The sequence below is a fragment of the Micromonospora sp. DT228 genome (assembly GCF_049841595.1).
GTDB lineage: Bacteria > Actinomycetota > Actinomycetes > Mycobacteriales > Micromonosporaceae > Micromonospora.
Window position 1 is genome coordinate 223,182 of sequence record NZ_JBNCKO010000010.1, and the last position, 54,883, is coordinate 278,064.

Consider the following 54,883-nt stretch of genomic DNA (forward strand, 5'->3'; position numbering starts at 1 on the left):
ACCGGGGCAAGCCATCCACCACAACTCCATGATCGACGCCAGTTGGGGGGTGCGGGGGTGGGGTTAGTGTTTGTGGGTTTGGTGGTGGGTGGCCAGGATGTCGGCGCCGAAGTCGCTGGCGGGGCGGCGCAGCACGGTGTGCGCGTGGTTGCCGTCGGCACTTGTGTTGTCGTACTCGATCAGCAGGTCGTCGCCCTGTACGCGGTAGTAGTGCCGCTGTCCGGGGGTCGTGGGGCCGGCCCAGGCGAAGTGCAGGTGGCCGGCGTCCAGTCGGGCCGCCTCGCGGATGGCCAGTTCGGGTGGCAGCCGGTCCAGGTAGACCGCGACCACCTGGTCGAGCAACGCGCGGCCGGTCGGCCCCAACCGGTCGGCCGGCACGCCGAGTGGTTCCAGCGGCCCGTCGACCCGTCCACGGGTGGCGCTGATGATGTCCGCCGGGGCCTCGTCGGCGATGATCGCGGCGCCCCGCTCGGCCGGCCCGAGGGCGTCGAGCAGTGCCCGGGCCAGGTCCTCCTCGACGCCCAGCGGCCGGGAGACCGGGCGGCCGGCGTACCGGACCGCGGCCGGGTTGGCGCCGAAGAAGATCGGTGTGGGGGAGACCTGGTCGTCCACCACCGTCATGGTGACCGACAGGTGGTGTCCTTCCAGCCGCCACGCCCAGCGGTCGTCGCGCGCCGGATCGCCGAAGACGGCCACCCAGTAGTCGCCGCTGTGCCGCCCGCGCTGCCAGTCCTCGGCCCGGTCGAGCACCTCCTCCAGGGAGAAGATCGCCATCGCCTGCGCGTACGCCGAGGGGCTGAGCGCGGTGGCCAGCAGCCGGTGCGCGGCCTTGCGGCCGGCGACGTCGAGCGCGGCGAGACAGACGCCGGGTCGGGGCCGGGGCCGGTATTCCAGCCAGCGTCGGGCCGACTCGTCGTCGAACGGGTGCACGGCGCTGTCGCGGGCGGCGGGGTCGAGCGCGGCCAGCAGCGCGGTGCCGGCGGTGCGCATCTGCTCGGGCAGAGGATCTTCCACCGACCCTGTATACCGGCCGGTCGGCATCGCTGTCAGCCGGCGCGCAGCAGCCGCGTCATCTCTGGCAGGTCGAAGAACGCCGCGGTGTCCAGGGCCGACGGGTTACCGTGGGCCGGGTCGGCACCGGCGGCGAGGAGCGCGCGGACCGCCTCGGTGCTGCTGCGGAAGACCGCGGCGGCCAGCGCGGTCTGACCCCGGTCGTTGGCCCGGGAGTGGTCGGCGCCGCGACTGAGCAGGGCGGCCACCGTGTCCGGGTGGGCGTGGTACGCGGCCAGGATCAGCAGCGTGTCGCCCTTGTCGTTGGTGAGGTTGACGGGCAGGCCGGCGTCCAGTTGCGTGGCCAGCTCCTCGGTGGAGCCGGCCCGGGCCAGGTCGAACATCCGGTGGGCGAACGCCAGCGTCTCGGCGTCGAGGTGGTCGGTCACCGGTTCAGGCTAAGGCACGTTTCATAAGAACTGGCCGGCCTGCGGCGGGCCCGGACGACGACCGGCGGCGTTGCGGTTTCGCCCGGATACGACACCGGTATCCGAACGAAACCGCGCCTTGCCGGATCGCCGCCCGGACACCGCCTCGGCTCGACCGCCCTCATGAAACAGGCCTTGGTCGCCGTGGTCCTGATAGGTTGCTCGGCCGGCGTGCTGGGGAGGGTCCGATGGCGGAGACGGTCTACGTGGGCAACGCGGGTGTCGACGGTGCCGCCGACGCCGGTTGGCTGCTGGGGCACTTCGTGCCGCCGGGGGAGATCCGGCACAGCACCGAGGTCGAGGTGAAGTGGGGCGTGCATCCGCCCGGGCAGGCCCGGGCGCGGTGGGCCACCGGCGAGCGGCGTACCACCCTGCTCGTCCTCGTCGAGGGGTGTTTCCGGGTGGAGTTGCCGGACCGGACGGTACGGCTGGCCGCGCCCGGCGACTACGTGGTGTGGGCTCGCGGGGTGGACCACTCCTGGTTCGCCGAGCGCGCGTCGGTGGTGCTGACCGTGCGGTGGCCCTCCCTGCCCGGTTACCGGGTGGATCCTCCGGTGCTGCGCTGATCGTCGGAGGTGGACCGGCGTCCCACCAGGCGGTATTACCTACTAAACCTATAGGCTTTACCGTCTAGAGTACGAGGGCACCCCGCCGAACGACCCGCGAGGAACCGCCATGACGCACCGCCGCCCGGAGCCCGACCTGCGCACCGTCGCCGCCCGGTGGGCCGACCCGGCCGGCTGGCCGGTCGCGCTGCGCTTCGACCCCGCCGAGCGCTGGTACGCGCGCCTCGACGCCGGCGACGACCACGAGGTGTGGGCGCTGAGTTGGCTGCCCGGGCAGGGCACCGACCTGCACGACCACGGCGGCTCCGCCGGGGCGTTCCGGGTCGTCGACGGCGCGCTCACCGAGGAGACGATCAGCGACGGTCGGCTGCGCCCACGGCTACTGCCCGCCGGCACCGGTCGCCGCTTCGGCCCCCGACACGTGCACCAGGTGACCAACCGGGGGTCGGTGCCGGCGGTCAGCGTGCACGTCTACCGGCCGGCGCTGCTGCGGATGACCCGCTATCACCTGATCGACGGACGGCTGCGGGTCGCCGAGGTCGCCGAGGCCGGCCGGTCCTGGTGACCGCCGGCCAGCCACGATCCATACCTGTCACCGGAGGGAACCCATAATGCAGCTAACCGCCGAGCACCGCCCGGCCCCCGTGCCGCCGCCGGGCTCTCGGGGCATCGACGAGATCCTGGGCGCCGCGCGTGCCCGCCTCGACCGGCTGGACCCGGAGCGGGCGCACCTGGCGTACCGGGCCGGAGCGCTGCTCGTCGACATCCGGCCGGCCGCGCAGCGGGCCGCGCACGGCATGGTGCCGGGCTCGCTCGTGGTCGAGCGCAACGTGCTGGAGTGGCGCTTCGACCCGCGCTGTCCGGCCCGCCTGCCACAGGCTGTCGACTACGACGTGCCGGTGGTGGTCCTCTGCCAGGAGGGCTACACCTCGTCGCTGGCCGCCGCCGCCCTGCAGGACATCGGCCTGCACCGGGCCACCGACGTGGCGGGTGGGTTCGCCGCCTGGCGGATCGCCGGCCTGCCGGCCCTCGGGCCGACCCCGCTGCACCGCACCACCCCTCTCGCGCCCCCGGTCAACACCGGGCGAGCCCGCCACTGACCGCCACGCCGTACCCGGCGTGGCGGGCGTACCGCCACTCAGGAGGCACCATGTCCGTCGTCGCCATCCCCACGCGCCGTCACCCCGGGCTGCGCCCCACGCGGCCGCGCACCGCCCCGACCCTGACCATCACCCTCGACCTCGTCCCCGGGCCGCTGAGCCCGCGGCTGGCCCGGCTCGTGCAGTTGCTCGGTGAGCTGGCCGAGTCGGGGGAGGGGGAGCTGCGTACCGTCGAGAATGTCGCGCCGGGGCCGCGACCGGCGCCGAGTCCGGTCATCGCCGAGCCGGACCACGTCGACATCCTGGCCGGCTCGCGGCTGGTTCGCCGCGGCGGCCGGGTCGTTCCGCTGACCCGCATCGAGTACGAGCTGCTGCTGTTCCTGGCCGAGCGCCCGCGCCGGGTCTTCACCCGCCTGCAGCTGTTGTCCAGCGTCTGGGGTTACGAGCACGCGGTGGCCCGGACCGTGGACGTACACGTCCGCCGGCTGCGCGCCAAGCTGCCCGGAGCGGAGCTGATCACCACGGTCTACGGGGTCGGCTACCGGCTGGCCGACGACGCGCGGATCAGCGTGGACCACAACCGCTGAGCCCCGCTCCGGCGGTCCGGTGAACGCCCCGTTGAACAGGACGGGGACCCCCGTATCGGGGCATCGCGTGGGCTCTGCTGTAATCATCTGACCTCACACGCAGAGCGAGCACCTGGCTCCTATGTGTAAGTCAATTGTCACAGTCATGCAACGCGGCCGCCTCTTGACCCTCGCCCAAGCGCCGGGAAACATCGATGAAGCGGCGTCCCGGGCCGTGGGGAGATACCCGGATCAGCCCAAGGAGGACCATGTCGGTCAGCCCTGCCTCGTCGCGCGCCGGATGGCATACGTCCCAACCTCCGGTGCCCGGTCGACCTCCCGGCGGCCAGCGTCGCCCGGCGAACACCGCCGCGCCCGTGCTCACCGTGACGCTGTCCATCCCGCTGGCCTGTGAGGAGTCGCTGACCCCGGCGGCACGCCGACTGCTCGAAGCCGCCAGCGAGATGCTGGAACGGGGCGAGGGCGTGATCATCGGGGCCGTCCCGGCCGAACGCCGCCCCGACCAGGCCCCCACCAACAGGTCGCCGACCCGGGCGCTCAGCCCGACCATCCCGGCGCTGCACATCCTCGCGTCGTCCCGCTCAGTGCTGCGCGACGACGAGCCGCTGCCGCTGACCCGACTGGAGTTCGACCTGCTGCTGCACCTGGTCGCCCACCCGCGCCGGGTGTTCACCAGGCTGCAACTGCTCAACGCCGTCTGGGGCTACGAGCACGCCGGCGTGCGCACCGTCGACGTGCACGTGCGTCGGCTGCGCGGCAAGGTCGGGGTGGACGTGCCACTTGTCACCACCGTCTACGGCGTGGGTTACCGGTTGGCCGACGACGCCCGGGTCACCGTCGACCGCACCGGCTGACCGGCGTCACCGACCCGCCCGGCGCGGGGCAGGATGGTCCGGTGCGCATCCGCCCCATCTCGCCCGACCTGCTCGTCGACGAGCTGACCGGCCGGCTGGCCGACGCCGCGACCCGCGCCGCGACCGACACCACCGGGCCCGCGCGCCTGCGGGTGGCGGTGGACGGCGCCCCCGCTGCCGGCGCCGACAACCTGGCCGCCGCGCTCGTCGACCCGCTGCGTGCCCGGGGTCGTCCGGTGCTGCACGTCCGCGCCACCGACTTCCTCCGCCCCGCGTCGCTGCGCTTCGAGTTGGGCCGCACCAACCCGGACTCCTTCTACGAGAACTGGGTCGACGAGGTCGGGCTCCGCCGTGAGGTGCTCGACCCGGCCGGTCCGGGCGGCACCGGCCGGCTGCTCCCGTCGCTCTGGGACGCCGACGCCGACCGGGCCAGCCGCGCCCGCTACGTCCACCTGCCGCCCGGAGGCGTCGTCCTGGTCAGCGGCCCGCTGCTGCTCGGCGGCAGCCTGCCCTTCGACGTCACCGTCCACCTGCAGCTGTCCTCGGCGGCGCTGCGCCGGCGTACCGAAGCCACACAGGCGTGGGCGCTGCCGGCCTTCGACAGGTACGCCGAGGAGGTCGTTCCGGCGAGCTTCGCCGACGTGGTGGTACGGGCCGACGACCCCCGCCACCCGGCGCTCGTGGAGGCCCACGGCGACGCCTGAAAACCGCCGAGAAATCCTCGGTTTGCGCGGCTCGTCCGGCGGGTACTCGCCCGGCTCACAGAGCGCGGGTGACCGCCCGCGTACCGAGTGCGACCGTGACCGGGGCGCGACGCCGCCGGCATCCGGTTCACCGTGAGCCACAGGGCCAGGAAAGGCAGGCAGCGATGCTCGTTCACGACACGGTCGGCACGACCCGTCCGCAGGCGGAGATCGACCAGATCCGGCTCTCCCTGCAGGCGCGCTACGACGAGCTGACCGCCGAGTACGACCAGGCCGTGCTCCAGAGCCACGTGCTGCGACTGGTGGAGGTCGGTGACACCGCCGGCGACGACCAGGCCGACAGTGGCACCAAGACGGCCGAGCGGGACACCGCGCAGTCGCTGTTGCGCACGATCCTCGACCGCCGCGCCCAGTACGAGCACGCCCTCGGCCGGCTCGAGGAGGGCACCTACGGATGGTGCGAGGGATGCGCGGCGGCGATCCCGGTGGAGCGGCTGGAGATTTTCCCGGCCGCCACCACATGCGTGTCCTGCAAGCAGACCCGTGAACGGCGGGCGGCCTGAGCGACGCCAGCGGTTGCCGGTCGGTCCACAACGCGATGGACTTCACCCATGGGTGACATCCTGGTGGGCACCGCGTCCTGGACCGACCGCACCTTGCTGGACTCGGGCTGGTATCCGCAGACCGCGGACACCCCGGAGAAACGGCTGGCCTACTACGCCCGCACGTTTCCGCTCGTCGAGGTGGACGCCACCTACTACTCCCCGCCCGCCGAGGCGACCGCGAAGCTGTGGGCCGAGCGCACCCCGGACGGCTTCACCTTCAACATCAAGGCGTTCAGCCTGCTGACCGGGCACCCCACCCGGGTCAGCGCGCTCTACAAGGACCTGCGGCCGGAGACCGACAAGAAGAACGTCTACCCCGACGACCTGCCCGCGCAGGCGTACGAGGAGGTCTGGACACGGTTCCTCTCCGCGCTGGACCCGCTCGTCGAGGCGGGCAAGCTGGGCGCGCTGCTGTTCCAGTTCCCGCCCTGGTTCACCATCAAGCGCGCCAACAAGGATTACCTGCTGGAGGTGGCGAAGCGCTGCGCGCCGCTGCGTCCGGTGTACGAGTTCCGGCACGCCTCCTGGTTCGACGGTGACAACGCCGACGAGACCCTTACCTTCCTGCGCGAGCACAACCTGCCGTACGTCTGCGTGGACATGCCGCAGGGCCACCGCTCGTCGCTGCCCCCGGTGCTGGCCGCCACCGCGGACCTCGCGGTCGTGCGTTTCCACGGCCACAGCGACAAGTGGACGAGCAAGGACATCCACGAGAAATTCGGCTACCACTACTCCAAGCGGGAGCTGGCCGACTGGGCGCCGAAGCTGCGTGAGCTGGCCGACCAGGCCGGCCAGACACACATTTTGATGAACAACTGCTACCGCGATTACGCGCAGACAAACGCGACGACACTGGCCGGGCTGCTCGGCACCGACTGACAGGTCCCCGGCGTCGCGGTTCACCCGATCGGGGTGGTGCCGGCTCACCCGCCCCGCCGGCAGGGTGGACACGGTGGGCGGGCACCCCGAGGGTGGCCGACGCCGGAGACGAGACGGAGGTGACGGGGGATGACGGTTCGAGTGGTGACGGATCGACGGCGGGGAGCCGTCCTGCACGTGGTCGGCACGCCCGACAACGCCCGGAGCGCCCCGCAGGGCAGCCCGGTGCGGGCCCGACGCGGCCCGGCGGGGCCGCCACGTCGCACCGACGACCGACGGTGGGACACCACGGAACGGGGGGCCACCGATGGCTGACGCGATGATCTCAGCGTTCGAATCCTCGCTGGACAAGACGAACCTGATCCTGAAGGACATCGAGAACGCCTACGGCTGGCCCAAGGATCGGCGCAACCAGTCGTACGCGGCGCTGCGTACGGTGTTGCACCTGTTGCGCGACCGGCTGCCGGTGGACGAGAGCGTCGAGTTCGCCCAGCAGTTGCCGGTGCTGGTGCGGGGCATCTACTTCGACGGGTGGGTCCCGTCGGACGTGCCGATCAAGCTCAACCGGGACGACTTCCTCTACGAGGTCCGCCAGGGCTTCCCGTACGACGCGGAGGGCGGCCCGGAACGGGTGACGCAGGTGGTGCTCGACACCCTGCGCCGACACGTCACCCAGGGCGAGTGGCAGGACGTGAAGGACACCATGCCGGCCGACCTGGCCACGATGATGCCCTGACGACCTGATGTGCGCAGAGCCCGTCCGACGACCCGTCGGGCGGGCTCTCCGCCGTCGGTGGGATCCGCCTCGGCGGCGTGAACCGCCCGTGTCGCCGCGCTTCGACGTCTACGGTGAGGGTTAGAGAAGATCGCGCGTGGGGTACCACCCGCAGCACGACGGACCCCGGCGTACGGCGGGGCGGCACACCCGAGGGAGTACCGATGGCACTCAACGACGACGACATGCAGACCACGGGCGGCGGCGGCCTGGAGGGCCCGGCCGACGGTGGCGCGACCCCCGGTCACCAGGACGGTGGCGCGGACGGTGGCGCGGAGGGCCCGGCCGACGGTGGCGCGACCCCCGGTCACCAGGACGGCGGCGCCGATGGTGGCGCGGAGGGCCCGGCCGACGGTGGCGCGACCCCCGGTCACCAGGACGGCGGCGCGGACGGCGGCGCGGAAGGCCCCGCCGACGGCGGTGCGACGCCGGGCCAGCAGGACGGCGGCGCCGACGGCAGCGCGCGGTAGCGGCACACCATGACGCATCTCGACCCGCCGGGCGGCCACGGCCGCCCGGCGGTTTCGTCCGCATCCGCCGCCGCGGCACTGGCCCGTTGCGTCTCGGTCGAGCCGGCCAAGTTCGCCGCCGCGCACTGGGGCCACACGCCGCTGCTGTCCCGCGCCGCCGAACTGCCCGACCCGGCCGGCTTCACCGACCTGCTCAGCCCCTCCGACGCCGACGAGCTGCTGAGCCGGCGCGGTCTGCGTACCCCGTTCCTGCGGGTCGCCAGAGACGGCCAGTTGGTGCCCGCGGCCCGCTGGACCGGCGGCGGCGGCGCCGGCGCCGAGATCGGCGACCAGGTGCTCGACGAGCGGGTCCTGGAGCAGTACGCCGCCGGCGCCACGCTTGTGCTGCAGGGTCTGCACCGGATCTGGCCGCCGCTCGTCGACTTCGCCCGCGATCTGGGCCTCGTGCTCAACCAGCCGCTCCAGATCAACGCCTACCTCACCCCGGCCGGCAGCCAGGGCTTCGCCACCCACTACGACACGCACGACGTGTTCGTCCTCCAGGTCGACGGCCGCAAACACTGGCGGATCCACCCGCCGGTGCTGCCCGACCCGCTGGAGAAGCAGCCGTGGGGTGGCCGGGCCGACGAGGTCGGCGCGACCGCGCAGGGCCCCGCCGCGCTGGACGTGGTGCTCGCCCCCGGCGACGCCCTCTACCTGCCCCGGGGTTGGCTGCACAGCGCGCAGGCACAGGACGCCAGCTCGCTGCACCTGACCGTGGGCATCCGGGCGCTGACCCGCTACGCCCTGGTCGAGGAGTTGCTGGCGCTGGCCGCCGAGGACCAGCGGCTGCGGGCGAGCCTGCCGTTCGGTACCGACGTCGCCGACCCGGACGCCATCGAGCCGGAGCTGACCGAGACGGTGGAGGCGCTGCGCGACTGGCTGCTGCGGGCCGATCCGGGGGCGGTCGCCGCGCGACTGCGCCAGCGGGCCTGGCCGGCTGCCCGGCCGGCACCCATCCGGCCGCTCGCCCAGGCCGACGCGCTGGCCGCGCTGGACGCCGATGCCCGGGTCACCCTGCGGCCCGGCCTGCGCTGGCAGCTCGTGTCGCAGGGGTCGGACACGGTGGCGTTGCGGCTGTTCGACCGCACCATCACCCTGCCCGCCGCGTGCGAGGCGGCGGCTCGTGTCCTGCTCAGCGGCGCGGTCACCCGGGTTGGTGACCTGCCCGGCCTGCCCGATGACGCCGACCGGGTCACCCTGACCCGCCGCCTGCTCCGCGAGGCCGTCCTGGTCCCGGCCTGAGCTACCTGGCAGTGGCCGCGACCAGCTCGATCCGGAGCGTGTTCGTGATCTCGTCGGTCAGCTCGCCCTCCGCGCCGACCGAGATCGTGCCCTGATCGGTGACGCCGAAGACGAGTTCCACGGTGCCGGCCCTCAGCACCAGCGGGTCGTCGCCGCCGCTGCCAGCGGCGACCACCGCGCGGATCGTGGTGATCGCGTCTACCAGGGTCGCCGCGACCGCGCTGTGCCGCAGCTCGTGCCGATCCTGGAGATCCTCGGCGACGAGCGTGATGTCGATCGTGTGGGTCTTCTGGTGGGATCGGCTGCCGCCCACCTTCACCTTCCAGCCGATCACCGGCACCCGGAAGTCCACGCCACCGCCGGCCTTCGTGGTGGCGACCGCGCTCAGGATCAGCTGAACGGAGGCGACCCGCAGGTCCCGGCCCTCGTCGGTCGTGGAGATGCCGGCCTGTTCCACCGCGTCCTTCACCGCCGACACCAGTTCCTCGACGGGCACGCTGTAGTCGGTCACGTCCATGCCGTACCTCATCTTCTGGGGGAGTTGGGTGGCCGGCCGGTCAGACGGCGGCGGTGGCGAACGGGTCGCCGTACACGGTGTAGGCCAGCCAGGTCGGGTCGAGCGGGTCGTCCTGCTGCTCGACCCGTGCCGCGAGGGCCGCCGCGCCGAGCGTGGCGCCGTCGGCGAGGGAGCGGTAGAACGCGGTCGCGAAGCGCGCCGAGCTGTCCGAGCGCACCGCCCAGAGCGTGCCGACGAAGGCGCCCGCCCCGGACGACATGAACTGCTGCGCCCAGCCGAGCATCCTGGTGTACGTCGGGGCCACGCCGGCGCTCCGGCACGCGTTGATGAACACCAGAGGGTTGGTCTCCGACAGCAGTTGCCGGATCTTGGCCTCGGCGAGCAGGTTCGGCTTGAACCGGCCGCCGTCCATGTCGATGGACGAGCCGTCCGCCGAGAAGGTGTTGTGGCAGGCGAAGTGTGTCGCTCCCAGCGCCCCCGAATTGATCAGGGCGAGGAGTTCGTCAGCCCTGGTGATGGGCACGCTGTGGGCCGCGCCGAGGATCGCGCGGATGGCCGCGATCTCCTCGTGCGCGTCGGTCGGCGCCTTCGGCGGCACCACGAAGCGCGGGTTGTGCAGGCCGACCTTCGCGTTGCGGTGCTGCCCGTAGGTGCGACGGACCACGGGGACCTGCTCGACGAGGAAACCGGCATCGCGCTCGGCGCTGAGCGGGTAGAGCAACTCCCACGGGACCACGTCGTGGTCGGTGGCGATCGTGAAGGCGCTCATGTCGGCGCCGACCTGCCAGAACTGGTCCCGCACGTCGGCCGGCACCAGCTCGGACCACAGGTGGATGCCCGCCGACCGGATGACCTCGCGGATCATCGTCGCGGTGTAGCGGGAACCACCGCCGGCCAGCTGCTGCATCTCCCGGATGGCGTTCTCCACCGCGGCGTTCGGCGTGTTCGTGACCGACTCGACGACCGGGGCGAACAGCGCCGCGTCGGAGCGCAACTGGAACGTGTACCGGCTGCCGTCGAACCGGACCTCCATGGTGACCTCACCCGGCCGAGCCCGCGGGGCACCCATCGGCGCCGTCCTCGGCTGGCCGTCGCGAAACGGCCCACCGTCCGCGACCGAGACCTCCACCGACACTTCGGCGAGGAACGTGCCGCCGGCCCAGGCGGTCACGTCGACGCGATGCAGACCAGGGGTACGCGCCCCGAAACCGAACCGGATCGGATCCGGATCGTCGTGCGGCGTGACCAGCACCGTCTGCTGGAGTGGACCCTCGGCGTGCAGGCCGGCGGGCGCGTGGACGGTCACGGTCACCGGTGTGCCGGCCTCGGCGACGAGGAAACTCCGCATCGGTGCCGACACGGCGTCCGAAGGAACCGATCGTCCCTCGGAGACGAGCCGGACCTCGACGCTCAGCTCCTGCCCCACCGGGACCTGGGTGGGCGCGCGCGCCACCAACAGTCGCTCTGATTTCGGCATGGTCTCCGAGGAGGGAGGTCTCGCCCCTGGCGCCGATCCCGTCCTCTCCCAGGGCCCGGCGCTGCCCGTCGTACGGGGCCAGGTCGGTGGTCCGGTGAACGTCGGTGTCAGCCCGATTTCGACGTTCACCGCACGGTCCGCCTCAGCAGTCGCCCAAGAGCTCAGCCTCCGCATCTCCGATCGCTCCAAGGGGTGCTCGGCCCGTTCGCGCCTGTCGTCTGTTTGCCGCTTCGACTTGCGCTCGCGCACATAGCGACTGGTGCGATCGTCGAGGGACAGCCGGGTGCTGCTCAGGTAAAGGGTGATGCCGTCGAGCGCCGAGGTGTCGTCGGTGAGCCGTCGGTCCATGGCAGTCTGGGCCGGGAAAATCTCGTCGATGGCGTACTGCGAACTGATCGGCCGGCAGGTGTCCAGCAGAAACTCGCGGACCAGGACCCCGGCGTCCGTGATCGCGTGTCGGACGATCAGCGCCGGGTCGGTCACCCGGAGGCCGACGGTGATCGACGCCTCGAAGTGGTACGCGCCGCTCTTGGCCGGCAGCCGGAGGTTGACGACGACCGAGTGGTCGCTGGTGTCCACCTCGTAGCGCGTCGAGTAGCGGGCCACGAACCCGGGGTGTCGCCACCACATCGGCCGGTCACTGTCGGCGGCCTCCAGACCACCCCGACGGGTCGAGTAGACGATCGCCGCCGAGGGCCCGTGGCTGGGCGGCGGCATGAGCCATCGCACCGGCTCCACGCCGAGGATCAGGGGGATCGGCGGCCCGGCAGTTGCGGTCTCCGGGCCGAAGGTCGTTGCGAGGTCGTCGACCAGGTGGCCGATGTCCGCCTGGACGCTGTCCGTGTGGACCCGCCGGTAGTGCTGCTGGCGAAGCGGTGTGAGCACGTCGGGCAGCTGCCTCTCGCGGGGCAGTTCGGCGTTGTCCACAAGCACCGGAATGACCGGGACCTGCTGTCTGAGGGCGGCGGCGATCGTCCGGCGGCTGAACCCCGGTAGGCGCTCCACGGGGATCGCCGACTCGCCGTGTGAGTGAGGTTCGATCACGACGATGAGCGCCGCCGAGGCGGACAGGCGGCGTCGGAGCTCGGCGACGGGCAGGATCGCGCGGGGGTCGTCGCGAACGACGCTGTCGCCGCCGAATCGCGCGGTCAGCGCGTCATCGAGCAGGCGCGCGACGGCGTGATCGTCGTCGGAGCGGTAACTCATGAGGAAGCTGACCATTTGACGTACCGTATCGAAGATCGCGCGCTGATTTTCGCCGCGCCGACGGTCGGCTTCTCGACAACCCTTTGTGGACGCGCCGACCGGTCAGCGGCCGAGTGCCAGCAGCAGCGCGGTGGTCAGCAGGCCCGCGCCGAGCACCACGATGATCGGCCGAGGGCCGAGCACCGCGTGTCTCCGGTCGGCCAGTACGCGCGCCGGCGCCAGCCCGACCAACGGCCCGATCAGGGTCACCACAAGCGCCAGCACCGGCATCCCGACCGCCAGGTCGCCGCCGTACCCGACGCCCAACGCCCTTGCCCCGAGCCCCAGCGCGTACGCGAGCACCGCGCCGGCCACCCCGCAGAGCGCCAGCAGTGGATTGACCGAGCCCGGCAGCTCACCCGGCTGCCCGGCCCGGTCGAGCAGGTCCCGGGCCCGGGTGAGCAGCACCACCGCGTCGGTGCCTCCGCCGCTGGCCGCGGGCGCGGGCGGGCCGCCGAGACGACGGGCGCCGAGGCGGTTACGCACCTGCTGCCACAGGTGCGCCACCTCGGCGTCGACCCGTTCCTGCTGCTCGCGCGCCTCGACGAGTTCCACCTCGGCGTCCTGGACCTGCTCGGTGGCGTCGGCGACGGCCCGCTCGGCGGCCGCGCACTGCCGCTCGTACCAGGTGTGCGCCTCGGCGCGCTGCTCACCCACCCGCGCGGTCAGCTCGGCCAGTCGCCGCAACTGCGCCGCGTACGACTCACTGGCCACTGGTTCGTTCACCGTGAGGGCCCATAGGGGATGATCACCTGTCCGGTGCGGTGGACCGCCCGGTCGAAGAAGAGCCCGCGCCAGGGGCGGGGGTACCAGTCCGGGCCGCCGGTGCCCGGATAGAGCGAGGCACCCAGCTCGCCGCCGTGCGCGTCCAGCGCCACCCAGGCGCCGATCTGGTCGGTGCGGGCGGCCGGGCCACCGAGGTCGGCGCGCATCCGGGCCACGCCCCGCCACCAGGCCAGCACGTGCGTCCGTCGTTCCGGCCCGTCGTGCATGATCCGGCGTAGCTGCTCCAGGCCGGTGCGCCTCCCCGCGCGGGCGGCCAGCGCGCCGGCCGCCGCGTCGACAGCGAACAGCAGCAGGTAGTGCGGGCTGCCCGGCCCGGTCAGCCCGTCGGCCGTCTCGGCCATCAGCTCGCCGACGGTCTCCTCGTCGTACCAGGCGGCGTCGTCGGCCAGGTCGTCGTACAGGGCACGGGCCATCGGGTCGGCGTCCGCGTCGAGGCAGGCGATGGAGAACCGGGCGGTGCCGGGCGGATGCTGGCGGGCCAGTGACCGGGCCGCCGCGTCGAGCACCGCGCACGCCTCGTCCACCCGGGTGCCCAGCACCGCGAGGTTGCGCCCCGGGGCGCGCGGCAGGCGCAGCGCCGCCGAGCGGGACTGCACGTCGATGATCTCGCCGAGCAGGGCCACCGGGCTGCGCGGCACGCTCCCGTCCGGCGGCGCGGTGAGCGCCCGGAAGTCCGGGGCGTCCGGCAGCCGGGGGATCGCGTCGCCGTCGAAGAGCCGGGCCGGGGCCGCGTCGGGTGGGCGCATCCGCCACAGCCGGTGCTGCAACCCGCTCCACGTCTCCCAGTCGCTCGCCGACGGGATCCGGGCGACCTCGTTGCCCTCCACCATGCCCGACTCGGCGTTGACCACCGCGTGCCAGCGGGGCAGCGACTGCGCCGCGTCGTTGCGTTCGGCGAGGATCCGCAGCGCCTTGGGCAGCGCGATGCGCAGGGTGAACTGGGCGACGAGCGCGGGCCGGCCCCACAGCGCCTCGATGCCCCGCACGTCCTGCGAGGCGAGCACCAGGTGGATGCCCTGCGACCGGCCGCGCCGGGCCAGGTCCTCCAGCAGGTCGGCCGCCTCCCGGGCGACCACGTCCCGACCTGCCAGCAGCATCTGGAACTCGTCGACCACCGCGACGATGCGGGGCCAGTGCCCGGTCGGGTCGACCGCGCGCAGCTCGGCCAGCTTGGTCACCTCGTGCTTCTTGGCCGCGTCGGCCCGCCGGCGCAGCTCCTCGGCGAGGAACCGCAGCAGCGCGAGCCCGAACTCCCGGTCGGTGTTGACGTTGATGCCGACCAGGCGCATGTGCGGCAACCAGCTCGGGTCACGCCGGCCCTGCGCGAACCGCGCGAAGGACACCCCCTCCTTGAAGTCCAGCAGGTAGAACTCCAGCTCGGCGGGGGAGTAGCGGGCGGCGAGGGCGCCGATCCACGCGAAGATCAGGTTGGTTTTGCCGGTGCCGGACGGCCCACCGATGAGCGCGTGCGGCGGGTAGTCGCCCAACGTCAGCCGCACCGGCCGGCCCTGCGGCCCCTCACCGATCGGCGCGGTCAACCCGTCGGCGGAGTCCTCCCGCCACATCAGCTCGGGCGCAGGCAGCAGGTCCGCGAACGGGGTCGGCGGCGGGCCGGCGTTCACCTGGGCGGCGATCTCCCGGCAGGTCTCGGTGACAAGCGTCGCCGGTGGCGGCGGGTCCAACCGGACGGGTAGCCCGGCCGACCCGCCGATCCGTGCGCCGGACGTCCCGGCCACCACCCGGGTCACCGTCGGGTCCTCCGGCACCGGCACACCGTGCACCACCAGGTGCACACCGCAGGCCGCGCCGGCGCGGACCACCCGGTCCAGCTGGCCGCGTTCGTGCCGGTTGAGCTCGTCGCCGCCGAGCAGCACCGCCACCCGCCACGGCTCGGGGCGTCGGCCGGTCGCCGCGGCCAGCTCACGCAGCGAGGCGTACTCGCCGGCGAGCACCGTCTCGTTGATCCGGCGGATCTGCTCCACCAGGTCGTCGAGCAGGGGACCCAGCCCGCCGGGTCCGACGAACGTCAGCAGCCCCGCCGTGCCCAGCGGCGCGAACCCGGCCAGCCCGCCACCGAGCTGCTCCGGGTCGTACCCGACCAGCCGTACCGCCCCGGGGTCGGCGCGGCCGGCGGCCCGCAGCAGCAACGCGGACACCACCGCGTCGCAGCCGGCCCGGTCGTTCCCGGAGAGGTGTACGTGGCCGGCGTCGAGCAGCGGCACCAGCGCGGGCACCGGGTCGACGCCGTCGATCCGGACCGTGCCGACCCGCAGCGCGCCGGGCGGCTCCGCGCGCCGGGTCGGCGTCGGTGCCCACCCCGTCCAGTCGGCCCCCGCGCAACCGGGTGCCTCCTGTCGGGCCGCCTCGGCGGCACGCCGGGCCAGCTCGGCGATCCGCGCGGAGTAGCGGGCGTCGATCTCGGCGATGCGCCGGTCCCGCTGTGCGCCCACCCGCTCCGGGACGGCGGCCGCGGCCCGCTGGACCCGGGCCAACCGTTCCCGCCCGGAGGTCAGCTCCGCCTGGGCGGCGGACAACCGGGTACGGGCCGCGCCCAACGCCTCGGCCAGGGTGTCCCGGATCCGCCCGGCCAGCTGACCACGCCGGTCAGCCATCGGAGCCCCGACGGATCGGCGCGTCCCGCCACGGGCTGCCCGAACGCGGCGGCAGCCCACCGGAGTGCTGTCCTCCCGCGTCCCCCGGCCGCCGGACCGCACCACCGGGGCGGCCACCCGCCCCGCCGGGCTGGCCCGCTTGTTGGCCCGCTCCGCGTTGTTGACCCGCTCCGGCTGGTTGGCTCGCTCCGCGTTGGCCCGTGCCGGCTGGTTGGCTCGCTCCGCGTTGGCCCGTGCCGGCTGGTTGGCCTGGGCTCGCTGGTTGGGCCCGGTCGCCGGAGGGCAGGTCCCGGCCGAGGCGGGCGAGCAGCAGCCCGGCCGCCACACCGGCGGTCACCGCGGAGTCGGCGGCGTGTGGCGGTTCCCCGGAGGCGCGCGGCGGCGGCATCCGGCACACCCGGGTCAGCAGCGTCTCCAGCACCGGTGGCGGCAGCCCGGGCAGCAGGTCGCGGACGCGCCCGTCCAACTCCCCGCGCAGCCGAGGAAGGTCGGCGGCGCGCGGCGGGTGCCCCAGCAGCTCACCGGCCAGCTCGCGCAGCAGCGGTGGCGCCAGCGCCGCCATTCCCAGCCCCACGTCGGCCGGCGCCCGGCGCAGCTCCTTGCGGAGCCGGTCGCGGTCGCCGGAGCGGACACCACCCACCACTCGGCGCAGCAACTCCTGGGAGTCGTCCACCCGCCCGTCCGGCTCGTCGTCGGTGCCCTCGCGCCCGCCGGTGAGCTCGGCCACCCGCACCGACCACCAGCGGCTCATTCGCACCTGCTCGGCAGACTCTGGCGCCACTGCGGTGGGCCCGGCGCCCGGCGGCGTGTCGTGTCGGGGAGCGCGCTGGTCAGGGCGGGGCGCCGGAGCGCCGTCCGCGCCCAACCCGATCGCCGCCAGGTACGCCGAGAGCTGTTCCTGGGCCACCCGCAACGCGTAGCCGGCGCTCTCGGCGTGCTCGGTCGCGGCGGACAACTCGGGCACCCCCATCGGGTTCGCCGACTCCTGGCGGACCCAGCGCAGTCGCTCGGAGGCCAGGCCGAACTTCTCCAGCGCCTGCCCGAGCAGGGCCACCGGGAACTCCTCGGTGGCGGCGCGGACCTGCCCACCGACGTCCTCGATGATGGACACGGCGGCCTACAGGGTCGCGACGTAGAGCTGCGCCTGCTCGACCGCGACAAGTGTCGCGGCGAGACACTCCTCCAGCTCCTGGCTGGCCTGTGTCAGCGACGCCTGGGCCGCCTCCACCGTCTCGTGTCCGCTGCCCTCCAGCGCGCCGGCCAGGGTCTGCTGCGCCTCGGCCAGTTTCTCGCCGGCGGCCTGCACGGCTGTCTGCCCGTCACCGATCTGTTGGAGGGCGACATCGATGGCAGCCTTCAGCTCGGCGACGCTCGCCACGGCGGAACCTCCTGGGGGCGGGGAGATCTCCATTAGAGCCTATCGGCCGCCGCGAAAGAACATCCGCCCTGTCGGTGTTCCTGCCCGCCTGTCCGGTAGGCCCCCGGAAGTGCCGGGAGTCCGTTCTGTGGGACTCCCAGTGTGAGAACTTCTCAATTATCCCGGAGCCAGCGGGGTCCGTACACCTCCGCGCCCAGGGCGGTGACCCGCTCGCGCAGCTCCCGGTCCGCGGTGACCACCAACCGGCGTCGCTGCGGAGCGCCCGCGACCAGGTCGACCACGCTGTCGTCGCCGGAGCCGGGGGCGGAGACCACCCGCACGCCGTCGGTCCCGGGCACGTCCCGCGCGGCCCCCTCGACCACAAGCACCACCTCCACCGGGGCGGGCAGCCGGGCCGGCAGCCCGATGGTCGCCACCGGCGCGAGCGAGTCGCGCAGGCGGGCCGCCGCCCCGGCACGGTCACGCCACCACCCGTTCGGGCGGGAGCCCACCACGTTGGCGCCATCCACGATCAGCAGCGGGGTCTCATCCATCCGGTCAGCCTGCCACCAACCGCCGGCCCCGACCCGACGCCACTCCCGGGATACCGGTACGCCGTCTCCCGGGGCGTTTGTCGGGGCGCGCGCCGGGTAGCCCCTGCCGACCGTGCCGCGCCCGACTGCGGAGGACAGACATGATGGGACCCGGTGACACCGGCTCCGACCCGTGGGACGAATTCCTGGCCAGGTACTTCGGTCGGGGCGAGGGAGGACGCCGACCGCCGCACCGGGTCGACATCACCCGACTGATGACCGCGGACGCCCGGGAAATGCTGGCCGACGCCGCCCGGCGGGCCGCGCAACGCCACAGCAACGACCTGGACACCGACCACCTGCTCTGGGCGGCGCTGCAACGCGAACAGCTCCGTGACCTGGTACGCCGGGCCGGCGCCGACCCGGACACCCTGCTCAACGCCCTCGGCGGCAAGGGCGACGGGGCGCCACGCGGAGAGGTGCCGCCCAACCTGTCGCTGACCCCAGCCGCGAAGCGGGCGCTGCTCGACGCCCACCAGCTCTCCCGGGCGATGGGCGCCAACTACATCGGCCCCGAGCACATCCTGATGGCGCTGCCACTCAACCCGGAGTCGCCGGCCGGTCGGATGCTGGCCGCCGGCCGGATCCAACCCGAGTCGTTGCAGGCCGCCAACGCCGAGCGTGGACCGATGACCGGACCGAAACCGGATCGCGGCACGCCCACCCTCGACCAGTACGGGCAGGACCTCACCGACCTGGCGCGGATGGACCAGATCGACCCGGTGGTCGGCCGCGCCGACGAGATCGAGCAGGCCATCGAGATCCTGTCGCGGCGTACCAAGAACAACCCGGTGCTGATCGGCGAGGCCGGTGTCGGCAAGACCGCCATCGTCGAAGGACTTGCCGAACGGATCTGCGACGGTGACGTGCCGCAGACCCTGCTCGGCAAGCGGGTCGTCCAACTCGACCTGGCCGGCCTTGTCGCCGGCACCCGGTACCGGGGGGACTTCGAGGAACGGCTCAAGAAGGTGATCGACGAGATCCGGGCGCACCGGGACGAGCTGATCATCTTCATGGACGAGATCCACACCCTGGTCGGGGCGGGCGGCGCCGGCAGCGAGGGCGGGATGGACGCGTCCAACATGCTCAAACCCGCCCTCGCCCGCGGCGAGCTGCGGGTGATCGGCGCGACCACGCTCGACGAGTACCGCAAGAGCATCGAGAAGGACGCCGCGCTGGCCCGGCGCTTCCAACCGGTGCTGGTGCCCGAGCCCGGCGTCGACGACACCATCGCGATCCTGCGCGGGCTGCGCGACCGCTACGAGGCCCACCACCAGGTCCGCTTCACCGACGAGGCGCTTGTCGCCGCCGCCGAGCTGTCCGACCGGTACGTCACCGACCGGTTCCTGCCCGACAAGGCCATCGACCTGATCGACCAGGCCGGCGCCCGGGTGCGGTTGCGGACCCGCACGCCCGCCGCCGACGTGCGGGAGCTGGAACAGGAGCTCGACGAGGTACGCCGGGACAAGGAACAGGCCGTCACCGACGAGCAGTACGAGCGCGCGTCCGCGCTGCGCGACCGGATCTCCGAGCTGGAGGAGGAGATCCGGCGGGCGAACGGCGACGACGGCTCGTCCTCGTCGCAGGTGCCCGAGGTGGGTCCGCAGGAGATCGCCGAGGTGGTCTCCCGGGCCACCGGCATCCCGGTCAGCCAGCTCACCGAGGAGGAACGGGACCGGCTGCTGCGCCTGGAGGGGCACCTGCACCAGAAGGTGGTCGGTCAGGACGACGCGGTCACCGCGGTCGCCGAGGCCGTCCGGCGCTCCCGGGCCGGGCTGGCCGACCCGGAACGCCCGATGGGCAGCTTCCTGTTCCTCGGCCCGACCGGTGTCGGCAAGACCGAGTTGGCCCGCGCCCTCGCCGAGGCGTTGTTCGGCGAGGCGGACCGGATGGTCCGGGTGGACATGAGCGAGTTCCAGGAACGGCACACCGTCAGCCGGCTTGTCGGCGCGCCACCCGGATACGTCGGCTACGAGGAGGCCGGCCAGCTTACCGAGGCGGTGCGTCGCCGCCCGTACGCGGTGGTGCTGCTCGACGAGATCGAGAAGGCCCACCCGGACGTGTTCAACATCCTGCTCCAGGTGCTCGACGACGGGCGGCTGACCGACAGTCAGGGCCGCACGGTGAACTTCAAGAACACCGTACTGATCATGACCAGCAACCTCGGTTCGGAGCTGATCACCGGCGCCCAGCGCTCGGTCGGCTTCGGCAGCGGGGACGTGGGCAGCGAGCAGGAGAACGACGAGCTGCGCGAGCGGCTGATGCGCCGTCTGCAGGAGAACTTCCGTCCGGAGTTCCTCAACCGCATCGACGAGGTCATCATCTTCCGCCGGCTGGAGGCCGAGCAGTTGCGCGACATCACCGCGCTGCTGCTGGAGGAGACCCGCCGCCGCATGCACGCCCAGGATCTCCAGGTGGAGTTCACCACCGCCGGCATCGACTGGCTCGCCGAGCACGGCTACCAACCGGAGTTCGGCGCCCGTCCGCTGCGTCGGGTCATCCAACGGGAGGTGGACAACCACCTGTCCCGGATGCTGCTGGAGTCGGCGATCTCACCGGGGCAGAAGGTCACGGTGGACGTCCGGGACGGGGCGCTCACCTTCGACGTGTCCGCGGGCGAGCGGGGGTACACCGCCGCCACGACCACCCACCCGCGATGAGTGGGCCGGCGCGACGAGACGAGCACGAGGACCCACACGAGCCCGAGAGATCCCGGGACGAGGACGACCATCCCGACCCGATCCTGGCGCCGCCCACCGCGAACCCCCGCCGGACGCGGGTGCCCGCGGAGGGCCTGCACCCCAAGCCCGACAAGGACGACCCGGAGACGTCCGGGAAACCGCCCGGAGAGGAGACCTGATGGTACGCGAAGCGCGGCTCGACCCCGAGGTGGAAGTGCTCTGGGAGGACTTCCACGCCGAGGTCAACGTCCCGTCGGAGCAGCTGCGGACGTGGCTGCTGACCCGGGGTTCCGGGGAGGAGTCGTTCAGCCCGAACCCGAACCTCGACCTGCCCCAGCCGGGCCGGGAGATCCTCAAGGTGCTGAACAAGCGCAAGGTCGACCTCACGCCGGAGGACATCGAGGTGATGCGGGAGGCGGTCGAGCGGATCCGCGAGCTGATGGACGCCAAGCCGTCGCGCGGCAACGCCGACGACGACTGGCGGCACTCGCTGCTCGACCTGGGGCACGACCCGCTCGTCGAACTCTGAACGACGCCACGCGCGAACGGTGCCGTCCCAGGCGGGGACGGCACCGCTCGCGTCTGCGCTACTGGCCCTGGTCCGGTTCCAGGCTGGCGATGGTCAGCCCCGCCGCGTCGGCGGCGGCGTCACGGTCGGCACGGGTCTGGTCCTCCCGGGTGAGCAGGTTGGCGTACTCGGTGACGGCGGCCGGGTCGGGCACCTCCGGCAGGCGGCGCAGGAACGCCTCCACCGCACGGGTGGCGGCGGTGTGCGCGGCGGCCGCCGCACGGAGCAACTCGCGATCGTCGGCGGGCGGGTAGAGGTCGGTCATGTCCGCCAGATACCCGGCCAACGGCGGTTCGCACCGCCACCGGCCGGTTACCTCCCACTCAGCCCGGTTGGCTGCCGGACGCCGAACGCCGGGTGGCGCAGCAGCCAGTCCAGGTACGCGGGATGCGGCGCCAACGAGTCGACGTACGCCGCCTTCGCCGTCTCCACCATCAGGTCGGCCTCCCGGGCGGCGGGGGAGTCCGGGTGCCAGCCGAGAAGGAGCCGCCAGCGCAGCGGTATGCCGGCGAGGCGGCGGGTGACCAGACCGCCCACCGGACGGAACGTCGCCTGGCACAGGGCCACCGCCACGCCGGCCTCCACCAGGTCGACGCAGCCGCGGATGTCGGTCTCGTACACCTTGCGGGGGGTGAAACCGGCGCGGGCGCAGGCGGCGGCGAAGCAGTCGGCGAAGCAGCCGTCACCCGGGGCGGCCACCCACTGCGCGTGCCGCAGGTCGGCCAGGCGCACCTCGTCCTGCGCCGCGAGGGGGTGAGTCTCGGGCAGCAGCACCAGCACCGGGTCGATGGCCACCTCCTGCCAGCTCAACCCGAACCCGGCCGACGGACTGGCGTCGCCGCACACCCCGGTGAGCGCGAAGTCCAGTCGCCCGCCCGCCACCAACTGCGCCAACTCGTCCACCGACCAGGAGGCGAGCGTGGTGATCTGGGCGGGCGGCTGCCGGGCCGCCAGGCGGTGCACCATCCGGCCCAGGATCGGGCTGTTCACCCCGCCGAACCGGTAGCACGGCGGCGCGTCGCCGGCCCCGGCCAGCCGCGCTGCCTCGTCCTGCAACCCCTTCATCGCCGGCAGCAGCACCCGGGCCCGAGCCAGCACCAGCTCACCGAGAGCGGTGGGCCGGGCGCCGCGCCGGTCCCGGTCGAACAACGGGCCGCCCAGGGTCCGCTCGATGCGCTGGAGCTGGGCGGTCAGCGCCGGCTGCGCCAGGCCGAGCGCCGACGCCGCCTTCGTCACACTCCCCGTCTCCGCGATCGCGCAGACCACCCGCAGGTGACGCAGCTCCAGGTTCATACCGTGACGGTAGGACTACGCGTCGGCCGGCGGAATAGCCCGAGCGGATCGGTGATAATGAATGCACTTGGGATCGTCGCCGTCGGTCAGTCCCGCGGCGACTCCGGCAGGTCCGCCAGGTACGTCGGCCGGCGGGTCACCGCGTCGAGCATCTTGTCCACCACCCCGACCGCCGGCTCGACGATCCGGTTCCACGGAGGGGTCGCCGGGGTGCCCGGGTGCGGTCGGGTCGGTGCCGCCTCCTCGGCGATCTCCAACCGGTTACCCAGCCGGATCAGCTCCTCCTCGGTCGCGACCGCGCGCAGCTCGGTGACGAGCGCACCCACCCCGTCGACGTGCCGGCGGACCCGCTCGGCGACCTCGGCCAACGCCTCGTCGGTCAGGCCCTTCAGGGCGCTGAGCAGGCTGGCGTCGGCGCTGATCTCGGCGTCCACCCGCTCGGCGGCGGCCGGCAGCGCGGCGCGTACCGCCGGCAGCAGGTACTGCTCCTCGGCGGAGAGGTGCCGCGACAACGCGGCGGTGAGCACCGGCAACCCCTCCTGCGGCGTGGCGCCCGGGCCGGTCAGCTGGTCCAGCAGCGCCACCAGTTGACGGTGCTCCCGGTCGACGATGTCGGCGATGTTGCGGCCACCGGGTCGGTAGCCCTCCGCGGGCGCGGGTGCGGGTGGCAGCGGCGGCAGGGGAACGGCGGACATGGTGCCCTCCTCGACTGGCGGGCGGAAGCTCCGGCAGGGATGTGCGGTCGTGGGCGGCGGTACCCGAACCCGGTCCCGGCGAAACCGGGCCCGTCGATGCGCCGGTCCCCGCGCACCGGTGCGCCGGCGCCTCCGTGCCGGTGCGCCGGCGCCTCCGTGCCGGTGCGCCGGCCGGCCGGCCGACGCCGACTGGTATGAAGAGGCGATGACGAGCGATGCGGCCTCCGCCCGACCCGACCCCAGCGCAGAGGTCGTGGACCTCTGCCGCGACCTGCTGCGCATCGACACCACGAACACCGGGGACAACGACACGAGCGTCGGCGAGCGCCGCGCCGCCGAGTACGTGGCGGAGAAGCTCGCCGAGGTGGGTGTGGAGTCCGTCCTGCACGAGTCCGCGCCGGGCCGGGCGAACGTGGTGGCCCGCATCCCCGGCACCGACCCGAGCCGGGGAGCGCTGCTGGTGCACGGCCACCTGGACGTGGTGCCCGCCGACGCCGACGAGTGGTCGGTGCACCCGTTCTCCGGCGAGCTGCGCGACGGTTACCTCTGGGGCCGCGGCGCGATCGACATGAAGGACTTCGACGCGATGGTGCTCGCCGTGGTGCGGCACTGGCAGCGCACCGGCGTACGGCCACCGCGCGACATCGTGCTCGCGTACACCGCCGACGAGGAGGCGGGCAGCGACTACGGCGCGCGGTTCCTGGTGGAGAACCACAGTGGCCTCTTCGACGGCTGCACGGAGGCGATCGGTGAGGTCGGCGGCTTCTCCTACTCGGTGAACGACAGCCAGCGGCTCTACCTCATCGAGACCGCCGAGAAGGGCATCGACTGGCTGCGACTGCACGCCAAGGGCCGCCCCGGGCACGGCTCGATGGTGCACGACGACAACGCGGTCACCGCGCTCGCCGAGGCGGTCGCCCGGATCGGCCGGCACCGCTTCCCGGTGGTGGTCACCGACACCGTGCGGGCCTTCCTCGAGGAGGTCTCCGACCTGCTCGGCGTCGAGCTGGACCCGGAGGACCCGGAGACGGCCATCGCCAAACTCGGCCCGATCGCCAACATCATCGGGGCGACCATCCGCAACACCGCCAACCCGACCCGACTCGACGCCGGCTACAAGGACAACGTCATCCCCGGCCGGGCCACCGCCACCATCGACTGCCGCAGCCTGCCCGGCCAGTCCGAGCTGCTGGAGCGGCAGCTACGGGAGCTGGTCGGCCCGGACATCGCGATCGAGTACATCCAGCGGCAGCCGGCGCTGGAAACGACCTTCGACGGCGACCTGGTCGAGGCCATGTCGGCGGCGCTGCGCGCCGAGGACCCGGGGGCCCGACCGGTCCCGTACATGCTCTCCGGCGGCACCGACGCCAAGGCGTTCTCCCAGCTCGGCATCCGCTGCTTCGGGTTCGCGCCGCTGCGGCTGCCCGCCGACCTGAACTTCTCGGCGTTGTTCCACGGCATCGACGAGCGCGTTCCGGTCGACGGACTACAGTTCGGCGTGCGGGTTCTCGACCGGTTCCTCCGCACCTGCTAGCCGCGCCCGGCGCTGCATCCGGCGCGCGACCTCCCCAACGTGAAGGGACTGCCCCACATGACCGACCAGCACGGTGAGCTGGACGCCGCTCTCGAGCGGGTGATCGAAGCGGCCCGCCACCACCTGGCCGCCGTTCGCGCCGCGCAGGGCCGCGTCGACGACGACGACGTCTGGCAGGCGTACGTGGCGTTGAACAACGCCTCCTTCGCGTACGACGAGCGGTTGCTCGACGCCTTCGGCGAGGTGACGCCGTGGGATGTCGACTCGATCGACCCGGACGAGGCCGACGAGCGCTTCGGTGTTGGCGAGGGCGCCGAGGCCAGTGACCCGCACCCTCGGGTGATCTCGGTGCGCCAGCGTCGCGACTACCGGGTGCCGAGCGTCGCCGCGCTGCTGCGGGTGGCCGACGCGGCCCGTCGCGAGAGCACCCCGGAGGACGACGAGCCGGCGCCGGTGGAGGGCGTCGGCGAGGCGGTGCTGGAGCTGCTGCAGAGCGGCGACGGCTCGCTCGGCGCGCTGGACGTCCCCGAGTTGGAGCCCCTCGACGGGGTGGTGATGGTCAGCGAGGTGGGCACACCCGTCGATCTGGAGTCGTTCGACGACGACGACGCGGTCGGCCCGTTCCAGCCGGCGGTCGACGACCGACTGGTCGGCCGGCTCGACGAGCACCCGTTCCTGGAGCTCGACGACGACCACGACCACGCCGGGCACCAGCACTAGTGCCGTTCGACGCCCGGGGCCCAGTTGGGCCCCGGGCGTACGGCGGTCAGTACGACAGGCCCGGCTGCGGCTGGTTGACCCGTCGCCGCCGCAGCACCACCTGTCGTGTGCCGTCCCGGTACAACCGCACCCGGGCCAACTCCCATCCGGAGAACTCCGCCTGGATCGCCAACTGCGCCGCGGCGGTCAACCGGTCGACGTTCGGCGGCAGCCGCAGCGGCGCGTACTCGTAGTCCATACCTTCCATGCTGCCCAGCCCAGCGCCTGTTCGCCACCCCTCTGGAGTGACCAACGACGCTGCCGTGGGCGGTTCGTCCCGCCCAGTGCCCGCCCACCCGCTCCCACGCCCACCCCGCCCGGCCCCCACCGCCCCGTCAGGCCGCACTCCCTCGTCGACCATCGAGTCGTGTGGGTGACGAAGCACCCGTCAGAGCTTCAAACCGGGCACCACAGCTCCATGATCGACGAGGCTGTGGGGCGGGGCGTCAGCCGGTGGGGACGTTCGCCGTCAGCACTGCGGCGAGGGCTGGCGCGGCCAGGGCGACCGCCCGGGCGCTGCCCGGGTCGACCGCCAGCCCCCACGACGGGTTCGGCCAGTCCTCGAACAACTCGGCGCAGGGCAGCGCGACGAACGGCACCCCGGCCCCGGTGAACGCGGTGAGCGCCCGGGGCGAGGTGAAGACCGGCAGCAGCGGCGCGCCCGTCGCGTCGCCGACCACCGTCCAGGGGAAGTCGGCGTCCGGCTCCGGCTCCCCGGCCAGCGGGACACACACCGTGGCGCCGGCCAGCGCCCCGAGATAGCCGGGCAGGTCACGCCGGTCGACAGCCGCGGCGAGCGCCGCCACCACCGCCGGCTCCGCCACCTCGGCCGGTCCTGCCGCCGCCGGAGCCGCCGCCGCCTCGGCCGCCGCCTCGGCCGCCGCCTCGGTCGCAGCCGCCTCGGTCGGGGCCGGCTGGGCGACCGACAGCGCTGCCGGGTCAGGGTCAGCGGCCGGCGGCACCGTGGGGCCGGGGGCGGACGGCGACACCGTCGGGCCACGGCGGGCGACCGGCGGTACGACCCGACAGGAGAGCGCGCCGGGCTCGTCGGTCAGCACCTCGGCGGCGGTACGGGCCACGAACACGCTGAGCCGCTCCACCTGCTCCGGGGTGCGCGCCGACTCGTACCACCAGCTCTCGTCACCGGTTGGGCGGTGCCAGCCGAGCGCGGCCAGGCGTGCCTCGTCGTGGCCCGGGCAGAGCGCCCGGACCACCTCGCGGCGCACCAGCAGCCGGATTCCGCGCGGGCCGGCGGACAGCTCCAGGTCGGTGTCCCGGTCGCAGCGGGCGACCGTGTCCCGCAGCCGCGCGACGATCTCCGGCCAGGTCGGCGAGCTCACGCGGGCGGCAGTCGGTCAGTGAGCCGCCCGAGCCGGGCGACGGTCTCCTCCAGACGCCCCAGCGCGGAGAAGTCGCCGGGCTTGCCGAACAGGTCGGTGAGGTCCGCCCCGATGGCGGCCTGCAACCCCTCGGCGTGGTCCTCGACGTGCTCGGTGGCGACCGTGCGGGCCTTGCGGTACGCGTCGAGCACCAGCTCCGCCAGCCCTTCGGTGCCGGCGCGCAGGGCGGCCGGCGCGAGGGTGAGGCCGGTCAGCGCGCCGGTGGCGTCGACGGTCGCCGAGACCAGGCCGCTGTCGTCGAGCGCGGTGCCGGACAGCTCGGCCAGGTCGTCGCCCAGGCCCGCGTACCGGCCTTCGATGTCGGCGATGCGCCCGGCGAGCGCGTCGAACGCGGACGTCGGGTCAGTCATGAGAATCCTCCCCCGTGGACAGTGCCACGGGGTGGTGCCCGGTGGCCGGGGAATCGTATCGTCGGTGCGCTCGACTCATGGGGGAGGAACGGCATGCCACCGGATATCGATGTCGACGTGCAGGCGGTGCGTCGACTGGAGACAGTCGCCAAGCAGGTCGCCAGCTCGCTCGCCGCGCTGGAGGGTCAGATCGTCTCGGCCGGCGACGTGCCGTCGGGCGCCTTCGGTCACCTGCCGTTCGCCAGCGACCTGCTCCGCGCGAAGTACGCCGAGCAGGTCACCGGCGGCCGCGAGCTGTTCGGCGCCGCGAACGCCGCGTTCGACCGGGTCACCACGGCGCTGGCCGACACGGCCGAGGCGTACGAGCGCAACGAGCAGGACCTCGACGCCGGGTTCAAGGCCATCCAGTCGGGGCTGCCCGGATGAGCGGCCCCGCCGGCAGCGCCGTCGAGTTGTGGAACGGCCTCGACGGCGCGCTGTCCGGGGTGGAGGACGCCGTCAACAGTGTCTGCCGGACCCTGGCCTGGCCGCTCATCCAGCTCGTCGACCTGGTCGACGGTGAGCCCGAGATCCTGCGCGCGAAGGCCGCCGAGTGGGACGCGCTGGCGACCCAGGTGCGCGACCTGGCGCAGGGGCACCGCGGTGTCCGCGAGTCCGCGCAGCCCGGGTGGCGCTCACCCGCGGGCCTGGCGTACGGGCAGCGGCTGACCGAGGTGGAGCAGCAGATGCTCGACGTCGCCGACCAGTTCGCGGCGACCGCCGAGTACCTGCGGGGTGTCGCCGACGGCCTGCAGACGGTGCACGACGTGCTCGTCGACCTGTGCGTCGAGTTCGTGAACTGGATGCTGGTGACGCTCGTGACGGCGTTGCTGATGGCCCCGGTGACGATGGGGGCGTCCTGGGCGGTGGGCGTGGGCGTGACCGTGACCCGGGCCCTGACCGTGGCCACCCGGATGCTGAAGGTCATGCGACCGCTGGCGGCGCACCTGCAGAAGGTCATCCGGCTGCTGCAGCGGGTCATGTTGTACCTGCGCAAGCTGCAGGCACACCTCGACAAGCTGGTCGCGATGCAGGGCAAGCTGCGCACCGGCAAGAAGTACGCCGACAAGCGGCACGCCGCCGGCAAGGCCGACAAGTGGTTCCACAAGATCCTCGACCCCTCGAAGGGCACCTACAAGCTGGGCAAGTCCGGTTCCCCGTTCGACATGGGCGCCCTCGACCGGGCCGCCGCGCTGCGGACGCACGGCGTCACCGACGGCGCCCGGGTGATCGCCCGGGACTGGGCGACGAACCTGCCGTGGAACGTGCCGAACTCGGTCGTGCACGGCGTCACGTGGGGGACCGTCGCGTTGACGAGCGGGCTCTCCGTTCCCGGCAGCGACCAGGTCGGCGACCAGGTCGACAAGGCGGTGCAGGGCGGGGCGGACTGGATCGACCAGAATGTCTTCGGGCAACCGCCGGCGGGCCAGCCGGCGGGCCGATAGGGAGGAACGCGTGATGTCAGGGGAGCGAGGCCGGCTCGGTCGGTTCACCGACGCGGTGCTCGGCGGCGCGCGGGCCGCCCGGGACAAGGCCCGTGAGCTGCGCGACGAACTCCGCACCAGCGACGAGCCCGAACGCGCTCTCGTCGCGCCGCTGCTGCCCGGGCAGGAGCTGCGCTATGTGGGGCTGGGCCCGGTCCGCGTTCCGTCGACCCACAAGGCCGGTCGGCAGCTCGCCGGCGTGATGGCCGACGAATTCGTCGACTCGCTCGACCCGAAGGTGCTGTTCGGGCTGCTCAACATCGTCAACCCGGTGGTGTGGGTGGACGCGGTGCTGACACCGGTCCGGCTGGCCGCGGGCGTCCTGCTGCTGCCCGGCAAGGCCGCTGCCGTCGCCGCCGGTGTGCCGGAGGTGGCCGAACCGGAGCCGGGCCCACCACAGCAGCGGGTGCAGCGGGATCCCATCCCGCTCACCGAGGAGCAGGAGGCGTTCCGGGCCTTGTTCCGGCTCAGCCTGTACCGCCCGCTGGCCGAGCAGCTCGCCGAGATCGCCTACCGTCGCCGGTACGTCTTCAGCGGCGACCTCGCCACCCTCGCCGGCAGCCTGCTGCTCTTCCTGGAGCGCTACAACGGCACCCCGCTGGCGGTGACCGACACCCACCTGCACCTGCTGCGGATGGGCCCCCGCCCGGACGCCGACCGGCCCGACCGGCGGCAACCGCGGGTGCTGTGGAGCGTGCGCCGCGACCGGGTGGCCCGGGTCGACTCGGAGCGCGGCGCGACCGGGCTCGTGCAGCTGACGTCCACGATCGTCTTCGACGACGGCTCGTGGATCCGGCTCACCCAGCCCGCGGTGCGCGACGACCAGTCGCGCTTCCTGACCGCGATCCTCGACCTCCCCGGGCAGCGCCCCCAGCCGTGACCCGGCCGGCGGCTCAGCCGTCGCGTTCGGGGTAGCCGAGTGGCACCGCCGAGACGTCGTCGAGCGCGGTGGTGATCTCCGTCGGCAGGGTGATCCGTTCCACTCCGAGCGCGCCGAGCAGCTGCCCGACCGTCCGCGCGCCGAGGATCGGCGCGGTCACCCCCGGCCGGTCCCGGATCCAGGCCAACGCCACCTCCAGCGGCGACACGCCCAGGCCGCCGGCCGCGGTGGCCACCGCCTCCACGATGCTGGAACAGCGCGGCTCCAGGTACGTCGAGACGAACCGCTCGAAGTGCGGCGACGCGGCTCGGGAGTCCGCCGGACGGCCGTGCCGGTACTTGCCGGTGAGCACGCCCCGACCCAGCGGCGACCAGGGCAGCAGGCCGAGGCCGAGCGCGTCGCACGCGGGCAGCACCTCCCGCTCCACGCCCCGTTCCAGCAGCGAGTACTCCACCTGGGTGGCGACCACCGGCGCCCGCCCCGGCCAGGCGGTCTGCCAGGCGGCGGCCCGCGCGGTCTGCCAGCCGGAGAAGTTCGACACCCCGACGTAGCGCACCTTGCCGCTGGCCACCGCGTGGTCCAGCGCCGCGAGGGTCTCCTCCAGCGGGGTGTCCGGGTCGTACCCGTGCACCTGGAACAGGTCGACGTGGTCGGTGCCGAGCCGGCGCAGCGACGCGTCCAACGTCCGCAGCAGGTGCCCCCGGGAACCGTCGCGGCGTCGGCCACTGCCCGGCCGCAACCCCGCCTTCGTGGCGATCAGCAGCTCGTCGCGGGGCACGAGGGAGCCCAGCAGCGAGCCGATCACCGACTCGGCGTCGCCGTCGCCGTACACGTCGGCGGTGTCGATCAGGTTGCCCCCCGCGTCCAGGTAACTCTTCAGCTGGGCGGCCGCGTCGTCGGCGTCGGTGTCCCGGCCCCAGGTCATGGTGCCGAGCGCGAGCCGGGAAACCGCCAGCCCGCTTCGGCCGAGCGGTCGCTGTTGCATGGGTGAACCTTATTTCGAACCTGCCGCCACGGATATCCTCGCTCCCGTATCTCTGCCGGTTCTGCCGGTTCCGCCGCCCTGGGCTGCCCCGATGGAGGGGGGAGCAAAGGGGTCGAGCCGGTGATCGAGTCCGTTATCGGCATTGCGTAACCTGGTGCGACCTGTGCCACGGATGGGGGAGGACCAGTGCGACTCGGGCTCAGTCTCGGATACCAGACGGCGTGGAGCACACCGGCCGACCACCTGGCGCTCGCCCAGGAGGCGGACCGGTTGGGCTACTCGGTGGTGTGGGCGGCGGAGGCCTACGGCTCCGACTCGCCCAGCATGCTCGCCTGGATGGCCGGCCAGACCGAACGGATCGACGTCGGCGCCGCGGTGATGCAGATCCCCGCCCGTACGCCGGCCGCCACCGCCATGACCGCCGCCACCATCGACGCGCTCTCCGGCGGGCGGTTCCGCCTCGGCCTGGGCGTCTCCGGCCCGCAGGTCTCCGAGGGCTGGCACGGTGTGCGGTTCGCCAAGCCACTCGCCCGGACCCGCGAGTTCGTCGATATCGTGAAGTTGGCCATCGCCCGCAAGGAGGTGGCGTACGAGGGGCAGCACTACACGCTGCCGCTGCCGGACGGCCCCGGCAAGGCGCTGCGACTGGGCTTCCACCCACCACGCGAGCACATACCGATCTATCTGGCCGCGGTCGGCCCGAAGAACCTGGAGCTGGCCGGCGAGATCGCCGACGGCTGGCTGGCCGTGTTCTACGCCCCGGAGTTCGCCGAGGAGCAGCTCGCCTCGGTCCGGGCCGGGCGGGCCAAGGTCGGCAAGGACCTGGCCGGGTTCGACGTGGTGCCCTCGGTGCCGGTGGTGATCGGCGACGACGTGGCCTCCTGCGCCGAGTTGGTGCGCTGGTACGCGGCGCTGTACGTGGGCGGCATGGGCAGCCGGGAGCAGAACTTCTACAACCAGCTCGCCACCCGGATGGGTTACGGCGACGCCGCCCGCGAGGTGCAGGAGCTGTACCTGGCCAAGCGGCAGCGCGACGCCGCCGCGGCCGTACCCATGGAGTTCATCGACCGCACCTCACTGCTCGGCCCGAAGGAGCGCATCGCCGAGCGGATGCGGGAGTACGCTGCCGCCGGCGTCACCACGCTGTCGGTGACCCTGTTCGTGGCCGACCGGGACAGCGGTGTGCAGACCCTGCGTACCGTCGCCGAGGCACTTGATCTTTCGGGAGTCGGCGAGTGACCTGGGTTGAGGCAATCGTCCTGGGCATCGTCCAGGGACTGACCGAGTTTCTGCCGGTCAGCTCGTCGGGGCATCTGCGGATCACCTCGGCGATCTTCTTCGACCGGGACGCCGGCGCGTCGTTCACCGCGGTCACCCAGCTCGGCACGGAAGCGGCCGTGCTGATCTACTTCGCCAAGGACATCTGGCGGATCACCCGTACCTGGCTGGTCGGCATCCGGGACACGTCGGTCCGGTCCAGCCTGGACTACCGGATGGGCTGGTACGTGATCGTCGGCTCGATTCCGATCGGGCTGTTCGGTTTCCTGTTCAAGGACCAGATCAAGACCGCCGGCCGCAATCTCTGGGTCGTGGCGACCACGCTCATCGTGTTCGCCTTCGTGCTGGCGTTCGCGGAGTACTGGGGGCGGCAGACCCGCACCCTGGAGAACTTCCGGATGAAGGACGGCATCGTCATGGGCTTCGCCCAGGCCATGGCGCTGGTCCCCGGGGTGTCCCGCTCCGGCGGCACGCTCACCGCCGGCCTGCTGCTCAACCTCACCCGGGAGGCGGCGGCCCGGTACTCGTTCCTGCTGGCCATCCCCGCGGTGGTGATGTCCGGCGTGTTCAGCCTCGGGGACGTCTTCGAGCCGTCCGCCCCGGGCACCTCCGTGCCCACGGTGGCCCAGACGATCGTGGCCACCCTGATCGCCTTCGGCATCGGGTACGCGGCCATCGCCTGGTTGCTGCGCTACGTCGCCCACCACACCCTGTACGTCTTCGTGCTGTACCGGGTCGCGTTGGGCACGCTGGTCCTGGCGCTGCTGTTGACCGGCGCGATCGACGCCACCTGACCGACCCGTCGACGGCCCCCGGTCCTGCCTTCGGGCGGGGCCGGGGGCCGCTGTCGTCTCCCCGCCGCCCACCTGAGGTGGTGCCTGCGCGGCCCGCGACGGCCCGGCGCGGGACCCAGGTCATAGGGTGGTCCCGTGGCGACCCTTCTGCTTCTGCGACACGGCCGAACCACGGCGAACGCCGACGGCGGCCTCGCCGGCCGGCAACCGGTCGAGCTGGACGACACCGGACGCGCCCAGGCCACCGCGGTCGGCGAGCGGCTGCGGGCGGTGCCGCTGGCCGCCGTGGTGACCAGCCCGCTGATCCGGTGCCGGCAGACCCTGGAGTTGGCGCTCCCGCAGGCCGCCCCGGTGGTCGAGGACGGGCTGATCGAGTGCGACTACGGCAGTTGGGAGGGGCAGCCGCTGAAGAAGCTCGCCAAGGAGCCGCTCTGGCCGGTCGTCCAGCAGCACCCCAGCGCGGCGGTCTTCCCGGGTGGGGAGGCGATGGCGGCGATGGCGGCGCGTGCCGTGGCGGCGGTGCGCGCCTGGGACGCCCGGGTGAGCGCCGAACACGGGCCGGAGGCGGTCTGGCTGGCCTGTAGCCACGGCGATGTGATCAAGGCCATCGTGGCCGACGCGCTCGGCGTACACCTGGATGCCTTTCAGCGGATCGTGGCCGACCCGGCGTCGGTGACGGCGATCCGGTTCACGCCGCTGCGTCCGTTTCTGGTGCGACTCAACGACACCGGCGGCGACCTGGCGGCGCTGGTGCCGCCGCCGGCAAAGCGGCGTCGGCGCGCGAGCCGCGTGGCCGACTCGGACGCGGCCGTCGGCGGTGGGGCGGGTGGGTCGCGGTGAGGCGCGTCACGACACCGCCCCCGATCGGGGCGTCAGCGCACGCCGCAGAGGCCGCCACGCCCGGTAATCGCCCCTGCTCCGCCGGGCGCGGCGTGCCTCGGGCGATTCGGGTCGGTGGGGTGCGCGGTGCCATGGCTGGCCGGATAGGGTCGTGGGTATGACCCACCAGGTGCACGCCTTCGAACCGCCGGAGCGGTTCGTCGCCGGGACTGTCGGGCCGCCGGGGGAGCGCGCGTTCTTCCTGCAGGCCCGCGGCGGCGGCAGGCTGGTCAGCGTCGCGCTGGAAAAGGTTCAGGTGTCCCTGCTCGCCGAGAAGCTGGAGGAGCTGCTCACCGAGGCGCAGCGTCGCTTCGGGGTGGACCTGCCCGAGCTGGCACCGGTGATCGGTGACAACGAGCCACTGGACACCCCTGTCGACGAGGAGTTCCGGGTCGGGACCCTCGGGCTGGCCTTCGACGTGGACACCGCGACCGTGGTGATCGAGGCGATCGCCGCGGGCGAGGTGGAGCCCGAGGTCGAGCTGGACGACGAGGACGACGAGGACCCCGACGACGACGATGTCGAGGACGACGAGCCGGACGAGGACCTCGACCGGCTCCGGGTCCGGCTCACCCCGCAGGCGACCCGCCAGTTCATCGAGCGGGCCCGGCGAGTGGTCAACGCGGGTCGGCCTCCGTGCCCGCTCTGCGGCCAACCGTTGGACCCCGCCGGGCACCTCTGCCCGCGGCACAACGGTTATCACCGGTGACCTCGTCCGGCCTCCAGCCTCGCCAGGACGGCGACGCGGCGCTGCGGCTGCTGCAGGACGGCTCGCTCGACCTGGAGGGTCGGCTGGTCGACGCGTCGAACACCACGTTGCGCGGCATCCTGACCCTGGACGGGGCCACCGCCCGCTGCGTCTACAAACCGGTCCGGGGTGAGCGTCCGCTCTGGGACTTTCCCGACGGCACCCTGGCCGGCCGGGAGGTCTCGGCGTACCTGGTCTCCCGGGCCACCGGCTGGGGCCTGGTGCCGCCCACGGTGTTGCGCGACGGCCCGTTCGGCCCCGGCTCCTGCCAGCTCTGGATCGACGAGCCGGAGGACGCCGAGCCGCTTGTGGGCTTCCTGCCCGCCGACGAGCTGCCGCCACGCTGGTTCCCGATCGCCGCGGCCCGCGACGACGACGGCGCCGCCTACGCGCTCGCGCACGCCGACGACCCACGGCTGGCCCGTCTCGCGGTGCTCGACGCGGTGCTCAACAACGCCGACCGTAAGGGCGGCCACGTGCTGGTCGGCGCCGACGACCGGATCTACGGGGTGGACCACGGGGTCAGCTTCCACGTGGAGGACAAGCTGCGTACGGTGCTCTGGGGCTGGGCCGGCAAGCAGTTGCCCCCGGATGCCGTGGAGATGCTCGACGGGCTCGCCGGGCAGGTCGCCGGGGCGCTCGGCGCGGAGCTGGCCGACCACCTCACCATCACCGAGGTGACCGAGGTGGCCTCCCGGATCGACAGGTTGCGCGAGACCGGCCGCTTCCCGCAGCCACCGGAGGACTGGCCGGCGATCCCCTGGCCGCCAATGTGAAACGTTGTCATCTTGATCACCCGTGGGGCGCTCCGACGTGGTCGTCTGGCTGGCTAGGCTGATCCCATGGAGTCTTGGGCGGGACACGAGGTGCCACGGCTGCCGGGCAGGGGCGAGCCGCTGGCGTTGTACGACTCGGCACGGCAGGGTGTCCACCCGAGCGAGCCGGCCGACGCGGGCAGCATGTACGTCTGCGGCATCACCCCGTACGACGCCACCCACCTCGGTCACGCCGCCACCATGATGACCTTCGACCTGGTGCAGCGGATGTGGCGGGACGCCGGCCGTCCGGTGCGCTACGTGCAGAACGTCACCGACATCGACGACCCGCTGCTGGAGCGGGCCGCCCGCGACGGCGAGGACTGGGTGGTCCTGGCGATGCGCGAGACGGCGCTGTTCCGGGAGGACATGGAGGCGCTGCGGATCATCCCGCCGGCGCACTACGTGGGTGCCGTCGAGTCGATCCCGGACATCGCCGACAAGGTCGAGGTGCTGGTCAAGGACGGCGCCGCGTACCGGCTCGACGACGGCACCGGCGACGTCTACTTCGACATCTCCGCCACCGGCCGGTTCGGCTACGAATCCAACCTGACCCGCGAGCAGATGCTCGAGATCTTCCCGGAACGCGGCGGTGACCCGGACCGGGCCGGCAAGCGCGACCCGCTCGACCCGCTGCTGTGGCGCGGCGCCCGCGAGGGCGAGCCGTCCTGGCCGGGCGGCGAGCTGGGTCCGGGCCGCCCGGGCTGGCACATCGAGTGCGCGGTGATCGCGCTGAACCTGCTCGGCGACCGGATCGACGTGCAGGGCGGCGGCAACGACCTGCTGTTCCCGCACCACGAGGCGTCCGCCGCGCACGCCGAGCGGCTCACCGGTCAGGCGCCGTTCGCCACGCACTACGTGCACGCCGGGATGATCGGCCTCAACGGCGAGAAGATGTCCAAGTCCCGCGGCAACCTGGTCTTCGTGTCCCGGCTGCGCGCCGACAAGGTCGACCCGATGGCGATCCGGCTGGCGCTGATCTCCGGGCACTACCGCAGCGACCGCACCTGGACCGACGAGCTGCTCACGGCCGCGCAGGAGCGCCTGGCCCGCTGGCGTCGGGCCGCCGCCGCGCCCGCCGGGCCGTCCGGGGCCGAGCTGCTGGCCGGGGTACGCGAGCGCCTCGCCGACGACCTCGACACCCCGGGCGCCCTGGCGGTCGCCGACCGCTGGGCCGACGCCACCCTGGCCGGCGCCACGGATGACCCCGAGGCTCCCGCCCTCTTCGCGAAGACGGTGGACGCCCTACTGGGAGTCCGCCTCTAAGGCCTGCCCTCCCGGCGGAGCACGCCGCACGTCCCGTCCGTGCCGCCCCGGGAGGGTGATCGACTCGGTTTCCGGGATGTCGCGGTGTCCCGACGGGTGCGACACACCGACTTCCAGGAAGCGGAGTCGATCACCGCGTCACGGAATGAACGTCACCTCCGGGAAGGACCGGCTCGGGCCGCTCAACAGGTGGCCGCCGCGGTGCCGGAGGTGCAGGTCGAAGAACGCCAGCGGGTACGCCTGCCCGATGCGGACCGCGCGGGCGGGGTCGAGAGTGCCGATCCAGTCGGCGAGGTCCTCGTCGCTCATCCCGACGACCCGTGCCAGTTGCGGCACCAGCCACTGGTTGTCGCCGTATGACACGTGGATCGCGCCCTCGGCCTGAACATTGAGCCGCCACCCGCGCAGGTGCGTGAAGAATTCGGCGACCGCGGGTTCGGTGGCCCGGGTGTAATCCGCCGTCATCAGCATGAACGGCCGGTACAGGTCGGTGGCGGGCAGCGGCTGCGACACCATCGGGCCGTCCAGGCTCAGCCCCGCGCGGATCCGCCGGTCGGTGCCCATGGTCAGAGCCGTCGCGGTGCCGCCCTTCGACCAGCCGAACATGCCGATCCGGCTCAGGTCGAGGGCGGCGCCCAGCCCGGCCGGCAGCGGAGTGTGGTCCACGTCGGGGTTGCGCCCGTCGGCGAGGTCGGCGATCTGGTCGAGGACGAATCGGACGTCGCGGGTGTAGGTCCACGGGGTGGAATCAACGTTGTCCTCCCGGACGGTGACCCGGCCGTCGGGGAACTCGCTCAACCCGTCGTACGTGTGGTCCACCGTGACGACCACGTAGCCGTGGCTGGCCAGTTCCTGCACCACGATCGTGGTGTCCGAACGGTGGCTGCCGGCGCCGTGCGAGTACACCACCACAGGCAACCGTCGGCGCGAATGCCGTACGGGTGCACCCTCGTGCCCGGCCGTCAGGGGCGCCAGCGCGGCGTCGGGTGCGAACCCGGCGGAGTCCAGCAGCGCGCGCATCGACGCGGGGGTCATCCAGGGGGCACGCGGGTACCGGCGCACGTCTCGGGCGGGATACCAGACGCTGACCATCAGCTCCCGGTACCGGCCCGGGCCGGCCAGCGGATCCGGCTGCGAACGGTCGACCAGGTGCAGCGACACCGTTCCCACGCGGTACGGCCCGGTCGGCTGGGGCAGAGTGAGCCGGACCAGACCCGGATCGGCGGTGGCTGCGGTGGCCCGGCCGGCGATGCCCAGCGGCAGGCTGACCCCGGTCGCCAGCGCCGCTCCGACGAGGCCGCGGCGCGTCATTCCCCGTCCACCCATTGGCTGCACGGTTTTCATTTGTCCTCCCCTGGGTTTCTCGACGCCGCAACGGAGCGCTCCGGCCATCGATACAATCGCAGTGTATACACTGAGGGTGTAGTTGCGGCGGCGTCAGCGCTCTTCGATGAGGAAGACATCAGTGCTCCGATGGTGGAGACACCGGGCCTGCCCGTGGCCGGGCGGACGGACCCGTGCGGCACCGGATCCGGTCCGCGCACGTCGGCTGGCCGTCGGGTCACCGGTCGGCGGTCGGCGCCGTCTCCGCTTGTTCGACCTCATGAATGAGTTGCTTGAGGTGGGCGATCTCATCGCGCAGGGCTGCCTGACCGGCAGCGGTGAGAGTTACCCAGGTGCGTGGGCGCTTGCCCTCGTAGCCCTTCTCGATCTCAATCAGCTCGGCCTTCTCCAGGACGGTCAGGTGCTGCCCGAGGTTGCCGGCGGTCAGCTGCAGGGTGGTGCGCAGGAAGCCGAACTCGACCTGGCGGGCCTCGTGCGCGATGGCCAGGATTCCCAGTCGGACGCGCTGGTGGACCACGTCGTCGAGGCCGTTGGTGGGATGGTCGGTCATCGCCCCGGAACCTCGGTGGTCGCCCGGATCAGGGCGAAGGCGCCACTGCCCAGCAGCAGCAGCGCCGCCGGGACGAGCAGGTACGGCAGGAAGAACCACGGCGAGGTCGAGTGGATGACCTGGCCGCCCTGCACCAGCACGATCGCCAAGTAGACGAGGCTGTACGCCAGCAGCGCCCAGGTGCGTTCGACCCACGCGAGCACCAGCAGCGCAAGCGCGATGACCGCTATGGGACTGGCCAGCCCGTTGACGAGCCACGCCGCCGGCCCGACCTCGATCTCGACCGGGCCGGTGGAGAAGGGGTCGGTGGGGACGGGGATGAGCGGGTGGAACGTCAGCCAGATCGACACGGCTGCCATCAGCACGGCCAACGCGACGCCGACGACGACGTAGGGGCGGATCGGGGTGCCCACGCCACGCCGTCGGGACTGCCTGACGTAGAAGCCCGCGATCGCCGCGTAGGCGAGCACCAGCGCGACCGTCCAGTACCCGAGCTGCGCGGGGTTGGGAGCCGTGCAGACCGTGTGCTGCGGCCGGGATCGGCAGGTGTCGAAGAGATCGAGGTAGGGGGCGTACCGGTAGACGGGTATCGCGACCAGGGTGATCACCGCGAAGACCAGCAGTGGAAACCAGGTGCCGCGCTGGGCGACACGGACCTGGTGTGTCAGGTCGCGCACGGCCGCCAACAGCTCGTGAGGCCCGTCCGCCTGGGAAGCGGATTCGTGTGTCATGCAGTCAGCTTTGCATTACAGACCCATCCGCGCAAGAGAGTTAGTCGCCCTCAATCGCGTCGTGGCCCTGGACGTGGCCACGCGCCATGCCCGGCGGACATGATCGGCGAGCCGGACCTAGCCCAGGACCAGGCCGGGGTCCGGGTCCTGCTCGGGGGTCGGGGCGGGGATCTTGTACTCCTCGGTGAGGGTGGTCATCGGGCCGGGCCAGGTGGCCTGGGCTACCTCGATGGGCTTGCGGCGGGCGTCGTACGCGACGTGCAGCAGGTGCAGCACCGGGGTGTCCGGCCGGATCTGGAGCGTCTCGGCCTCCTCCCGGCTGGGCTGGCGGGCGCTTATCGTGTCGGTGGCCGACACGTAGCGCCGCCCGGTGACCTCCTCGGCCTCCTGGTAGAGGGGGCGGCCGAACGCCTCGGCGCGCTCCAGCGAGGTGCCCACCGTGTCGGTGGGCAGGAACCAGGAGGCGCCCACCTCGACGGGGGAGTCGTCGGTGCGGACGAGGTGTCGGCGGCAGAGCAGGTCGGTGCCGTCGGGCACGCCGAACGCGTCGGCGACCTCGGCGGGGGCGGGGGCGCGACCGACCGAGACGAGTTGCTGACGGTAGCGGGCGGCCAGATCGGTGTGGTAGCCGCGGAAGCCGCCGTACCGGCCTCGGGAGAGGCGGTTGAGTCGGCGTCGGGTGCCCCGGACGTACGTACCGGAGCCGGGTTTGGTGATCAGGATGCCCTCGACCCGCAGCTGGTCGACGGCGCGTTGCACGGTCTGCTTCGCGACGCCGAACATCTCGGCGATGGCCGGGATGGACGGCAGTCGCTCGCCGGGCCCCCAGTCGCCGCGGCGCACCTGGGCCTTGAGCTGTGCGGCGATCTGTCGGTGTGGGAACTCGGCGGCCCCGGGATTGATCTGCACACCCGCCTCCTTGATCACATCTAGGTTCCTAGGATGCCTTAGAGGGTGTGTCGGCGCTACCCCGGACACGCGAAAACGGGCCCCCGGACCACGAAGGTCCGAGGGCCCGCGATGAGCAGTGCTACCAGGAGCCGGCGGTGGGGCCTGCCGAACCGCCCCGGCGGCGTAGGTACTTCTCGAACTCCTGAGCGATCTCGTCACCGGTCAGCGGGGTGATGCCCTCGTCGCCGACCCGTTCCTCCAGCTCACGGACGTACTCGCCCAGCTCGGCGTCCTGCTCGGCGGCGCTGCGGACGCGCTGCTCCCACTCGGCGGACTCCTCGGCCAGGTCGGCCATCGGCACCGGCAGGTCGACGACCTCCTCCACCCGGTGCAGCAGGGCGAGGGTGGCCTTCGGGCAGGGCGGGTTGTTGGCGTAGTGCGGCACGTGCACCCAGAACGAGACGGCGTCCACGTCGGCGCGGGTGCACGCGTCGTGCAGCACGCCGACGATGCCGGTCGGCCCGTCGTAGCGGGTGGGGGTGAGCTGGTAACGCTCGGCGGCCTGCGCGTCGGAGGCGCTGCCGCTGATCGGCAGCGGCCGTGTGTACGGAACATCGGCCAGCAACGCGCCGAGCAGCACCACCCGTTCCACCTCGAGGCTGTGGCAGATCTCCAGCACCTGCTCGCAGAACGTGCGCCAGCGCATGCTCGGCTCGATGCCGCGGATCAGCACCACGTCACGGTCGGTGCCCTCCGGGCTGGCCACCATGAACCGGGTCGTCGGCCACTCCACCCGGCGGGTCTCCCCGTCGGCCATCGTGATGGTGGGCCGGCTGACCTGGAAGTCGTAGAAGTCCTCCGGATCCAACTCGGCGATCTGCCGGGCGTTCCAGACCTGCTCAAGGTGCTCCACGGCGGCGGTGGACGCGTCGGCGGCGTCATTCCAGCCCTCGAACGCGGCGATGGCCACCGGGGACCGCAGCACCGGCAGTCCGTCGAACTCGGTCACGCCGTCACCTCACCCTGCTCGTCGCGGCCGGCGCCGGGATGGCGCCCGGTCGTCGTACCGTGGTGCACGGCGGCGTCCCTGTTGTCCTTCACGTCCGTCAGCCTACGTCCCGGGCGGAGGTACGGCCTGTCGGCCGCGCCGGTCGGCCGCTTCCAGGCCCGGTCATACACGAACGGACCGGACAGCGTGATCCCGCTGACACAATGTGGGATCGGGTGTCGAGGGCCGATGAGCGGGGCGGCAGCCGCACTAACCTGGACAGGTGCGGATTTCGTTTATGGATGTGCTGGCCGAACGGATTCTCATCGCCGACGGGGCGATGGGCACGATGTTGCATGCCGCGGACCTCACGCTCGACGACTTCGACGGCCTCGAGGGATGCAACGAGATCCTCAACGTCACCCGGCCGGACGTGGTGCGCGGGGTGCACGACGCCTACCTGGCCGCCGGCGCGGACTGCGTGGAAACCAACACCTTCGGCGCCAACCTCGCCAACCTCGGCGAGTACGACATCCCGCAGCGCATCCGGGAGCTGTCCGAGGCGGGCGCGCGCATCGCCCGGGAGGCCGCCGACGCGGCCAGCACACCGCAGCGGCCCCGCTTCGTGCTCGGTTCGATCGGGCCGGGCACCAAACTTCCCACCCTCGGGCACGCCGCGTACGCGACCCTGCGCGACGCGTACCAGGAGAACGCCGCCGGTCTGATCGTCGGTGGCGCGGACGCGTTGATCATCGAGACCTGCCAGGACCTGCTGCAGGTCAAGGCGGCGGTGGTCGGGTCGAAGCGGGCGATGGCCGAGCTGGGCCAGTCGGTGCCGATCATCTGTAACGTGGCCGTGGAGACCACCGGCACCATGCTGGTCGGCAGCGAGATCGGCGCGGCCCTGGCGGCGATCGAGCCGCTCGGGGTCGATCTGATCGGCCTCAACTGCTCCACCGGCCCGGCCGAGATGAGCGAGCACCTGCGCTACCTGTCGCAGCACTCCCGCATCCCGCTGTCGGTGATGCCGAACGCCGGCCTGCCGGTGCTGACCGCCGACGGGGCATATTTCCCGCTGACTCCCGTGGAGCTGGTCGAGGCCCTGGAGCGGTTCATCACCGAGTACGGCGTGGGTCTGATCGGCGGCTGCTGCGGCACCACCCCGGAGCACATCCGGGTGCTGTCCGAGCGGCTGCACGGCGTCACCGCCCCGGCCCGTGAGCCGCGGCACGAGGCGGGCGTCTCCTCGGTCTACCACCCGGTGCCGTTCGCCCAGGACGCGTCGGTGCTGATGGTGGGGGAGCGGACCAACGCCAACGGCTCGAAGGCGTTCCGGGAGGCGATGCTCGCCGGCGACTGGCGGGCCTGTGTGGAGATCGCCCGCAGTCAGGCCCGGGACGGCTCGCACCTGCTCGACCTGTGCGTGGACTACGTGGGCCGCGACGGCACGCAGGACATGCGCGAGCTGGCCGGCCGGTTCGCCACCGCGTCCACCCTGCCGATCATGTTGGACTCCACCGAGCCGAATGTGGTGGAGGCCGGCTTGGAGATGCTCGGCGGTCGCTGCGTGGTCAACTCGGTGAACTTCGAGGACGGTGACGGCCCCGAGTCCCGGTACGCGCGGGTGATGCCGATCGTCCGTGAGCACGGCGCGGCGGTGGTGGCGCTGCTCATCGACGAGGAGGGCCAGGCGCGTACCCAGGAGTGGAAGGTCCGGGTCGCGGCGCGGTTGATCGACGACCTGACCGGCCGCTGGGGCGTGGACCGTTCCGACATCCTGATCGACGCGCTGACCTTCCCGATCGCCACCGGCCAGGAGGAGACCCGCCGCGACGGCATCGAGACGATCGAGGCGATCCGGGAGATCGCCCGCCGCTACCCGGGTGTCAACTTCACCCTGGGCATCTCGAACATCTCGTTCGGGCTCAACCCGGCGGCCCGGCAGGTGCTCAACTCGGTGTTCCTGCACGAGTGTGTGCAGGCCGGCCTGTCCTCGGCGATCGTGCACGCCAGCAAGATTCTGCCGATGTCGAAGATCCCCGACGAGCAGCGCGAGGTCGCCCTGGACCTGGTGTACGACAGGCGTCGCGAGGGCTACGACCCGGTGCAGCGTTTCCTGGAGCTCTTCGAGGGTGTCGACGTGACGAGCGCCCGGGCCAGCCGGGCCCAGGAGTTGGCGGCGCTGCCGCTGGACGAGCGGCTCAAGCGGCGGATCGTCGACGGTGAGCGCAACGGCCTGGAGGCCGACCTGGACGAGGCGATGGCCGGCGGCCGGTCCCCGTTGTCGATCATCAACGACATCCTGCTGGACGGCATGAAGGTGGTCGGTGAGCTGTTCGGCTCCGGCCAGATGCAGTTGCCGTTCGTGCTCCAGTCCGCCGAGGTGATGAAGACCGCGGTGGCCTACCTGGAACCACACATGGAGACCATCGAGGACGGCGGCAAGGGCCGCATCGTGCTCGCCACCGTGCGCGGCGACGTGCACGACATCGGTAAGAACCTGGTCGACATCATCCTGTCCAACAACGGCTACGAGGTCGTGAACATCGGCATCAAGCAGCCGATCAGCGCCATCCTGGACGCCGCCGAGCAGCACCGCGCCGATGCGATCGGCATGTCCGGGCTGCTGGTGAAGAGCACCGTCATCATGAAGGAAAACCTGGCCGAGATGGCCACCCGCGGGGTCGCGGAGCGCTGGCCGGTCCTGCTGGGCGGGGCGGCGCTGACCCGCGCGTACGTCGAGGACGACCTGCGGTCGGTGTTCCCCGGCCAGGTGCACTACGCGCGGGACGCCTTCGAAGGGCTGTCCCTGATGGACAAGGTGATGACCGCCAAGCGTGGTGGCGCGCCGGTGATCGACCCGGAGCGGGAGGCGGCCCTGGCGGCGCGGCGGGCCCGCCGGGAACGGCAGCGGTCCATGGTGACCGAGTCCCTGCCGGAGCTGCACGACTCCTCGGTCCGCTCCAACGTGGCCGTGGACGTGCCCGTGCCCACCCCGCCGTTCTTCGGCACACGGGTCGTCAAGGGCGTGCCGATGGCCGAGTACGCGGCGTTGCTCGACGAGCGGGCCACGTTCCGCGGGCAGTGGGGGTTGAACGGCGCCCGGGGCGGCAAGGGTCCGTCCTACGAGGAGCTGGTGGAGACCGAAGGCCGGCCGCGTCTGCGCTACTGGCTGGACCGGCTGATCGCCGACCAGGTCCTTGAGGCAGCCGTGGTGTACGGCTACTTCCCCGCGTACTCCGAAGGCAATGACCTGGTGGTGCTCGACGAGAACGGGCACGCGGAGCGCGCCCGGTTCTCGTTCCCCCGGCAGCGGCAGGAGCGGCGGCTCTGCCTGGCGGACTTCTTCAAGCCCAAGGGCGACCAGCTCGACGTGGTCGCGCTGCAACTGGTCACCGTCGGGCAACCCGTGAGCGAGTACGCGGCGAAGCTGTTCGCCCGCAACGAATACCGCGACTACCTGGAGGTGCACGGGTTGTCCGTGCAGCTCACCGAGGCGCTCGCCGAGTACTGGCACCGGCGCATCCGGGCCGAGTTGACGCTGCCCGACGGCCGTCCGCTGAGCACCGACGACCCTGGGGACCTGGCCGGGATCCTGCGCAACGACTACCGGGGCTGCCGGTACGCGTTCGGCTACCCGGCCTGCCCCGATCTGGAGGACCGGGCGAAGATCGTGGACCTGCTCGGGTCGGAGCGGATCGGCGTGGAGTTGTCCGAGGAGTTCCAGTTGATGCCGGAGCAGGCCACCGACGCGATCGTGGTCCACCACCCGGAGGCGAGTTACTTCAACGCCAAGTAAGCCGCATCAATGGCCCGCCGCGTGCGGGGTTGAGCTGGCCGGCGCAAGGATGACCCGTTGAGTGTGATCCAGATGCCGGGTGACGGTGTACCTGCCGGTGGCGCCAACCTTCGGGGCCTGGCTGTTCCATTCCAGGGCTGACCAGCAATCCGCGAACCGCACCACGTACTCCCGGTTCGAGGTGAAGACGTGAGTGACGGTCGCGGTGACCACGGAGCCGATGGGGAAGCGCATCCTGATGGACAGCCACTCCTGGTGGCTCAGGCTACTCGGCTGATAGGTCTGTGAGCGGAACTGCTCGTCGAGAGGCAGAAGGCGGACCTGACCTGGCCGGTGCTCGAGAACCTCGAACGTCATCACTGCGCCAACGGGAGGCCAGTCGGCCGCGTCGTGCGGTAGGACCAGGACGTCGACGAAGCCCTCTGGCTCCTGGCCCAGATCCACCAACAACCCGATCGCTCCGGGCCTCGGTATGCGGACGACCTGACCCACGACGTGCGCGCCGACGGGGAAGCGACGGCGAGCCGTGTTGAATTGGTCCAACTCCACCCGCGGAAACCTCCTCGACCGCCCTGGATCCATGTCCTCGGTCGATGGTAAGTCGGGCTCCTGAGTGGTCCTGGTCCGGTCAGCCGTCGCGCCCGTAGGATCTGCTGATGATCGAACCGTGGCCGGTCACCCGGTCGACGTTGCGGCAGGTGTTTCCGATCGTGGCACCGATGCCGATGCCGATGGCCGAGCTGCCGACCCGCACGTGGTCCGACGGGCAATGGGATCGGATCAAGCTCGGTTACGAGGCTCGCGGCATGGACGAGAAGTGGAACGTGTTCGTTGAGGACCAGGTCGCCTTCCTGCATCGCAGCTGGACCGGCAACGGGATATTCGAAGCGTCGTTCTCGCCCGTTGGTGGCGGTGGTTGGCGTATCTCAGCGGCGACGGTGGAGTCCGACCCGTCGCGTTACCGTCGCAGCTCTGAACGATATGACCGAGTGATGGTCGAGCTTGTGATCAGCGCGATCGTGCTCGGTGAACCTGCCGTGGATCTGCGCGCCCAGCTCGTCGCGCTGACAACGCAGAAGTCCGGACGCACTGACCTTCCCGCAGGCCTCGTCGAACACAGTGCGCTCGGGTCGAGGTCAGGCTCATAGCCGACGACGAGTTGCCAGGTCACGCACAAGGCGAAGCTGCCGAGCCTGGCACCCCATACCGGGCGGTGCCGAAGGCGGCGGGGACGGTCCGATCTGCACCGCCCCCGCCGGGGATCATTCGGGGATGATGAACTGGGCGGTGCTGGTGGTGTCGTAGCTGACACCGTTCTTCTCGGCGTGGTGGATGCAGTTGATCGTGGCCGTGCGGGACTGGACGGGAACGCCGGTGACCGGGACGGTCGGAGACCAGAAGGTCACGTCGACGAGGGCGCCGTTGTTCTCGGAGTCGTAGTCGTGGGTGGAGTAGTTGAGCACGGTGGCGGAACACCGGACGTTTATGTAATTGGCGTCCACCCGGTCGTTGCCCCAGGTGGCGAGCCGGGAGTAGCCGCGGACCTTGATGCCACCCTGACGCAGTGGCCAGCTTCCTTCGTGGCCGGTGTCCTCCAACTGGATGACTCCCTGCAGGTTGTAGGCCGGGGTGGGTGGCGTCCCGCCGCCGCCACCCCCACCGCCATCACCGCCACACTCCGAATCGATGGGGCACTCGCCGACCCACGCCTGCGCCGGCACGGCGGCCACGCCGATGAACGCGAAGCAGGCCAGCAGGGCAACCCCCAGCGTGGAAGCGCGTCTGAGCACGTCATCTCCTGTCAGCAGACGCCCGGGTATGTCACCCAGGGCATGCGGTTGGACGCGTAGAGTATGGCGCGGCATCGGGAAGCGCGATAGGCATTGCGCGCGACGACGCCGCAGACCGACCCTTGTGTGTTCATCGGTTGTCGTCGGACTAGCCCTTGCCGGTCAATGGGATCTCGACAAACCCTCGATCGTTGTGCAACATCATCCTTCGCGGGAAACGGCGTCAGTCGAATTACGAATTGACCGATCAGCATGCGTTGCGGAGTGGGCGGAACGGCCTGAGGTGGTGGGATGAGTCGACTCTCTCGGGGAGCGAGTTCCAGGTTTGGGTCGGTCGAGCGTCTGGCAACGTCGGCCCGATCGATGAGTCCGGCTCGGTTGATCAGGTGGCGGGCAACCTCGCGGACCGTGGTCAGCAGAGCGGTGGCGATGCCTGGGCTCTGGGTCGGTGCTCAGTTCGTGGGGGACAGCCGGCCGGTTTCCTTGCCCTGAGTGTCGAGGAGCACGAGAACCTTGCCGTCGAGACCGGCTCGTCGGGCCGTGGTGACCCATTGTCCGATCGGCACGCTGTCGGCGCAGAACGCCAGCGTGGCTGCTCTCGTGGTGGCGAGCAGGGTGCCGCCGGCAGCGGTGATCCACCGACCGCTCTGGTCGTTGCAGCCGTCGGATCCGTGCCACTCACCGTCCGCCGTGAACTCCAGGTACGCCGCCCTGTGCCCGCTTGTGGGTGCCCAACGCCCCGCCGGCTGCCGCTGGTCGAAGGGTACGAGCGCCGCCGGTAGTGCGACGGCGGGGGCCAGGTTCCGTCGAGCCTCGTCGGTGACCACCGGCGGCGCCAGGACGGAGGCGTCCATGTCGGGCTCGGGGGTCGGTGTAGCCCCGGGGATCAGCCGGGCGACCGGTTGCCGCCGGCGGTCCAGAAGGAGAGGTAGCCCTGTGCCGTCGAAGCGGTAGGCGGTCACGCTCCGCAGCCACCCAGGTGTCTCTCGACTGGCCTTCTCGCAGCCAGGGGTGCCTTCGACGACGGCGCTGGAAGCCGACCAGACGTCGGCGAGGAAGACACCTTCGCTGTTGGCCCGCCAGTTCCCGCCCACGGTGCCGCAGTGGCTGCCGATCAGGTGTAGCTCACTGTCTGCGAGCCGCAGGATCGTGCCCGCGCCGGGGTCAGCGACATCGACGAGTGTCCAGGAGTCGATCAGCCTCTCCGGTGCCAATGGCACCGCTGCCCCCGTGGTGCCGGAGATCGGCGGTCCTGGGTCTGGGGAATCCCGCTGGCCCTGCCTCGCGCATCCGGTGAGAAGCACAACCACCGCAACTACCGTCGCGAGGGGTCCCCGGTGTGCCTTGTGGCTTCTCATGGTGAGGTCTCCCGGTTCCTCCGGCCACGATCGGGCCGGGGCTCGACGGCACTCGGCGAACAACGGACGCACCTCCTCTAACAACGGCTGGTAGGGAGAAAAGTTGCCGCGATGGCGACCTATGGTGCTGCCGTGCCGTTGGGACTGGATCGGATGGTGGCCTGGTCGCCGTCGGCGAGGGCGCGGGCCCAGTCGCCCGACCACCGCACGAGGGGGCGCAGGGCGCGGTAGGGCGTCCTGTCCGAGTGGGGCGAGGGCATAGGCGCTGTCTGGTTGCTGCGCCACGATGCGTGCCGCGCCGCGCGCCGGCTCAGGTGTTGTCGAGTACGAACGCCCGCATCAGGTCGGCGCATTCGGCCGCGTGTGTCTCCAACAGGAAGTGCCCGCCGTCGTAGATGTGCGCGTCCATCCGCTCCAGGGCGCGGTGGTAGGCGAGGACCTCCTCGACGTCGAAGAACGGGTCGTGCCGTCCCCAGAGGACGAGCGCCGGCGGCTGGTGGGCACCGTGGTAGTCGGCCAGCTCGGCGAAGCGGGCGACGTGGTTGGCGTAGTCGGTGAACAGCGCGAACTGGGCGTCGATGTTGCCGGGTCGTCGCATGCGCTCCCAGTCGAGGTGCCACGACTCGGGAGGTTGCAGCGTGCGTACGCCCTCGGGCAGCCCGGCGAGGTATTGGTCGCGGGTCCCGGTGAAGGTCAACCAGTCCGGCAGTGTGGCGCGCCGTTCGTCGGTCGGGTCGGCCCAGTACGCCTTGGCGTCGTCCCACTGCTCGCCGAGGCCGTCGGAGTGCGCGTTGCCGCTCTGGACGATGAGGCCGCGGATGCGGTCCGGGGCGCGGGTGGCCAGGTGGTATCCCACCGGTGCGCCGAAGTCGTGCAGGTAGACGAAGAAGCGCTCGACGTCGAGCTGGTCGAGCAGGCTCTCGATCGTCCGGGAGAGGTTCTCGAAGGTGTAGTCGTACTCGTCGACGGTTGGTGACGACGACATGCCGAAGCCCGGGAGGTCGGGTGCGACCACGTGCGCGACGTCGGCCAGTGTGGGCATGACCTCGCGGAAGGTGTGCGACGAGCTCGGGAACCCGTGCAGCAGCAGTACGGTTGGCTGCCCGGCCCGTCCGGCCTCGCGCAAGAACACCTCCAGGCCGTCGACGTCGGCCTGTCGGTGGCGGACCTTGTGGATGGCCTGCATCGCGTCCTCCTCCTGGAACGGGTGGCGAGGCGTCGATCGGGGTGTGCGTCGAGCGGCGGCGACGCCCATCGTGCCCGGCCCGGCCGACACTGCCGATCCCATCCCAACCTAGTGATGAGTCGTCGCGCCCGTACCCGTTCCCCCGCGACGGAACAGCAGACTGCGGACCGCCACCGGCGCCGCCGGGTGGGCAGCCGCGAGTGGGCCACTGTGTTCGACCAGTTCGGCGTACGCGGTCTGCTGATTCCCGGAATTTCTGGTACGGCCAGCCGCCGGACGTCGACAATCGGGCGACGACAATGATCCTGCGGTATTCCACCACCTGTTTCCTTGGGGTCCAACTGTCCCCGATCAGTGGTGTCTGCCCACAACCCCGTCGCGCAGACTCCGGAGGGTGACCACCTATCCTGCGAAGAAGAAGAACGGGAATCTCGGTGCCGTCGGTATCGCCGCCGCCATTTCCGTCTTGTTGTGCTGCGGCGTCGGCACCATTGGCGCGCTCACCGACGACGACAGTGACAAGAAGCCCGTTGCGGTGGCCACCGCGACCGCTTCGACGGTCCGCGACCGTATTGTCGACAACGCGACTGTCACCGCCAGTCCGACGCCCAGCGCAGAGGCGTCCACCACCCCGTCGCCCGCCCTGATCCCGACCCCGGGTCCGCAGCGCACCATTGGTGCGCCGACATCCCGACCGGTCGCCAAGCCGACGACGAGCAAGCCGAAGGCCAAGGCGACGACGCCAGCGCCGAAGCCGAAGACAACAGCGCCGAAGCCGAAGGCGACGACAACAGCGCCGAAGCCGAAGCCGACCACCGCGAAACCGAAGCCGCCCGCCGTGTCGACTGTGCATCCCGGAGCGTTCTGCTCGACCCAGGGGGCGCGTGGCGTGACGAAGACCGGTAAGCCGATGGTGTGCACGACCACCGCGACGGATGCCAAGAAGCGGTGGCGGGCAGCGTAATCGACGGAGGCGACGAGGCCCGGCCGCCGAGAATGGTGCCGGGCCTCGTCGGCGGTATGTTTCCCGCGGAGGGTACGGCCGCAGGCCGTGACGATGCGCGCAAGCCGGATAGCGGGCCGAGAACTCCGGGTGACTCCGTCTCCCGGACGTGAGCGGCCGGCACGGCCGCACCACCGAAGGGGAAGATCCGGCATGACGATCCAGCGGATGGACAACGCCCTCATCGTTGTCGACGACCTTGACGCGGTCATCGCGTTCTTCGTCGAACTCGGGATGGAGTTGGAGGGCAGGGGGCCGGTCGAGGGGCGCTGGGTGGAGCGGGTGATCGGGCTCGAGGACGTCCGGCAGGAGGTCGCGATGCTGCGGACCCCGGACGGTCACGGCAAGGTCGAGTTGGCGATGTTTCACACGCCGGAGGCGATCAGGGCCGAGCCGACCGACGCGCCCGCGAACACGCTGGGCATTCGCCGGATCATGTTGGCCGTCGACGACGTCGAGGACGTCGTCGCCCGCCTGCGGACGCATGGGGCCGAGCTGGTCGGGGAACTGACGCAGTACGAGAACGTCTACCGGCTCTGCTATGTCCGTGGCCCGGAGGGCATCATCGTCGGATTGGCCGAACACCTCAGCTGAGGGCCAGCACGGCGAGCGTCAGGCGTGGATGTCGGCGACCATCGTGTCCGCGTTCTCGAACGACTCGACCGTGCGGAACCCTTCCGCGGCGTAGAGACGCGCGGCGATGTTCGCACGCTCCACACTCAGCGACACCCGACGGATGCCGCGTGCGCCCGCGGCGTCCAGGACCGCGCGCAGCAGCATCCGGCCCACACCCCGACCCCGCCACGACTCCACCACGCCGATGGTCAACTCCGGCACGTCGTCGCTCACGTACCCGTAACCGGGGTCAGCGGCGGTCAGGTGCCGACACCAGGCCGCGCCGACCGGCTGACCGGCCGGCTCCACCGCGACCACCCCGACGTCGTCCGGCCGCATCCACCCGGTGACATAGTGCGCCAGCGCGGGGTCGGCCAGGATCCGCTCGCGCGACCAGTCGCGCTCCGGCAGCCAGTTGATGGCCTCCACAAGCATGTCGACAAGGAATGCGAGATCAGTGGGGGTGGCCGCGCGGACATCGACGTTCTGCACCGCCGCATCCTGCCACAGGACCACGCCCGCCACCGTTGACCGCGCGGGAAGGCGACCTCCTCCGGTTGGCCCACCCGGCCGAGCGGAAGTAACTCGCTGAGCTGAGCGGTCGTACGACCAACTGATGAGGTCCCTTTCGTTCCCGCTGTCGATGGCACGGCCGAATCTCGGGGCCAGAGTGGATATGGATGTCGCCTCGCTGTCCGCGGTGCCCCGGCCGCCGTCGACGGCCGAGGGTCCGACACCCATTGTCGAAAGGGGTCTTTCGTGAGCGGGAAAGAGGAACAGAACGGCAGGTGGGCGCCCTGGTGGGTCTACCTGTGCGTCATTCTCGGCAGCAACTACGTGAAGCAGTATCTGGTTCAGGACCTGCCCGTGGCGGTCAACGCCGCGATCACCGTCGTGCTCGTCGGCACGCTCTTCGTGGTCATCACCGCGGTGTATCGCGGTGTGCGGGGCACCGACCGTTAGCGGCGCCTGCGCGGGCCGGCGCTCCTGGCGTTCTCGTTACGCTCGGGGCATGTTCCGTGCGGCTCGGCCCGATGACTTCGCGCAGATCATCCGTCTCTACCGGCAACTCAACCCCGACGATCCGGTGCTCGACGATGGATCCGACGAGGTGGTGTTCCGGCAGATCGTGGCCACACCGGGGCTGCGCCTGTTCGTTCTCGAACTGGACGGGGTCGTCGTCGCCACGACGTACCTCAATCTGATCCCCAACCTCAGCCGGTCGGCGTCGCCGTACGCCGTCATCGAGAACGTGGTCGTCGAGGAGTCGCGGCGCGGCACCGGGCTCGGCCGGCAGATCATGGCCGGCACGCTCCAGGCCGCCTGGGACGCGGGCTGCTACAAGGCGATGCTGATGACTAGCTCGCGTACCCCCGCGACGCATGCCTTCTACCGCGCCTGCGGGTTCTCGGCCGACGTCAAGACCGCGTTCTTGGCGCGACCACCGGCAGCCGAGAGCTAGAGCCGCCCTCTAGGCGGGGAAGGTCTCGCGCAGCGCGGGGTCCAGTGACCGGCCGGTCGTCGGCTCGACGAACAGCTCGGCGAGCAGAAGGCCCGCGAGGTGGGTCACGTTGATGCCCGACTCCTTGCCCGCGAGGCCCTGCAACGCGCCGCCGAGTCGGAACGCGGCCTTCGCCGCGCCGGCCGGCAGCCGGCCCACCCGGCGGCGTCGGCCGACCGCCTCGGCGATGCGCCCGATCATGTCGTCCCAGGTCAGGTTCTCGTCGGCGACCGGTATGTCCGCGCCGCTGGCCTGCTCCAAGGCGTCCGCCGCGACCTCCGCGACGCTGCGCACCGCGACCGCGGCGCTTCCGCCCGACGGCACGACAAGGGGGGTACGCGACCGCGCCCACCGGTCCAGCGGCCCCGCCCAGTTGGGCAGCCGGTCACCGGCCCGACCGAAGACGAAGGGCAGTTCGAGGACGGCGACCGGCAGGTCCGGGCCGGCGGCCGCCCGTCCCTCCCGGGCCTGCTCGACACGGCACCTGATGTACGTGTGCCGCTCGGCCAGCCGCCACTGCGGATGCAGCCGGTCGAAATAGGTGTAGTACGAGCCCATGACGACCGCGCGGGTCAGACCCTCCTGGCGCGCGGCGGCGCACAGGCGTACCACCGGTTCGACGTTGTCGCGGCGGAACTCCGGGTAGATCGGCTTGGGCAGCGGCCGCTGCTCGTCGGTGCGGGTGGCATACACGACACCGTCGTGACCGGCGAGCAACGGCCGCAGGTCCTCGATCGAGGCGGACCCGGCATCGAGGAGGTGGTCGACCCCCGGCTGGGCGGTCCGTGCCACAGTGGTGGTGGCGTGGCCGCGCTCGCGCAGCACGTCCACGACATGAGCGCCGATCAGGCCACTGCCACCCACCACGAGAATCCGCACGGTGCATCGTCCACTCTGGACAGGGGTGGTTGTCAAGCCACCGGACCGGCGCCGGTCACTGCTTGTTCTTCGCGACGTTGTAGATGTCCAGGACGTCGTCGTCGAAGTAGGGGCCGTACATGTTGCCGGAGAACTTGTACGACATCACCGAGTTGACGTACCCGAATCGGAGGTCGTTGTCCCAGGCGCGCAGGAACGGGCCGCCGCTGGAACCATGGTTGAGCGGGCAGTTCTTCAGCTTGATCCGCTGCGCCCCGGCGGCCTTGAGGGCGCCCTGGGCGTAGTACTGCGACAGGCCGTCGTACGGGGCCTCGGCCGGATAGCCGAGCAGCATCGCCGTGAGCGTCTTGGACTTGTTGACGCTGAGCCCCTGCCCGCCGGTGACGTGCACGAGCCGGTCGCCCTTGAGTGGGTGCATGGTGACGAACGCGAAGTCCCACCAGAGGTAACCCCAGTCGACCCAACCCTCGACGGAGGTGAACTCCTTGGCGAACCAGAGGTCGTGCAGCTCCTCACCCTCGGTGTACTCCGGCGCGTACGCCCAGTTGTCGTGCCAGACGGATCCGCCGTCACCGGGGTGTACGCAGTGCCCGGCGGTGGACACCATGTTCGCCTGCGGGTTGTTGATGGTCCCGCCGGAGCAGAAGAAGTTCTCGCCGTTGTGGGTGAAGAAGACGCGACCGACCCCGGGTGAGGCGTTCACCGCCTGGGTTTCCGCGCCGGCCGCGGTGGCGCGCACACCGGCTGCCAGGGACCGGGGTGTCGCGGGCGTGGCCACGTCACGTGCCGCACCGATCCGGCCGGGGCGGTCGGCGGCCTCCCGGTCGAAGGTGTCGGTCCCCTGCGGCATGGGGGCGGGTCGTGCCGCGCGCATGCGCTCCGGCGTCCAGTAGGCGCGGCCCGCCGCCGCTGCGGTGTCCGCGTCGGTGGGCACCCGTCCGTGGATGGTGGCGCGTGCCTCGGTCACGGTCGCGGACGAGGTGGGCGCGCCCGCCGCGTCCGCCTGGGCCGGCGGCTGAGCGACGGCCAGGCTGGCCAGCAGCATGACGCCCACCGAGACGAAGCCGAATTTCCTGCGCACGAGACCCCCTGAGGTTTGGCGGTCGGAGCCACTACGCTCCGACGTCGTACCGCCCACGCTAGGCGTGGGCGGTCCGTCCACCGTGGTCCTGTCGTGTACGTTCGGTGACGGTTGCCTGACTGCGAAACGGGTCGCGTCGTGCCTGAGAAACCTTCACGAATTCGGGGGTAGGGAATGCCTGAGCCGCGCGCCTTCTGGCTGGACGAGCAGTTCGACCGCGAGCACGGCACCGCCGGGGGTGGCCGCTACGAGGCCGAGGTACGCAGGCGGCTCGACGACTTCGCCGACACCTGGGGCGACATCTCGCCGGTCGGGTTCGCGGCGACCGCCTGGCGGGTCGCCGCCGAGCTGTCGCCCGGCTTCGTCCGCTGGCACCGGCGGATCGTTTCGGCGACCTGCACGAGAAGCCCGTGGGACGGCAGCATGGTCTGCGCCGTGACGGTGATCTCCCGCTGGCCCGCCGAACTCACCTGGACCAGGCAGTGGCAACGCGACCGCGGCTGGCGCGACTGGCCCCAACTGTTCGGCCAGTACACGACCCCGACCGAGCAGGATCAGACCCGCAGCCCGCACCTGCGGGCGATGCTCCAGGTCGACGCGCCGGTGCCGCTCGACCATCTGCCGCCGGCCCCGGACGGTCCGGATGACGACGTCGCCACCACGGCCCGCCGAGCCATCGTGGTCCTGGCCCGGGAGCTGAACGACCTGATCGCACCGATGATCGGCCAACTCGACGCCGGGGTGCCCGCGGACTCCTAGGGCGTGTGTCAAAGTCCTCGGTCGAGCCGAGGCGGAGTCCAGGCGGCGGTCCGGCAAGGCGGAGATTGGTC

General features: G+C 71.9%; 61 protein-coding genes. 33 read left to right on the plus strand and 28 right to left on the minus strand.

The genetic code is table 11. From position 1 onward, the window contains the following. Positions 1–63: 63 nt before the first annotated feature. Complete coding sequence (locus tag ACLQ29_RS21550; protein ID WP_425773291.1) at positions 64–1,014, minus strand: DUF3500 domain-containing protein; 951 nt, start codon at positions 1,012–1,014, stop codon at positions 64–66. 32 nt (positions 1,015–1,046) lie between these two features. Then, positions 1,047–1,439, minus strand: a complete 393-nt coding sequence (locus ACLQ29_RS21555) for an ankyrin repeat domain-containing protein (RefSeq protein ID WP_425773292.1) — start codon at positions 1,437–1,439, stop codon at positions 1,047–1,049. Between the two features lie 227 nt (positions 1,440–1,666). On the opposite strand from ACLQ29_RS21555, the gene ACLQ29_RS21560 reads away from it, so the two are divergent. The 12 genes from ACLQ29_RS21560 (at position 1,667) to ACLQ29_RS21615 (ending at position 9,302) form a co-directional block, all read left to right on the plus strand. Next, positions 1,667–2,044, plus strand: a complete 378-nt coding sequence (locus ACLQ29_RS21560; protein WP_425773293.1) for a signal peptidase I — start codon at positions 1,667–1,669, stop codon at positions 2,042–2,044. A 109-nt stretch (positions 2,045–2,153) separates the two neighbouring features. Beyond that, on the plus strand, positions 2,154–2,609 hold the full coding sequence (locus ACLQ29_RS21565; RefSeq protein ID WP_425773294.1) for a cysteine dioxygenase: 456 nt from the start codon (positions 2,154–2,156) through the stop codon (positions 2,607–2,609). 46 nt (positions 2,610–2,655) lie between these two features. After that, positions 2,656–3,144: a rhodanese-like domain-containing protein gene (locus ACLQ29_RS21570; RefSeq protein WP_425773295.1), complete on the plus strand. Its 489-nt coding sequence runs from the start codon at positions 2,656–2,658 to the stop codon at positions 3,142–3,144. Between the two features lie 50 nt (positions 3,145–3,194). Then, complete coding sequence (locus tag ACLQ29_RS21575) at positions 3,195–3,731, plus strand: winged helix-turn-helix domain-containing protein (RefSeq protein WP_425773296.1); 537 nt, start codon at positions 3,195–3,197, stop codon at positions 3,729–3,731. A gap of 248 nt (positions 3,732–3,979) precedes the next feature. After that, on the plus strand, positions 3,980–4,585 hold the full coding sequence (locus tag ACLQ29_RS21580) for a winged helix-turn-helix domain-containing protein (RefSeq protein ID WP_425773297.1): 606 nt from the start codon (positions 3,980–3,982) through the stop codon (positions 4,583–4,585). Between the two features lie 41 nt (positions 4,586–4,626). Beyond that, on the plus strand, positions 4,627–5,289 hold the full coding sequence (locus ACLQ29_RS21585; protein WP_425773298.1) for a uridine kinase: 663 nt from the start codon (positions 4,627–4,629) through the stop codon (positions 5,287–5,289). A 164-nt stretch (positions 5,290–5,453) separates the two neighbouring features. Beyond that, positions 5,454–5,852: a TraR/DksA family transcriptional regulator gene (locus ACLQ29_RS21590; RefSeq protein ID WP_425756388.1), complete on the plus strand. Its 399-nt coding sequence runs from the start codon at positions 5,454–5,456 to the stop codon at positions 5,850–5,852. Between the two features lie 48 nt (positions 5,853–5,900). Then, positions 5,901–6,773, plus strand: a complete 873-nt coding sequence (locus ACLQ29_RS21595; RefSeq protein ID WP_425773299.1) for a DUF72 domain-containing protein — start codon at positions 5,901–5,903, stop codon at positions 6,771–6,773. 129 nt (positions 6,774–6,902) lie between these two features. Further along, positions 6,903–7,088 carry a hypothetical protein gene (locus ACLQ29_RS21600; RefSeq protein ID WP_425773300.1) on the plus strand — a complete coding sequence of 62 codons (186 nt, stop codon included), beginning with the start codon at positions 6,903–6,905 and terminating at the stop codon, positions 7,086–7,088. Then, positions 7,081–7,509 carry a DUF2267 domain-containing protein gene (locus tag ACLQ29_RS21605; RefSeq protein ID WP_355029128.1) on the plus strand — a complete coding sequence of 143 codons (429 nt, stop codon included), beginning with the start codon at positions 7,081–7,083 and terminating at the stop codon, positions 7,507–7,509. Before ACLQ29_RS21600 ends, ACLQ29_RS21605 begins: the two co-directional genes overlap by 8 nt. 203 nt (positions 7,510–7,712) lie before the next feature. Then, on the plus strand, positions 7,713–8,018 hold the full coding sequence (locus ACLQ29_RS21610) for a hypothetical protein (protein WP_007459745.1): 306 nt from the start codon (positions 7,713–7,715) through the stop codon (positions 8,016–8,018). 9 nt (positions 8,019–8,027) lie between these two features. Further along, positions 8,028–9,302, plus strand: a complete 1,275-nt coding sequence (locus tag ACLQ29_RS21615; protein WP_425773301.1) for a cupin domain-containing protein — start codon at positions 8,028–8,030, stop codon at positions 9,300–9,302. A gap of 1 nt (position 9,303) precedes the next feature. Here ACLQ29_RS21615 and ACLQ29_RS21620 read toward each other — a convergent pair whose 3' ends face one another. From ACLQ29_RS21620 to ACLQ29_RS21650, 7 genes are all read right to left on the minus strand, one after another. Next, positions 9,304–9,819 (minus strand): trypco2 family protein, encoded by a 516-nt coding sequence (locus ACLQ29_RS21620; protein WP_425773302.1) that lies wholly within the window; start codon positions 9,817–9,819, stop codon positions 9,304–9,306. Between the two features lie 40 nt (positions 9,820–9,859). Then, positions 9,860–12,517, minus strand: a complete 2,658-nt coding sequence (locus ACLQ29_RS21625; protein WP_425773303.1) for a CHAT domain-containing protein — start codon at positions 12,515–12,517, stop codon at positions 9,860–9,862. 87 nt (positions 12,518–12,604) lie between these two features. Next, the gene (locus tag ACLQ29_RS21630) at positions 12,605–13,267 is read right to left on the minus strand and encodes a hypothetical protein (RefSeq protein WP_425773304.1); all 663 of its coding nucleotides are present in this window, start codon (positions 13,265–13,267) and stop codon (positions 12,605–12,607) included. After that, a complete protein-coding gene (locus tag ACLQ29_RS21635) occupies positions 13,264–15,939 on the minus strand; it encodes an FtsK/SpoIIIE domain-containing protein (RefSeq protein ID WP_425773305.1) in 2,676 nt (891 codons plus the stop codon). Before ACLQ29_RS21635 ends, ACLQ29_RS21630 begins: the two co-directional genes overlap by 4 nt. Next, a complete protein-coding gene (locus ACLQ29_RS21640; RefSeq protein WP_425773306.1) occupies positions 15,932–17,050 on the minus strand; it encodes a hypothetical protein in 1,119 nt (372 codons plus the stop codon). Before ACLQ29_RS21640 ends, ACLQ29_RS21635 begins: the two co-directional genes overlap by 8 nt. 6 nt (positions 17,051–17,056) lie before the next feature. Then, a complete protein-coding gene (locus tag ACLQ29_RS21645) occupies positions 17,057–17,317 on the minus strand; it encodes a hypothetical protein (protein WP_030504016.1) in 261 nt (86 codons plus the stop codon). A gap of 152 nt (positions 17,318–17,469) precedes the next feature. Beyond that, on the minus strand, positions 17,470–17,850 hold the full coding sequence (locus ACLQ29_RS21650; RefSeq protein WP_425773307.1) for a hypothetical protein: 381 nt from the start codon (positions 17,848–17,850) through the stop codon (positions 17,470–17,472). A 140-nt stretch (positions 17,851–17,990) separates the two neighbouring features. Here ACLQ29_RS21650 and ACLQ29_RS21655 point away from each other — a divergent pair, with 140 nt between their 5' ends. Genes ACLQ29_RS21655 through ACLQ29_RS21665 form a run of 3 tightly spaced genes read left to right on the plus strand, consistent with a single transcriptional unit; the run spans position 17,991 to position 21,099 of the window. After that, the gene (locus ACLQ29_RS21655) at positions 17,991–20,549 is read left to right on the plus strand and encodes an ATP-dependent Clp protease ATP-binding subunit (protein WP_425773308.1); all 2,559 of its coding nucleotides are present in this window, start codon (positions 17,991–17,993) and stop codon (positions 20,547–20,549) included. Next, positions 20,546–20,749, plus strand: a complete 204-nt coding sequence (locus ACLQ29_RS21660; RefSeq protein WP_425773309.1) for a hypothetical protein — start codon at positions 20,546–20,548, stop codon at positions 20,747–20,749. Before ACLQ29_RS21655 ends, ACLQ29_RS21660 begins: the two co-directional genes overlap by 4 nt. Then, a complete protein-coding gene (locus ACLQ29_RS21665; protein ID WP_355029116.1) occupies positions 20,749–21,099 on the plus strand; it encodes a DUF3140 domain-containing protein in 351 nt (116 codons plus the stop codon). The genes ACLQ29_RS21660 and ACLQ29_RS21665 overlap by 1 nt, the downstream gene beginning before the upstream one ends. A gap of 58 nt (positions 21,100–21,157) precedes the next feature. Here ACLQ29_RS21665 and ACLQ29_RS21670 read toward each other — a convergent pair whose 3' ends face one another. The 3 genes from ACLQ29_RS21670 to ACLQ29_RS21680 form a co-directional block, all read right to left on the minus strand. Next, entirely contained in the window at positions 21,158–21,403 is a 246-nt protein-coding gene (locus ACLQ29_RS21670) for a hypothetical protein (RefSeq protein WP_393373414.1), read from the minus strand. 47 nt (positions 21,404–21,450) lie between these two features. Beyond that, the gene (locus tag ACLQ29_RS21675; protein ID WP_425773310.1) at positions 21,451–22,431 is read right to left on the minus strand and encodes a LysR family transcriptional regulator; all 981 of its coding nucleotides are present in this window, start codon (positions 22,429–22,431) and stop codon (positions 21,451–21,453) included. A gap of 86 nt (positions 22,432–22,517) precedes the next feature. Continuing rightward, entirely contained in the window at positions 22,518–23,126 is a 609-nt protein-coding gene (locus tag ACLQ29_RS21680) for a hemerythrin domain-containing protein (RefSeq protein WP_425773311.1), read from the minus strand. 205 nt (positions 23,127–23,331) lie between these two features. Here ACLQ29_RS21680 and ACLQ29_RS21685 point away from each other — a divergent pair, with 205 nt between their 5' ends. Together ACLQ29_RS21685 and ACLQ29_RS21690 are read left to right on the plus strand one after the other, a co-directional pair. Continuing rightward, the gene (locus ACLQ29_RS21685; protein WP_393373422.1) at positions 23,332–24,660 is read left to right on the plus strand and encodes a M20/M25/M40 family metallo-hydrolase; all 1,329 of its coding nucleotides are present in this window, start codon (positions 23,332–23,334) and stop codon (positions 24,658–24,660) included. Positions 24,661–24,717: 57 nt separating this feature from the next. Then, on the plus strand, positions 24,718–25,380 hold the full coding sequence (locus ACLQ29_RS21690) for a hypothetical protein (RefSeq protein ID WP_425773312.1): 663 nt from the start codon (positions 24,718–24,720) through the stop codon (positions 25,378–25,380). Positions 25,381–25,426: 46 nt separating this feature from the next. On the opposite strand, the gene ACLQ29_RS21695 is transcribed toward ACLQ29_RS21690, so the two are convergent. The 3 genes from ACLQ29_RS21695 to ACLQ29_RS21705 all read right to left on the minus strand — a co-directional run bounded on the left by ACLQ29_RS21695 (position 25,427) and on the right by ACLQ29_RS21705 (position 27,169). Further along, positions 25,427–25,618, minus strand: coding sequence for a DUF5703 family protein (locus ACLQ29_RS21695; RefSeq protein ID WP_013734349.1), 192 nt, complete (start codon positions 25,616–25,618; stop codon positions 25,427–25,429). 247 nt (positions 25,619–25,865) lie between these two features. Next, positions 25,866–26,759 (minus strand): SseB family protein, encoded by an 894-nt coding sequence (locus tag ACLQ29_RS21700; RefSeq protein ID WP_425773313.1) that lies wholly within the window; start codon positions 26,757–26,759, stop codon positions 25,866–25,868. Continuing rightward, positions 26,756–27,169, minus strand: a complete 414-nt coding sequence (locus ACLQ29_RS21705; RefSeq protein ID WP_393373430.1) for a YbaB/EbfC family nucleoid-associated protein — start codon at positions 27,167–27,169, stop codon at positions 26,756–26,758. Before ACLQ29_RS21705 ends, ACLQ29_RS21700 begins: the two co-directional genes overlap by 4 nt. Positions 27,170–27,262: 93 nt before the next feature. Between ACLQ29_RS21705 and ACLQ29_RS21710 the strand changes: the two genes are divergently transcribed. From ACLQ29_RS21710 to ACLQ29_RS21720, 3 genes are read left to right on the plus strand one after another with little or no spacing between them, the layout of a single operon-like run. Further along, positions 27,263–27,595 (plus strand): hypothetical protein, encoded by a 333-nt coding sequence (locus ACLQ29_RS21710; protein WP_425773314.1) that lies wholly within the window; start codon positions 27,263–27,265, stop codon positions 27,593–27,595. Beyond that, a complete protein-coding gene (locus tag ACLQ29_RS21715) occupies positions 27,592–28,653 on the plus strand; it encodes a WXG100 family type VII secretion target (RefSeq protein WP_425773315.1) in 1,062 nt (353 codons plus the stop codon). The genes ACLQ29_RS21710 and ACLQ29_RS21715 overlap by 4 nt, the downstream gene beginning before the upstream one ends. Positions 28,654–28,666: 13 nt before the next feature. Beyond that, a complete protein-coding gene (locus ACLQ29_RS21720) occupies positions 28,667–29,572 on the plus strand; it encodes a hypothetical protein (protein WP_425773316.1) in 906 nt (301 codons plus the stop codon). Between the two features lie 13 nt (positions 29,573–29,585). On the opposite strand, the gene ACLQ29_RS21725 is transcribed toward ACLQ29_RS21720, so the two are convergent. Next, the gene (locus ACLQ29_RS21725) at positions 29,586–30,557 is read right to left on the minus strand and encodes an aldo/keto reductase (protein ID WP_393373441.1); all 972 of its coding nucleotides are present in this window, start codon (positions 30,555–30,557) and stop codon (positions 29,586–29,588) included. A 186-nt stretch (positions 30,558–30,743) separates the two neighbouring features. Here ACLQ29_RS21725 and ACLQ29_RS21730 point away from each other — a divergent pair, with 186 nt between their 5' ends. The 6 genes from ACLQ29_RS21730 to mshC all read left to right on the plus strand — a co-directional run bounded on the left by ACLQ29_RS21730 (position 30,744) and on the right by mshC (position 36,337). Beyond that, positions 30,744–31,796, plus strand: coding sequence for an LLM class F420-dependent oxidoreductase (locus ACLQ29_RS21730; protein ID WP_425773317.1), 1,053 nt, complete (start codon positions 30,744–30,746; stop codon positions 31,794–31,796). After that, on the plus strand, positions 31,793–32,629 hold the full coding sequence (locus tag ACLQ29_RS21735) for an undecaprenyl-diphosphate phosphatase (RefSeq protein ID WP_357254159.1): 837 nt from the start codon (positions 31,793–31,795) through the stop codon (positions 32,627–32,629). Before ACLQ29_RS21730 ends, ACLQ29_RS21735 begins: the two co-directional genes overlap by 4 nt. Before the next feature lie 135 nt (positions 32,630–32,764). Then, complete coding sequence (locus ACLQ29_RS21740) at positions 32,765–33,469, plus strand: MSMEG_4193 family putative phosphomutase (protein ID WP_425773318.1); 705 nt, start codon at positions 32,765–32,767, stop codon at positions 33,467–33,469. Between the two features lie 157 nt (positions 33,470–33,626). After that, complete coding sequence (locus ACLQ29_RS21745) at positions 33,627–34,217, plus strand: DUF3090 domain-containing protein (protein WP_425773319.1); 591 nt, start codon at positions 33,627–33,629, stop codon at positions 34,215–34,217. Further along, positions 34,214–35,032 (plus strand): SCO1664 family protein, encoded by an 819-nt coding sequence (locus ACLQ29_RS21750; protein WP_425773320.1) that lies wholly within the window; start codon positions 34,214–34,216, stop codon positions 35,030–35,032. Before ACLQ29_RS21745 ends, ACLQ29_RS21750 begins: the two co-directional genes overlap by 4 nt. Before the next feature lie 66 nt (positions 35,033–35,098). Then, a complete protein-coding gene (gene mshC, locus ACLQ29_RS21755) occupies positions 35,099–36,337 on the plus strand; it encodes a cysteine--1-D-myo-inosityl 2-amino-2-deoxy-alpha-D-glucopyranoside ligase (RefSeq protein WP_393373454.1) in 1,239 nt (412 codons plus the stop codon). Between the two features lie 138 nt (positions 36,338–36,475). Here the strand turns inward: mshC and ACLQ29_RS21760 are convergent, their stop codons facing one another. The 5 genes from ACLQ29_RS21760 to ACLQ29_RS21780 all read right to left on the minus strand — a co-directional run bounded on the left by ACLQ29_RS21760 (position 36,476) and on the right by ACLQ29_RS21780 (position 40,862). Beyond that, the gene (locus ACLQ29_RS21760; RefSeq protein ID WP_425773321.1) at positions 36,476–37,648 is read right to left on the minus strand and encodes an alpha/beta hydrolase family protein; all 1,173 of its coding nucleotides are present in this window, start codon (positions 37,646–37,648) and stop codon (positions 36,476–36,478) included. A 250-nt stretch (positions 37,649–37,898) separates the two neighbouring features. Beyond that, positions 37,899–38,231 carry a transcriptional regulator gene (locus tag ACLQ29_RS21765; RefSeq protein WP_425773322.1) on the minus strand — a complete coding sequence of 111 codons (333 nt, stop codon included), beginning with the start codon at positions 38,229–38,231 and terminating at the stop codon, positions 37,899–37,901. Beyond that, positions 38,228–38,962, minus strand: coding sequence for a hypothetical protein (locus ACLQ29_RS21770; protein ID WP_425773323.1), 735 nt, complete (start codon positions 38,960–38,962; stop codon positions 38,228–38,230). The genes ACLQ29_RS21765 and ACLQ29_RS21770 overlap by 4 nt, the downstream gene beginning before the upstream one ends. Before the next feature lie 117 nt (positions 38,963–39,079). Continuing rightward, positions 39,080–39,871, minus strand: a complete 792-nt coding sequence (locus ACLQ29_RS21775; RefSeq protein WP_425773324.1) for a GntR family transcriptional regulator — start codon at positions 39,869–39,871, stop codon at positions 39,080–39,082. A gap of 121 nt (positions 39,872–39,992) precedes the next feature. After that, positions 39,993–40,862, minus strand: a complete 870-nt coding sequence (locus ACLQ29_RS21780; protein ID WP_357254177.1) for a PAC2 family protein — start codon at positions 40,860–40,862, stop codon at positions 39,993–39,995. A 262-nt stretch (positions 40,863–41,124) separates the two neighbouring features. On the opposite strand from ACLQ29_RS21780, the gene metH reads away from it, so the two are divergent. After that, positions 41,125–44,640: a methionine synthase gene (gene metH / locus ACLQ29_RS21785; protein WP_425773325.1), complete on the plus strand. Its 3,516-nt coding sequence runs from the start codon at positions 41,125–41,127 to the stop codon at positions 44,638–44,640. Positions 44,641–44,646: 6 nt separating this feature from the next. Here the strand turns inward: metH and ACLQ29_RS21790 are convergent, their stop codons facing one another. Further along, positions 44,647–45,090: a hypothetical protein gene (locus ACLQ29_RS21790; protein ID WP_425773326.1), complete on the minus strand. Its 444-nt coding sequence runs from the start codon at positions 45,088–45,090 to the stop codon at positions 44,647–44,649. A 206-nt stretch (positions 45,091–45,296) separates the two neighbouring features. Between ACLQ29_RS21790 and ACLQ29_RS21795 the strand changes: the two genes are divergently transcribed. Next, a complete protein-coding gene (locus ACLQ29_RS21795; protein WP_425773327.1) occupies positions 45,297–45,788 on the plus strand; it encodes a hypothetical protein in 492 nt (163 codons plus the stop codon). A 114-nt stretch (positions 45,789–45,902) separates the two neighbouring features. On the opposite strand, the gene ACLQ29_RS21800 is transcribed toward ACLQ29_RS21795, so the two are convergent. The 3 genes from ACLQ29_RS21800 to ACLQ29_RS21810 all read right to left on the minus strand — a co-directional run bounded on the left by ACLQ29_RS21800 (position 45,903) and on the right by ACLQ29_RS21810 (position 48,974). Beyond that, on the minus strand, positions 45,903–46,430 hold the full coding sequence (locus tag ACLQ29_RS21800) for a hypothetical protein (RefSeq protein WP_425773328.1): 528 nt from the start codon (positions 46,428–46,430) through the stop codon (positions 45,903–45,905). A 452-nt stretch (positions 46,431–46,882) separates the two neighbouring features. Next, entirely contained in the window at positions 46,883–47,650 is a 768-nt protein-coding gene (locus tag ACLQ29_RS21805; protein WP_425773329.1) for an META domain-containing protein, read from the minus strand. A 448-nt stretch (positions 47,651–48,098) separates the two neighbouring features. Then, complete coding sequence (locus tag ACLQ29_RS21810) at positions 48,099–48,974, minus strand: alpha/beta fold hydrolase (RefSeq protein WP_425773330.1); 876 nt, start codon at positions 48,972–48,974, stop codon at positions 48,099–48,101. A gap of 394 nt (positions 48,975–49,368) precedes the next feature. On the opposite strand from ACLQ29_RS21810, the gene ACLQ29_RS21815 reads away from it, so the two are divergent. Next, positions 49,369–49,938, plus strand: a complete 570-nt coding sequence (locus ACLQ29_RS21815) for a hypothetical protein (RefSeq protein WP_425773331.1) — start codon at positions 49,369–49,371, stop codon at positions 49,936–49,938. 192 nt (positions 49,939–50,130) lie between these two features. After that, on the plus strand, positions 50,131–50,571 hold the full coding sequence (locus tag ACLQ29_RS21820) for a VOC family protein (RefSeq protein WP_425773332.1): 441 nt from the start codon (positions 50,131–50,133) through the stop codon (positions 50,569–50,571). Between the two features lie 18 nt (positions 50,572–50,589). Here ACLQ29_RS21820 and ACLQ29_RS21825 read toward each other — a convergent pair whose 3' ends face one another. Further along, entirely contained in the window at positions 50,590–51,108 is a 519-nt protein-coding gene (locus ACLQ29_RS21825) for a GNAT family N-acetyltransferase (RefSeq protein WP_425773333.1), read from the minus strand. A 243-nt stretch (positions 51,109–51,351) separates the two neighbouring features. Here ACLQ29_RS21825 and ACLQ29_RS21830 point away from each other — a divergent pair, with 243 nt between their 5' ends. Together ACLQ29_RS21830 and ACLQ29_RS21835 are read left to right on the plus strand one after the other, a co-directional pair. Further along, positions 51,352–51,555 carry a hypothetical protein gene (locus tag ACLQ29_RS21830; RefSeq protein WP_393373499.1) on the plus strand — a complete coding sequence of 68 codons (204 nt, stop codon included), beginning with the start codon at positions 51,352–51,354 and terminating at the stop codon, positions 51,553–51,555. A gap of 49 nt (positions 51,556–51,604) precedes the next feature. Then, positions 51,605–52,054 carry a GNAT family N-acetyltransferase gene (locus ACLQ29_RS21835; protein ID WP_425773334.1) on the plus strand — a complete coding sequence of 150 codons (450 nt, stop codon included), beginning with the start codon at positions 51,605–51,607 and terminating at the stop codon, positions 52,052–52,054. A 9-nt stretch (positions 52,055–52,063) separates the two neighbouring features. Here the strand turns inward: ACLQ29_RS21835 and ACLQ29_RS21840 are convergent, their stop codons facing one another. Together ACLQ29_RS21840 and ACLQ29_RS21845 are read right to left on the minus strand one after the other, a co-directional pair. Then, on the minus strand, positions 52,064–52,972 hold the full coding sequence (locus ACLQ29_RS21840; RefSeq protein ID WP_425773335.1) for an NAD-dependent epimerase/dehydratase family protein: 909 nt from the start codon (positions 52,970–52,972) through the stop codon (positions 52,064–52,066). Positions 52,973–53,027: 55 nt separating this feature from the next. After that, positions 53,028–54,053 carry a trypsin-like serine peptidase gene (locus ACLQ29_RS21845; protein WP_425773336.1) on the minus strand — a complete coding sequence of 342 codons (1,026 nt, stop codon included), beginning with the start codon at positions 54,051–54,053 and terminating at the stop codon, positions 53,028–53,030. Positions 54,054–54,227: 174 nt separating this feature from the next. Here ACLQ29_RS21845 and ACLQ29_RS21850 point away from each other — a divergent pair, with 174 nt between their 5' ends. Beyond that, a complete protein-coding gene (locus tag ACLQ29_RS21850; protein WP_425773337.1) occupies positions 54,228–54,812 on the plus strand; it encodes a hypothetical protein in 585 nt (194 codons plus the stop codon). Positions 54,813–54,883: the final 71 nt, after the last annotated feature.

Coding starts and splice junctions, on each gene's coding strand:
- ACLQ29_RS21610 (WP_007459745.1), top strand. CDS start 7,713: ATGGCACTCAACGACGACGACATGCAGACCACGGGCGGCGGCGGCCTG.
- ACLQ29_RS21680 (WP_425773311.1), bottom strand. CDS start 23,126: ATGTCCGCCGTTCCCCTGCCGCCGCTGCCACCCGCACCCGCGCCCGCG.
- ACLQ29_RS21625 (WP_425773303.1), bottom strand. CDS start 12,517: ATGGTCAGCTTCCTCATGAGTTACCGCTCCGACGACGATCACGCCGTC.
- ACLQ29_RS21580 (WP_425773297.1), top strand. CDS start 3,980: ATGTCGGTCAGCCCTGCCTCGTCGCGCGCCGGATGGCATACGTCCCAA.
- ACLQ29_RS21655 (WP_425773308.1), top strand. CDS start 17,991: ATGATGGGACCCGGTGACACCGGCTCCGACCCGTGGGACGAATTCCTG.
- ACLQ29_RS21560 (WP_425773293.1), top strand. CDS start 1,667: ATGGCGGAGACGGTCTACGTGGGCAACGCGGGTGTCGACGGTGCCGCC.
- ACLQ29_RS21635 (WP_425773305.1), bottom strand. CDS start 15,939: ATGGCTGACCGGCGTGGTCAGCTGGCCGGGCGGATCCGGGACACCCTG.
- ACLQ29_RS21675 (WP_425773310.1), bottom strand. CDS start 22,431: ATGAACCTGGAGCTGCGTCACCTGCGGGTGGTCTGCGCGATCGCGGAG.
- ACLQ29_RS21575 (WP_425773296.1), top strand. CDS start 3,195: ATGTCCGTCGTCGCCATCCCCACGCGCCGTCACCCCGGGCTGCGCCCC.
- ACLQ29_RS21620 (WP_425773302.1), bottom strand. CDS start 9,819: ATGGACGTGACCGACTACAGCGTGCCCGTCGAGGAACTGGTGTCGGCG.
- mshC (WP_393373454.1), top strand. CDS start 35,099: ATGGAGTCTTGGGCGGGACACGAGGTGCCACGGCTGCCGGGCAGGGGC.
- ACLQ29_RS21760 (WP_425773321.1), bottom strand. CDS start 37,648: ATGACGCGCCGCGGCCTCGTCGGAGCGGCGCTGGCGACCGGGGTCAGC.
- ACLQ29_RS21695 (WP_013734349.1), bottom strand. CDS start 25,618: ATGGACTACGAGTACGCGCCGCTGCGGCTGCCGCCGAACGTCGACCGG.
- ACLQ29_RS21710 (WP_425773314.1), top strand. CDS start 27,263: ATGCCACCGGATATCGATGTCGACGTGCAGGCGGTGCGTCGACTGGAG.
- ACLQ29_RS21715 (WP_425773315.1), top strand. CDS start 27,592: ATGAGCGGCCCCGCCGGCAGCGCCGTCGAGTTGTGGAACGGCCTCGAC.
- ACLQ29_RS21660 (WP_425773309.1), top strand. CDS start 20,546: ATGAGTGGGCCGGCGCGACGAGACGAGCACGAGGACCCACACGAGCCC.
- ACLQ29_RS21690 (WP_425773312.1), top strand. CDS start 24,718: ATGACCGACCAGCACGGTGAGCTGGACGCCGCTCTCGAGCGGGTGATC.
- ACLQ29_RS21705 (WP_393373430.1), bottom strand. CDS start 27,169: ATGACTGACCCGACGTCCGCGTTCGACGCGCTCGCCGGGCGCATCGCC.
- ACLQ29_RS21765 (WP_425773322.1), bottom strand. CDS start 38,231: ATGACCGACCATCCCACCAACGGCCTCGACGACGTGGTCCACCAGCGC.
- ACLQ29_RS21670 (WP_393373414.1), bottom strand. CDS start 21,403: ATGACCGACCTCTACCCGCCCGCCGACGATCGCGAGTTGCTCCGTGCG.
- ACLQ29_RS21565 (WP_425773294.1), top strand. CDS start 2,154: ATGACGCACCGCCGCCCGGAGCCCGACCTGCGCACCGTCGCCGCCCGG.
- ACLQ29_RS21720 (WP_425773316.1), top strand. CDS start 28,667: ATGTCAGGGGAGCGAGGCCGGCTCGGTCGGTTCACCGACGCGGTGCTC.
- ACLQ29_RS21605 (WP_355029128.1), top strand. CDS start 7,081: ATGGCTGACGCGATGATCTCAGCGTTCGAATCCTCGCTGGACAAGACG.
- ACLQ29_RS21820 (WP_425773332.1), top strand. CDS start 50,131: ATGACGATCCAGCGGATGGACAACGCCCTCATCGTTGTCGACGACCTT.
- ACLQ29_RS21600 (WP_425773300.1), top strand. CDS start 6,903: ATGACGGTTCGAGTGGTGACGGATCGACGGCGGGGAGCCGTCCTGCAC.
- ACLQ29_RS21795 (WP_425773327.1), top strand. CDS start 45,297: ATGATCGAACCGTGGCCGGTCACCCGGTCGACGTTGCGGCAGGTGTTT.
- ACLQ29_RS21835 (WP_425773334.1), top strand. CDS start 51,605: ATGTTCCGTGCGGCTCGGCCCGATGACTTCGCGCAGATCATCCGTCTC.
- ACLQ29_RS21745 (WP_425773319.1), top strand. CDS start 33,627: ATGACCCACCAGGTGCACGCCTTCGAACCGCCGGAGCGGTTCGTCGCC.
- ACLQ29_RS21850 (WP_425773337.1), top strand. CDS start 54,228: ATGCCTGAGCCGCGCGCCTTCTGGCTGGACGAGCAGTTCGACCGCGAG.
- ACLQ29_RS21595 (WP_425773299.1), top strand. CDS start 5,901: ATGGGTGACATCCTGGTGGGCACCGCGTCCTGGACCGACCGCACCTTG.
- ACLQ29_RS21665 (WP_355029116.1), top strand. CDS start 20,749: ATGGTACGCGAAGCGCGGCTCGACCCCGAGGTGGAAGTGCTCTGGGAG.
- ACLQ29_RS21570 (WP_425773295.1), top strand. CDS start 2,656: ATGCAGCTAACCGCCGAGCACCGCCCGGCCCCCGTGCCGCCGCCGGGC.
- ACLQ29_RS21590 (WP_425756388.1), top strand. CDS start 5,454: ATGCTCGTTCACGACACGGTCGGCACGACCCGTCCGCAGGCGGAGATC.
- ACLQ29_RS21615 (WP_425773301.1), top strand. CDS start 8,028: ATGACGCATCTCGACCCGCCGGGCGGCCACGGCCGCCCGGCGGTTTCG.
- ACLQ29_RS21685 (WP_393373422.1), top strand. CDS start 23,332: ATGACGAGCGATGCGGCCTCCGCCCGACCCGACCCCAGCGCAGAGGTC.
- ACLQ29_RS21650 (WP_425773307.1), bottom strand. CDS start 17,850: ATGGATGAGACCCCGCTGCTGATCGTGGATGGCGCCAACGTGGTGGGC.
- ACLQ29_RS21770 (WP_425773323.1), bottom strand. CDS start 38,962: ATGACACACGAATCCGCTTCCCAGGCGGACGGGCCTCACGAGCTGTTG.
- ACLQ29_RS21810 (WP_425773330.1), bottom strand. CDS start 48,974: ATGCAGGCCATCCACAAGGTCCGCCACCGACAGGCCGACGTCGACGGC.
- ACLQ29_RS21725 (WP_393373441.1), bottom strand. CDS start 30,557: ATGCAACAGCGACCGCTCGGCCGAAGCGGGCTGGCGGTTTCCCGGCTC.